This is a genomic window from Variovorax sp. KBS0712, assembly GCF_006323185.2.
In the GTDB taxonomy this organism is placed as follows: Bacteria; Pseudomonadota; Gammaproteobacteria; order Burkholderiales; family Burkholderiaceae_C; genus Variovorax; species Variovorax boronicumulans.
Map to the genome: position 1 here is coordinate 223,284 of NZ_VCCD02000005.1, position 56,328 is coordinate 279,611.

The window sequence follows — 56,328 nt, forward strand, 5'->3', positions numbered from 1 at the left end:
TGCCGCCGCGCCCGTCCAGCTTGTTCGGCACCTGGAAGGCGGCACGCGGGGCCACGCCCTTCATGACGTCGTCCATGTTGTCGCGGTCGATGTTGACGAACTTGCGGTCCTTGAGCTTGGGCTGCTCGACCTCGGACTGGCCCGCCAGGTCGGCGATCACGCCGACGACGAAAGGCAATTCCTTTTTCTCGATGGCGTCACCGAGTTCCACGTCGTACGTGAGTTGCACGCGCGGCGGGCGCACTTTTTGGAGACGCTTCTGCACGCTCTGTCTTTTGGTCGCCATAAGCTTCAATACCTTCGCAATAGGACTGAGAAACGAATTAAAAAGTTGTACGACCCATTTTCAGATCGCACGCTCATTCGTTAACACATTGGTTTAAAAACCAATTCAAAAACCGGACAATTACTTGAGCGCGTCAAATGGATTGCCGCCACCCGCGCGCGGGGCGGGCGCGGCAGGTGCCGGGCGCGGCGCGGCGACCGGGGCGGGCCGTGCGGCGGCGACCGGGGTCGGCGCGGCGGACGATGACGACGAGGGCGCGGGTGCCGGGCTGGGGCCGCGGCGCGGCGCGTGGGCGCCGGCTTGGCTTCGGGGCCGGCGGGCACCAGGACCGACAGGCCCAGGGTTTCGCGCAGCAGGGCGGCCAGGCGGTAGGCGTCGGCGTTGGCGTCGCCGCTCAGGCTGCTGTCCTTGCCCAGGTCCTCGATGGAGCGGGCCGCCAGGCGCAGGCCGCCCACGGCGGTGATGCTCTTGGCCTGCCGGCTGGAGGGGTCGCGGCGCAGCGACTCCTCGGCGGCCGAGATGGCCAGGCTGTAGCGGCCTTCGTTGAAGTAGATCTGCGCGATGCGCGACCACGGCTCACCGCGGGTCGGGTTGTCGGTGGCGAGTTGCTGGTACTGGCGGATGACGGGCGCCTTGTCGCCGGTGGCGGCTGCCGCGGCGGCATCGACCTCGGCCAGGCTCTTGTTGTAGGCCGCGGTGGCCTGCGCAACGGCCGCGTCCGGCGTGGTGGTACAGGCCGACAAAAAGACGGTGCTCGCAATGGCACCGGCAATCATCGTGCGCGACATGATTTTTCGAATCGACACATTCCCCCCTGATCTGACTTTTTAGCAGGCCGCAATCATTCATTAAATTGCGACCGTTGACAATAACAATACACGATACTACAGCCGCGTGGATGGCAAATGACGGGGGCGGATTAATGCTAATTTCCTAATCGAAAGTCATTTTCGAAATCGGTTAATCCTATTTGGTCCATCGAAATATTGTTACGGCTCGCTTTTAATGAAAATATTAATTACATCTGGCGCGCTGCTGGCCGCGTTGATGCTCGGCGGGTGCAGCTCGCCGGCGCTCACGATCGCCAACATCGCGCTCGAGGCGAGCGGACTGAAGAAGCCCGAGCTGCCCGAGTCGCAAAAGCCCCCGCGCAAGGTGACGATGTCGATCGCCGCGGGCAAGAACCTCAACGCCGACGGCCGCAACCGCCCGCTGTCCGTGGTGATGCGCATCTACAAGCTGAAGGAAACGACGGGCTTCTACCAGTCGTCCTTCGACGCCTTCGTCACGCCGGGGCGCGACAAGACGCAGCTGGGCGACGACCTCGTCGAGAGCCGCGAGATCACGCTCATTCCCGACCAGCAATACACCTGGACCGAGATGGTTCCGCGCAGCGCCAACGCGGTGGCCGTGGTGGTGCTGTTCCACTCGCCCGATGCACAGCGCTGGCGCTTCGCCTTCAACGCCGCGGACGCCGAGAAGACCGGCATCGTGATGGGCGCGCATGCCTGCGCGCTCACCGTCACGACAGGCGCGGTGGTGGGCCAGCAGAACGCACAAGGCGCCGCCCCCACGGGCGCGCTCAACCTGTTGGGGCCGGTAACTTGCCGGCCCTCGCCCGCCTGAACTGCACCGACGGCGGGCCTGTCCGAGTCGACACGACGATGCGATACATTCAAAAAAAATTGTGGGGAGTTGATCCGACGTGAGCTATGCAGCCAAGGTCCTCTGGGGAGAGGGCTTGTTTCTACGCCCCCAGCATTTCCAGCGCCAAGACGCGTACCACGAGGCGCGCCTGCGCGCCACGGCGCAGACGCTGCATCCGTACTTCTGGGGCGTGCGCTCCATCAGCTTCGACCTCGATGCGCTGGCCAGCGGCATGCTGCGCGCCTCGCAGCTGTCGCTGGTGTTCCCCGACGGCGAGCCCTACGCGGCACCGCAGGCCGACGCGCTGCCCCCGCCCATCTCGCTGGACACGCTGAGCCCGGGCCAGAACGAGATCACCTTCTACCTGGTGCTGCACCCGGTGAAGGAGCTCGGCAAGAACTACACCGACCCCAACGAAGAAGGCTTTGCCGCGCGCTACACCAGCGACGCGACGCAGTCGCTCGACCTGTACACCAACGCCGTGAGCGCCGAGGTGGTGTTCCTGCGCAAGAGCGTGAAGCTGCTGGCCGACACCGAGCCGCGCGAGCAGTTCGTGTCGATCCCGGTGATCCGCATCCGCCGCACCGCCGCGGGCGGCTTCGAGATCGACCGCAGCTTCGTGCCGCCGTGCACCAGCATCGACGCCTCGCCCACCGTGTTCCAGCAGCTGCGCCGCCTGCTCGACGTGCTGCAGGCCAAGGTCAATTCGCTGTACGGCATTCACCGCGAGCCGAGCAAGAACATCATCGAGTTCCGCTCGGGCGACATCGCCTCGTTCTGGCTGCTGCACACGGCCAACTCGGCGTTCGCCTCGCTCTCGCACCTGTTCCATCACCCGTCGCTGCACCCGGAGCGGCTGTTCCAGGAACTGCTGAGCCTGGCCGGCGCGCTGATGACGTTCGCCAAGACCTACTCGCTGAACGACCTGCCGGTGTACGACCACGAGAAGCCCGGCCCGGCCTTCGCCGAGCTCGACCGCATCGTGCGCGACCTGCTCGACACCGTCATCTCCACGCGCTACTTCGCCATTGCGCTCACCGAGACGCGCAATGCCTTCTACCTGGGGCGCCTGGACTCCGGCAAGATCGACGAGAAGACCGTGTTCTACATGTCGGTCACCGCCAGCATGCCGGCCGCCGAGCTGGCCGAGGTGGTGCCGCAGCGCTTCAAGATCGGCGCGCCCGAAGACGTCGACAAGCTGGTGCTCTCGGCCATGCCGGGCGTGCGCATCGTCTACGCGCCGCAGGTGCCGCCGGCCATTCCGATCCGCGCGGGCGCCTGCTACTTCTCCATCGACAGCAAGAGCCAGCTGTACGACCGCATGCTGCAGGCGCAGAGCGTCACCATCTACGCGCCGGCCGGCATCCCCGACATGCAACTCGAACTGATCGCCGTGACCGGCTGATCACCCGCCCGATCGTATGAACACCACCACCCTCAACAAGGCCCCTTCCCTGCTGGGTGCCGATGCGCCGCCCGCCTCGTTCACGCCGGCCGGCGTGGCGCCCGACGCCGACTCCAGCCTGCTCGACCTGCTGTACGACGGCTTCGTGATGCTGTTCCTGCTGAAGAAGAAGCAGCAGCCGGCCACCACCGAGCAGTTCCTCACGGGCATCCGCAACTACCTGGGCGAGTTCGAACGCAACGCGCGCAAGCTCGACGCCACGGCCGAGCAGATCCACGCGGCCAAGTACGCCTTCTGCGCCACCGTCGACGAGTTCGTGCTCTCGGCGCCCGAGTTCGCCATCCGCTCCGAATGGGAGCGCCGGCCGCTGCAGCTCACGCTGTTCGGCGACCAGCTGGCCGGCGAGAACTTCTTCAACATGCTCGAGGTCGAGCGGGCCCACGGCGCCGCGCGCATCCAGACGCTCGAGGTGTTCTACATGTGCCTGCTGCTGGGCTTCCAGGGCAAGTACGCCATCGACGGCACCGAGAAGCTGGCCTACCTCACGGCCCGCGTGGGCGACGAGATCGCCAACGCGCGCGGCAAGCGCACGCCCTTCGCGCCGCACTGGCCGCTGCCCGACCTCATCTCGCATTCGCTCAAGCGCGAGGCGCCGCAGTGGGTGGTGGCCGCGCTGTTCGCGCTCATCGGGCTGCTGGGCTTCATCGGCCTGTCGGCGCACCTGGGCAGCACCACGCAGGGTGCGCTCGCGAGCTACCAGGACATCGTGAAGCTCGGCCCGCGCCAGGCCAACCTGACGATCTCGCTGCCATGACCACGGCCGCGACGAACCGCCTCGACCTCGCGGCCCTGCTGGCCCCGATCTCGGAGGCCAAGCCCTGCGGCGAGGACATGCTGTTCTCGCGCGAGTTCGACGCCATCCAGGAAGCGCGCAAGCACGACGACCCTTCGCTCGAACAGGGCGAATGGGTCATCGAACTGAAGGAAGCCAACTGGCCCTTCGTGATTGCCGAGTGCGAGAAGCTGCTGCGCGCGTCCACCAAAGATTTGCGACTGGGCGTGTGGCTCACCGATGCGCTGGCCAGCCAGCGCGGCTTCGAGGGGCTGGCCGACGGCTACCGCCTGCTCAGCGGCCTGTGCCGCCAGTACTGGGACGAGCTGCATCCGCAGCCCGAGGGCGGCGATATCGAGATGCGCATCGGCACCGTCACCTGGCTGATCTCGCGCTCGGTCGAGCTGCTGCAGCGCGCGCCCATCGTGAGCGACGGCCACACCGGCCACAGCGCGCTGGTCTGGGAGACCGCGCTGGCGCTCGACCAGGCCATCCGCCGCACGCCGGCGCAGGCCGACGAGCTGCAGCGCAACAAGGTGACGCTCGAGCAGTTCGACCGCCTGCGCCGCGCCACGCCCGCGAAGTTCCTGCAGAAGGCGCACCGCGACGTGCAGGCCTGCGAGCAGGCGCTGGCCGAGTTCGAGGCCGTGTTCGACGAACGCACCGCCTCCAACGGCCCGAGCTTTCGCGCCGCGAAGGACGCGGCCGCGGCCATCCGCCAGGCCGTCGAGCGCTTCGCGCGCGAGGCCGGCGTGCCGATCGACAACGGCGCGGCGCCGCAAGCCACCGCCGCTGCACCGGCCGCCAGCGCACCGGCTGCCCCGACCCGCATCGAACCTGTCTTCGACGCCGCCATGCCCCATTCATCTCCCACCTACCACGCGGCGGTGCATGTGCCCGCCGCGCTGCCACCCGGCATCCACAGCCGCGCGCAGGCCATCGCGCAGCTCAAGGAAGTGGCGGCGTATTTCGAGCAGACCGAGCCCTCGAGCCCGGCCGCCTACATGGCGAACAAGGCCGCGCGCTGGGCCGACATGCCGCTGCATGCCTGGCTGCGCAACGTGATCAAGAACGAGCAAGAGCTGGCCCAGTTGGTGGACCTGCTCGACCTGCCCAAGGGCGACGACGAGTCGCGCTGACTTCGCGCCTTCGCGCTGAGTGAAAGAAGAAAGGCCCGCGTTGCGGGCCTTTCTTCTTTAGCGTCCGACCCGGAACTCGATGCGCCGGTTGCGCGAACGCCCCTCGTCGGTCGCGTTGCTCGCCACCGGCTGGTCCGGGCCCACGCCCGAGGTCGTGAGCGTCATCGGGTCGATGCCCTTGCCCACCAGGTAGCCCTTGACCGATTCGGCGCGCGACTGGCTCAGCGCCAGGTTCGACGCGCGGTTGCCGGCGTTGTCGGTGTGGCCCACCACCGCCACCGACTTGTTGGTGAGCTTCTGCAGGATCGGCGCCATCTCGTCGAGGATGGCGCGGCCCTTGCCCGTGAGCGTGGCGCTGCCCAGCTCGAACTCGATGGTGCGGTTGCCCAGCACCTGGTCGACCGCGATCTGCTCCGACGCGGGCACGCGCAGGCTGTTCTTGATGGTGTAGGTCGGGTTGAGCGAGTTCGCCATGTCGCTCACGATCTTCTGGCGCAGCGCCTCGTTGCCGACCTCGCCGCTGAGCGCCATCTGCGTGCCCTCGATCTGGAGCTGGCCGCGGTGGATGTCCTTGAGCGAGGGCGTGATCAGCCGCTGCACGTTGGCGCTCCAGTTGGCCGGCATGCTGACGGTGTTCACCACCTCGATCTTGTCGATCACGCCGCTGGGCCCGTAGACGCGGCGCAGCGCCTCGATGACGGCGATGCGCGTGGCTTCGTCGGGCACCTGCCCGCCGGCCACGACCGGCTCGCCCTTGCCGACGGCCGCGGGCGTGGTCTCGACGCGGGCGGCGGTGGCGCCCGCCGCGGGTGGTTGTTGAGGTTGCTGGGCCTGCACGGCCGGCACGAGCGCGAGCCCGCAGGCCATGGACAGCACGAGAACGCGCAAAGAACAATTCATGACCGTGTCATTCCCCGATGAAGACTTCGCGAAAGGCGGTGAGCACGATGTCCAGCGGCAGCTGCGGCTGGTCGAGGTAGCTCACCAGCTTGAACATCGCGTAGTTGCTGTGGATGGTGTCCTCGACCCACTCCGGGTTGTCGATGTCGATGTTGTGCTCGGTGTAGACCTGCGGATGCAGCACGCTTTGCAGACTGCGCGGCGACAGGCCGTTGAAGCCGATCACCAGCCGCGAGCGGCCGTCGATCTCGGTGACCAGCAGCACCAGCTCGAAGTCGGCCTTGGCCAGGAACTGCGACACCATCTCGAGCCAGAAGGTGGCGATCAGCGAGCGGTCGACCGGGTCGCGCGGCAGCGGCAACGTGAGCCCCTTTTCCAGGTGCGACACGGCGCTGGCCATCACCGGTTGCAGCAGCAAACCCAGTGCCAGGATGGCGCGGCGCAGCGACACCTTGTGGCCGTCGAAGTTGAGCATCTGCTCGATGCGCAGCAGGCTGGTGTCGCGCGTGAAGGCGGCATAGGTGGCGCGCGAGGCCGACTTCTTGAAGCCGGTCTCGATGGCCGGATCGATGGCCTCGAACTTCTTCAGCTCGTTGTCCAGGTCAGTGCCGGCCGCCAGCGACTGCACCTGCACCGCCATGCGGTCCCAGTAGGGGCCGATGAGCATCGGCGCGCCGCGCATGAAGTCGAGCGCCTCGTCCACGTCCACCGAGGTGGCCGCCAGGAACGGGTAGCGGCGCGACGACTCGTCGCGGCTGGGGCGCACGTGCCCCGCAATGGCCACGCGGCTGCGCGAGCCCAGGCACACGAAGTGCATCGGCGCCGCGTTGTCGTAGATCAGCTTCCAGCGCGGGTCTTCCGACAGCATCTCCATGGTCTGAGACAGCCAGTGGTCGAACACCTTGATGAGCTGCGGGTTGTACAGGCCCTTCACGAAGTCGCCGCGTCCGGGCAACTTGCCGAAGTAGCACAGCTGTTGTGGCGCGCTCATTTGCCTGCTCCCCCTGCCTGCACCGGCGCCTGGGCCGGTGCCTGAACCGCTGCGGGTGCTGCTGCGCGCGGCACGCCGATCTCCGCGACCGTCGACGGCAGCACCGTGCCGCGCAGGCCCTTGCCCTGCGGCGAATCGCCACCCGAACCGGCCGACTGCGTGTTCTGGATCACGCGCAGCTTGACGGTCACGCTCGCGTTGTCGCGCGCCCATGTGAGCTCGAAGCTGCCGTCGGGCAACTTGGTGCGCTGCGCCGTGCTCAGCAGGCGCTCCAGGCCGAAGTTGCCCGGCTCGTTGATCAGCTCGACCGTGCGCCCGTCGAAGGTGACGGCGGTGATCTTCGCGCCCGGCGTGCCCTGGGCGTTGGGCCAGACGAAGTTGGACCACTGCGGCGGCGTGTTGCGGTAGCGCAGCTGCTGGCCGTCGATTTCCACCATGTATTCCGTCAGGCCCGACACAGGCTGCGGCAGGATCTGGAACAGCGTCTGCGGCTGCGCGCTGCCGCCGGCCCCGGCCGCGGCACCGCCCGACAGCGGCGCCACCCACTGCGCGAAGCCGTTCACGAAGTCGGGGCTCAGCGTGAGGCCCTGGTCGCCCCAGGCGCGCGGCGACAAGAGGTCGCCGCGGCGGATCACCAGCGAGCCCAGCGTGGTCGTCACGAACTTGCCGATGGCGCCTTCAGGTCCGAAGAACTGCGCGATTTCCGCCGGCGAGGCCTCGATCTTCGCGCTCGCCGAGAACGGGTACTTGGTGGCCAGCGACTGCTGGAAGGGCTGGTGCACCTGCGCGCTCCAGATCTTGTTGACCTCCACCGCCGTCGGCTGCACCGTCACCGCGTAGGCCTGCAGCAGCGGGCGCACCAGCAGCGGGCGCAGTGCCTGGCGCTGCGCGGCGTCCATGCCGGTGAGCATCTGCTCGTCGACGTACTTGAGCGCATCGGCCAGCTCGGAGCCGTTGCCTTCCAGCGTCTGCTGCATGAGCTGGCGCGCGCCCGGACCGGGATCGCCCTGGTTCTTGATCTGGTTGAAGCGCCCGCGCAACTTCGACAGCGTGCCCAGGTAGCCGCGCAGCAGCGAGGTGTTGTCGCGCTCGACCACCAGGCGCGCCACGCCCGCGAACTCGCGCCCGATCGGGCCCATCGGGATTTCCGTGGCGCCGCCGTTGAGGTCGACGTTCACGTTCACCTGCGACGGCGTGGCGCGGCTGAAGAGGCGCTTGAACCAGTTGAAGGCCCCGGTGCGCGCCTGCTGCAGGCCGGCATTGACCAGCGAGGGGTTGTCCCACGAAGTCTGGTCGTACACCGTGTCGAAGACCTTGCGGATCGGCGAGTTCTGCGGATCGCCGAGCTGGTTCATCGCCACCACGGCCTGCTCGAAGCTGCCCATGTCCTTCACCGCGATGCCCTGCAGGAAGCGCTGCCACTCCTTGGCGTACTCCAGCTTGTACATGGTGGCCAGCGTCTTGCGGATCTGCTCCGGGCTGCCTTCGAGCGTCAGGTCGTCGTTGCCGGCGACGTTGAGCACCCAGTCCTTGCTCGAGGTTTCCTTGTTGGCGGCGTCGCGGATCGCGTCGTCCACGTACTGCTGCCAGGCCTCGCGCGTGAACGCGCCCGAGATGGCGACGCTGCCGGCAAGGGTGCCTTCGGCTTCGGCGCTGCTGGCCGTGGCCCCGAGGATGCGCGCCACGGTCATCGGCGCGAAGCGCGTGGAGGCGCGCGCCTTGATCTCGGCGTACACGCGTTCGCGCGCCGGCATGCCGCGCACCACGCGGCGCAGGTTGTCGCGCGTCTGTTCGACCAGCGCCAGGTTGGTGTCGGCCAGCGCGGGCCAGTTGTCGTCGCCCACGCGGCGCAGGTAGAAGGTGATCATGCGCTCGGCGTCACGGATGACCGCCGCGCGCGGCATGTCGCCGCGGTTGCTCTCGAGCCAGCCGCGCCAGAAGCGCGAGATCTGGTCGGTGAGGTGCGCCGTTTCCACCTGCCGCTTGTCGGACAGCATGAGGTAGGTCTTGAGCGCGTTGTAGGCGTCCTGCACATCGGCCGGCGAGGAGCCGGCATACAGGCCGCCGCCTTCCGGCACTGCGGCGGGTGCCGTGGTGGTCGTGGCACCGGCGACCGGCAGCGGCGCGGGCGATGCGCCGCCCGTCAGTGCGGCCACCGCGTCGGCGCGCTTCAGGCGGTCGGGGTGCGCATTGACCTCGCGCAGGAAGGCCTGCAGGTTGTCCGACACCGGCGCAAGCATGAGCTGCTTCACGCCACCGTAGTACTCGGCCACGAGCTTGTCTTCGAGCTGGTTGCCCTGGTACAGGCCCAGCGACAGCGACAGCGGCCGGTCGTTGCGGAATTTCTCGAGCTGCTCGATGCGGTCCTGCAGGATGCCCAGCGCCTCGAAGCGCGTGCGCAGGCCGTTGTCGCTGGCCTGCAGCTTGACCACCTTGTCCAGGTCGGCCTGCACGTTCTCCACCAGCTGCCGGTTGCCGAGGTACGACCAGGTCCAGCCGCCCAGCAACAGGCCCAGCACGGCGACGAAGGCGAAGAAGCTCACGTAGCGCACGCGCGCCTTCACGGGGCTGGAGAACTGCCGCACCGTCTTCTTGTCGGCAAAGATCACCTTGGAGAACAGGTCGCGCAGGAAGAACCCGTTCTGCGAATAGATTTCCTTCGACTTGGTGGCCGCATTGCTCAGCGTGAGCCCGAAGCGCTTGGCGATGCGCTCGGTCGACAGGCTGCGCATCGTGCCTTCCTGCAAGGCGCTGGTGAAGTAAAAGCCGCGGAACACCGGTTTGTGCTGGAAGGGGTTGCTCTCGAACAGCGTGGCCAGGAAGGCGCGCAGCGCGGGCTTGATGGCCGCGAACTCGAGCGGGAAGATCAACAGCTCGGGCGACGGGTCGCTGCTGCGGTGGTTCGCGAAGTGCGAAACGCTGATTTCCTTCAGGCCCATGTAGAGCTCGTCGAAGCGCTTGTCGAACAGCGCCACGGCGTCCTGCTTCTCGTCGCCGTCGTAGGGCAGCGAGGCGCCCCACACACGGTCGCGCTCCATCTTGTCGCTGTCGCCGAAGAATTCTGCAAAGCCGGTGATCAGGTCGGCCTTGGTGAACATCACGTACACCGGCGCGAACACCTCGAGCCGCTCGGTGAGTTCCTGCATGCGCTGGCGCAGGTTCTTCGCGAGCTGGATCGCGAAGTCGGGCCGGCTGCCGATCAGCTCGGGAATGCTGGCCGTGATGATGATCCCGTTGATGGGCGCCTTCGGCCGGTACTTCTTGAGCAGGTCCAGGAAGCCGAACCACTCCTTGCGGTCTTCCTGGTGAATCGAGTAACGCCCCGCCGTGTCGAGCACGATGCCTTCGGTGGTGAAGAACCAGTCGCAGTTGCGCGTGCCGCCGATGCCCTGAATCACCGCGTTGCCCTTGTCGGCGAACGGGAACTGCAGGCCCGAGTTCAGGATGGCGCTGCTCTTGCCCGCCGCCGGGTTGCCGATGACCATGTACCAGGGCAGCTCGTACAGCGCCTCGCTGCCCGACATCTGCCCGATCTTCGAGGTCTTGATGGTCTTGACGGCCTCGACCATGCGCCCGCGCAGCTCGTCGATCTCGGCCTTGCGCTCGGGGTCGCTGTCGCGCACAGCGGCGTCGGCCTGGTCCTCGAGCATGTCGCCGAGCTTGCGGTTGGCCGCGCGCGTGCGCATGCGCCGCACGAACCACACCAGCAGCCACAACAACAGCAGCACCACGAAGATGCCGACGGCCCAGATCGCGCCGACTTCGAGCGTCTGCGCCCCGAGCAGCAGGAACGCGCCGAGCGCGATGGCGCCGATCACCGACAAGGTGCGCGGATCGGCCAGGAAACTGAAGAATCGCCGCATAGAAGTTTCTGGAATCGGTCCTGTTTAAGTAGCGGGTGACGCGGGGCTCGCCGGGCCGGCCAGGAGGGCCGTCCGCGCGAGCGCGTCCTGCACGGAAATGGCGAGCACGTGCCGTGCATCGCGCGCGGCCAGATGGCACGCGAGCACGACGGCGCTCATGTCGGCCGCGGCCCCCAGGTGACCCAGGGTGGCGCAGACGGAGAGGTTGTTTTCGAAGGGCACGTGCGGCAGCCGCTCCTGCACGAGCTTGGCCACTTCGGTGACGCGGCTGGTGCGGTGGTCGGCGTCGCTCACGACCCAGTCGACCTGGGCGGTCTCGAGCGTCGAGGTGGCGAGCAGGTGCTGGGCGAAGCGATCGAGCAGGCTCGCATCGGGTGTGCGCGCGGTGTCGGCCGAGGCCTCGCGCTGGCCGCTGGCGCTGCGCGACAGGCGCACGGCCTCGGCCGGTGCCAGCAGTGCATCGCCGGCGCGCACGAGCAGCAGGCCCGCGGCGGCTTCACCGGGCACGCGGCCCTTGCGGCGCGTGGCGGTGTACAGCAGGCCGTCTGCCTCCCAGCGCGCGATGCTCGCGTCGGACACCGAGGAGTCGGCCGCCAGCGCGATCCACAGCGCGGGCCTTTGCTCGCGATGCAGCGACAGGCTGATGCGGTCGAGCAGCGCCATGCCGGACACGCCGTCTTCGCTCTTGAAGCAGTCGACGTGCCAGCGCTGCGACGCATCGCCCTCGCGCACGCGCTGCTGCACCCACTGCGTGGCGATCGCGCGTTCGCTCTCGCTCCATGCGCCCGGCAACAGCAGCGAAATGCTCAGCTGCGGCGCCGCCGCCGGCCCCGGGATGACGCCGCCGCTGGACACGAAGCGCCCGGGCGCGCGCACCGCGAGCGCATCGCCCGCGTTGGCGATGGCTTCGGCCGCGGACGCCAGCAGCTCCTGCAGCACGTCGGACATCAAGTGGATCGCGCGCAACCGGTCGTCGGGCAATGCATCGACATCGAAAGCTTCGCCAGCCGGTTGCAGGCTTTCGCGCAGGTGCTCGCGCAGTTCGTTCTCGTCGATGCCTTCGACGCGGCCCGCGATGACGGGGAAGCCTTCGCCGTCACGCAGTTCGGGAACGATCTCTGGCGTCTGCGCCTGGCCGATCGCCGTGGCCACCGTGTCGGCATCGCTGCCGCGCGGCGTGCGAAGGGCGAAGGCGAGCACGGCCATCTGCAGGCGCTCCTGCGACGCCTCGGTTGCTACGGCATTCGATGAGGCCGCGGCGCCTGCGGCCACTGTTGGCCCAGCTGCGGGCAATGCAGCAGCGGGTGCAGCCGTGAAGATGCGGCGCAGCACCACATGAAAGAGCATCAACGCCAGCGGCAGCACGACAAGGTAGAGCACGATGTCGCTCGTGCTCGGCATGCGCGCCGTGTACTGCCAGTAGACGATCACGAGCACCCACACCGTGATGAACACGGCGCAGGCCAAAAGAACGGGCTTGATCAGTCGCGACAGCATCCGGAGTTTTCGAACGCTTGCGTCACGCAATGGCGATGGCAGCGGCCCACGCGGTCGCGTGACCGCATGCCATGCCTGCAGCCGAAGAAGGAGACACCGCCGTCATTCGGACGCGGAAGCGATCTGACTGGACAACAGCCTGCAACCGCAGGCCGCCCGGTCGCCGTGGCGCGCCACGCGACGGCCATCGATCGACACGCAGTCGCTGCCCGTCACGATGGGGTTGATGCCATGGCCGGGCCGCGGGCACGACACCATGTCGCCGATGCGCGCCACGCGCCGTTCATCGATGTGCGTGTTTTCGGATGCGGTGATCACGAAGCCACCGTGGTCGGTCTTGTCATGCAGAACGATCCACGGGCGGTCGTTGTCCGCCTCGGGTTGATCCTCACCCATTTGAACTCTCCCCCTTGATTGCCTCGTGGTGTGCCGGTGCGACAGATGTCGTCTCGGCATTCAGTTGCGTGACAATTTAAATCCCGGCTTGCGGTACTCCACGTGACCGTAATCCCTGAAGGACCATCGACCACCCCACACCAAGCCCACGGACTCGGCCGCTTCGCCATAGAGGCGATAGCCTTCCATGGCCCATGGATCTTTTTCAGAGATCACCAGCTTGCCATTGCGATAGAACGCGTTGTCTGCCGCAAGTCCATACTGATGATAGCTTTGATTGGCCTTCGCCATGGTCACTGTATTGCCCAATGCAGCGAGTTTGGCTTGTCGTTCGGGGCTGCGATAACCCTCGAGCAATGCGAGGTCGTAGCCGTGCTTTTCTTTCATGATCTTGTAGACGAGCAGCAAACGATTACGAAAGTCCACATCGAGAACAGCCCAGTCCCGACTGCCTTCTTTCGTGAGCGGACGAATCTGCTCGACCTCTGCGGTGGCAAACACCTCGGGCGGCAACGGCTGTGGCGGCACCAGCTGCTCGCCCTTGAGCAAGGCCTCGATCTTCGGATCGCTTGTGGCGGCCCAGTCGTCGAAGAACAGAACCCGGCCACTTCCGAAAGTCACACTTAACAACACCGGCACGATAAGCAGACCCATGCCCGACAGCAACAAGTAGCGATGCCTTACGGCAAAAGTACGCACTCCCGAGCCGCTGTCGCGCATCAACTGAAAACTTGCTTCGGACACAAAACCAAGACGGCGTCCTATTCCAATAAAAAAGAATGCAATAGCAGTAGAAATGGAGACCGTCGCTCGCAACACACGGTCACGAAAAGAAGGGAACAAGAAGATGGCAAGTGCTGCCACCATCAAGGCAAAATAACAAAAGAGAGTGAAGAAGATCAACGGTGTTCAATGAGAGCCACTCAATTGTATGAGTCGCTTAAAAATTTGAACCCATCGCACGCAGCACCTTGTTGCATCCCAATTGCGATATCGCGTTGATCACGCCACATAAAGCCGAGGGGAGAAATCACATGCCCGCAGCCAGCCGGACCACCCATCCATGATGGGCGCGTCAGACGCCCACAAGGACCGCCCGAGCCTGCTCGGTTCGAGCGCCCCCACCGCGGCCACATCGACCGCCGCACCCGGCGGCGAATCCACGCGGGTGCTCGCACAGTTCGGTGGCCGCGAGAGCGGCGCGCGTTCCTTCTTCGCACGGCCCGGCGTGTGGGCTTCGCTCGCGGTGTTGATCGGTGTGGCGGGTGCCACGACCTACCACCTGCAATCGAAGCGCGCGGATGCAGCAGCCACGACCGTGGCGGCAGCAACGCCTGCGCCGGTTGCAGCGCCTGTCGCCAAGGAACCACCGAAGCCCGACGCGCCTGTTGCCGCCGCTGCACCGGAGCCCACGCCCGCACGCATCATCGAAGGCGACAGCACGCCGCCGCCGACACCACAACAGCAACAACAAGCCTCCACGCCGTTCGCAGCCATCGGTGCGCAGCCCATGGCTGTGCCGCCGGCCGCGAAGCCTGCGCGCGTTGCTGCGGCCTCCCCCTCGAAGAAGGCAGGCGCCGACAGCAAGGCCAGCGCCGCAGTCGCGAAGAAGCCGGAGCGCATCGCGTCGGGTTCGAAGAAGCCCGTGCGCACGGCCGCGAACGGCAAGCCCGTCAAGACCGCTGCCAACACCAGCAAGGCAACGAAGCCCGCCGCGCGCACCGACCTCGCGCAGACGGCGGCACGGCCGAAGGGGCCCGATCCCGACACCGACCTGCTGACCGCACTGCTCAAGCGCAGCAAGACCTCCGACCCCGCACCGTCGGCGCAGGCCACTGCCGCAACGGCGGACTGCAAGCCAGGCGCACCTTGCAAACCTTGAGCATCCGAACCTGAGCGAATTCCCGATGCCTTCCGCTGACCGCAGCGCCCTGTGGGCCGAGCTGAGCCAGACGGCGCGGCTGTATCGCCTCGAAGCGCCGAGTGCTTCGTCGTCCTCCAACAGTGTCGCGCGCGAGAGCATCGACGCCTTGCGCGTGGAAGGCTGGGTGCAGCGCGAAGCGGTGTCGCAGCTGTTCGAGTTGCGCATCGTGTGCCTGAGCCTGCGCGCGGACCTGGCGCTGTCTTCGCTGATCGACCAGCCGCTGACGCTGGTTACGGTGCTGGCCAATGGCGCGCTCGCAAAGCGCACTGGATTGATTCGCGCAGTCGAGTCGCTCGGCTCCGATGGCGGCCTGGCGCGCTACCGCCTCACGCTCGTGCCCTGGCTCTGGCTGGCCACCCAGCAAGGCCGAAGCCAGGTCTTCCAGCAGCGCAGCATCGCAGACATCATCGAACGCGTGCTCGCGCCGTATGCGGATGCGGGCAGCTGGGCCTTCTCCTCCGAAGTGAACGGCTTCCTCGCCGACGCCCCCGTTCGCACCTACTGCACCCAGTACAGAGAGAGCGACTACGACTTCTTCTCGCGCCTGCTGGTCGAAGAAGGCCTGGCCTGGCGCATCGAGGAAGACGCCCAGGCCCCGACGGGCCACAAGCTCATCATCTTCTCGTCGAACGACACCCAGCCCGCCGATGCAGGCTCGCCCGTTCGCTTTCACCGCAAGAGCTCCCAGGAGCGCAGCGACGCCGTGCAGGCGCTGGTGCGCCGCATGCGCCAGTCGGTGGCCCAGGTGCACCTGAGCGCCTGGAACGTCGACGGCAAGCGCCAGCTCACAGGCAGCGCACCCGCGCGCTTTCCCGTGGGCGGCAAGAACGCCCCGCGGCTGGAATACGACGACGTGCTCGGCCTGAACGACCGCAGCCGCGGCTGGGACACCAACCGCACCGTCGAGCGCTACGCGGCCCTGATGATGGAAGCGGCCGAATGCCGCGCCGACCTGATGCTGGGCCACAGCACCGTGCGCACCTTGCGCGCGGGCACGCGCCTCGAGATCGACGACGCGCCCGCACTCGGGCTGCAGGCCAAGCCGGCACTGCTGCTGGACACCATCGAGCATGTGGGCATCAACAATCTGCCCAAGGACACGGCGGCGTCGATTGCGGCGCAGCTGGGTGCGCTGACGGAGCACCTCGTGTTCGACCAGCCGTGCGCCCCTGTGACGGCCGAGGCCGATGTGTTCGGGCTGGTGTCTGCAGCCACCAGCGCAGGCAACAACGACAACACCATCTATCCGCAGCCCCAGAGCCTCGCCACAGCCCAGGCCCAGGGCTACGCCAACAGCTTCTCGGGTGTGCACGCCCCACGCCCCTGGCGCCCCGCCTTGGCCGCGGCCGACGGTGCCCGCCTGCACGCCAGGCCCACGGCCAGCGGCGTGCACAGCGCCATCGTGGTCGGACCTTCGGGCGAGACCTCGCCCAATGGCGCCGACGAGCTGTACTGCAACGACCGCGGCGACGTGCGCGTGCGCTTCCACTGGCAGAACGGATCGAACGACAACGGCAACAGCAGCAACGGCGACAACGCCCAGGACAACCGCAGCACCCGCTGGATCCGCGTGGCCCAACGCCAGGCGGGCCCCGGCATGGGCTGGCAGTGGCTGCCGCGCATCGGGCAGGAAGTGCTGGTCAAGTTCGTCGACCTCGATGTGGACCAGCCCGTCATCGTCGGCGCGCTGTACAACGGCCGCGGCGACGGTGGCCTCGCCCCCACGCCCGGTGGCGCATCGCGCACCGATGAGAACAGCGAACAGGGCAACGACAGCAACGACGTCTTCGCCCAAGCCGGCAACGCCTCGCCCAGCGCCCAGGCCAACCTGGCAGCGGGCCACGCCCCGCCCTGGCACGGCGCCAGCGCCGACGACAAGGGCCACCGCAATGCAGCGGCCCTGAGCGGCTTCAAGACCAAGGAGTTCGGTGGCGAGGGCTTCAGCCAATTGGTGTTCGACGATTCGAACCAGCAGCTGCGCGTGCAGCTGCACGCCAGCACCGCCCACAGCCAGCTCAACCTGGGCCACCTGATCCACCAGGCCGACAACTTCCGCGGCAGCTTCCGAGGCCAGGGCCTGGAGCTGCGCACCGACGGCTATGCCGCCCTGCGCGGCGGCAAGGGCGTCTTGCTGAGCACCTACCACGGCGCAGGCGGCCAGAAGCTCGAACCTGTGGGCGACTTCGCCGCCGGCATGGCGCTGCTCAAGCAGGTGCAGCAGTTGGGCCAGACGCTGAGCGATGCCGCCAGGACCCACGAGACCGTGCAACTGGCCGGGCACATCGGCGCGAACAAGGCCAACGAATCCCAGCTCGACAAGGAACGCGCCCCCTACGCCGCGATGGAGCGCACCGCCAGCGGCATGGCGACGGCCGATGCGCTCGACACCGCCTACGCAGATGCGGCAGACAAGGCCATCGCCACCGGCGAAGGCAAGGTGCCCCACACCAGCGACGCCGTGATCGCACTGGCCGCGCGCGGCGGCCTGGCGATGGTGGCGGGCCAGCAGCTGCAGGTCGTCAGCGGCGAGACCGCCACGCTGGCCAGCGGCGGCGACATCAACCTGGCACTGGCCGACGTGTTGCGCGTGCACAGCGGCCAGGCCATCGGGGTGCTGGCCGGGGCGCAGAAGGCCGATGCAGAAACAGGCCTGTCGGTCATCGCAGGCAACGACGACCTGGACTTCCAGGCGCAGCACGACGAGCTGCGCGTGCAGGCCAAGGAGGCCCTGAAGATCGCGAGCACCGACCAGACGGTGGAGTTCGCGGCCAAGAAGAAGATCCGCATCGCGACGGCGCAGGGCGCGTCGATCACGCTGCAGGATGGGGACATCACGTTCGAGTGTCCGGGGAAGATCACTTATCACTCGGTGCAGCGGAAGTTGGCCGGGCCGACGAGGATGAGCTATCCGCTGCCGGTCGCCCCTGCTTCTGCATTGGAGCCCATCAAGTTTGCACTTTCCCTGCAGGACATTCCGGGGGAGTCAGGTGCAGTCCCGGTGGGCCAGCCATGGCATATCGTGGTCACGGACACCCAAACGGAAGATGGCAGCGTTCCCCCACAAGTGTTCAGCGACGAACACTGGAGTTCCACCCTGGCAACAGGCACCGTCGGTTCGGACGGCCTGATCAAACTCAGTGACGACGAACAACGTTCCGTTCATCAAGAAATCGGCACGGGAAAAGTCTGGCTGGTGAGTGGACTGACAGCCATGGTGCTGAAGCCTGCCCGCTGGACCGGCGACGAAAAGGGCGTCATGCCGGAGAAGATTCTGGATGCCCTGAATTTCGCAGCGGATGGTCGAGACCTGGATGACATCAAGCGCGATTGGCTCGAAGAACATGCGAAGAGTGACGCTGATGTCCCAGGGCTCAATCCAATCAAGCCAAAAATCGACGCCTGATCTCCATCTGGCGACGAGCAATCAAGAGGTTATCTCTGAATGACCGATTCAATCGATCAGTACACCGCACAGATCGTTCCCAATACGAAAGCGACTGTCAGCAATCAGTACTTTGATTTGAACCAGCCCTTCGCCTTCCCCCGCTATGGCAACAAGTGCGCGGGGTATATCAACGGCAAGAGCTACATGAAGGCTGTCGCAGATGCGATCCGCAGTGCAAAGAGCTTCATCATGATCACGGGCTGGCAGCTCGACTATGACGTCGAGTTGGACAATCGAGGCGACCCGAAGCATCCGGGGCGGCTGTCGGAGTTGCTGGCAGATGCCTTGCAACGCGGCGTTCACGTGAGAGTGATCCTGTATGACTCTGTCGTGTACGCCTTGGACACCCATGACGATACGTCGCAGCCCAAGCTGAACAGACTGCCTCCGGGTAAGGGGTCGATTCAAGTGATGCTTCAGAACCCCAACACCGGTCGAAATTCTGTGACGTGGGAGTACTCGACCAAGCGCTCAGTTGGAAAGGCGGCCGACGCCAATATCTTCTTCTCCCACCATCAAAAATCGGTGATCGTCGATGGTCAGATTGCCTTTGTCGGCGGGATCGATCTCGCCTACGGGCGCTGGGACACGGATGCATGCGACGTCGTGATGAATCGCTCCCTGCACGTCATCAACGATGGGTACAACGGACAACTAGACCCCTATCGGGCACCGACCAGCGCAGAGCTTGGATTGACAAAAGAGTCCAATGGACGGCCCGGCTTTGCCCCGCCCTACTCGAGCAACAACAACAGCAAAGAGCGCATGTTCAATGAGGCTACCCAGCCTCGCCAGCCTTGGCAGGACATCGCCATGCGCATCGAAGGCCCGGCGGCTTTCGACGTGTTCGTCAATTTTGTGCTGCGCTGGAACAGCTTCGCGGGAACAGGGACAAACCGCTTCGATTCGGGAATGGACGCAGGATGGTTCGACAGGGCCAAGGGCCCCAGTTACCTGATCGACCCGCTGAAACGAGGCGGCGGCAGCTGCGACGTTCAGATTTGCCGATCGGCCTCCTCCGCCCAACTCAACGACGAAGTCAAACTATGGGGAGATCACTACAAGTACATCAATGACGATTGGAAATCGCCGAATGACAAGCGTCGCAAGGTGGTCCAGGCGGCACGCACTTCGTGGAAAGGAACGCATCAAACGAGTATCCGGGATGCAATGGTCAATTGCATTCGGGCAGCGCAGGCGTTCGTCTACATCGAGAACCAGTTTTTCATGTCAGATTGCGGCACCGATCAGCGAGGGACGGCGTGTCCTTCCAAGAACCCGATCATCAAGGAACTGGCGAATGCCGTGGGGCGAGCCATCTATGCCGGCCGGGCGTTCCACGTGTACCTCGTGTTGCCCGAACACCCTGAGGGTCAGCTTGAGATTGAAGGAACCAAGTCCCAAACCTGGTGGGCCCTGCAGGGCGTGAGCCGCGCCAACAATAGCTTGATCAATCGGATCAACGCGACGATCGTCGCAAAGCACATGAAGGCATGGGGGCTGCGGGAAGCGCCAAAGACCAATCCCGCCGTGCGTGACGTCCTGCAAAAGCATGGGATGCAGGACCAATGGCGCGACTACCTGACCGTACTCAATGTCCGTAACTACGGGCAGAGCGGCAGCAATGTCATCACTGAAATGATCTATGTGCACAGCAAGCTGACCATCGTCGACGATGCTGTGGCCATCATCGGAAGCGCCAACATCAACGACCGAAGCCTGAACGGCAACGGCGACACCGAGCTAGCGGCCGTGGTGGTGGACACGAGCAATGCAGCGATGACCGATGTCGGCGCAGGGGTGCAGTGCATCACGCGAGGCTTCGCACGTGAACTTCGCCTGCAGGCGTGGAAAAAGCACCTGGGAATGTTGGTCGATCGCAAGACCACAGGGGTGAAGAAGCAAGAGGCGCCCGCTGGGGTTGACCTCGAGAAGCCATTGCAAGCCTCGACCATCAAGGGCATTCGTCAACTGGCCGCGAGCAATCGCTCCGTCTACAACGAAGTTTTTCTCCACACGCCACGCGATGCCCACGGCACGCTGACTGAAGGGCGCGTGAAGGGTTTCACGAAGAAATTCAAGGACAAGAATGGGGTGAACAAGGAGTCTTTGACGTTCTCGATGACACCGCCGCTGCAGCCCGCCTTCATGGACCCTCAGGGAAGGCACAAAGCCGGCGAAGCCATGGCCAAGCTCAACGCGGGCATCAAGGGGTTCTGGGTTGAAATGCCATTGGCATGGGGCTCGAAAGAAGGAGCGACACCGAAACCGCCTCAGAACTCGCCTCAGCTTATTGCGGATCACGAGCGTCCGCGCGTCAAGGACACGGAGATGATGCGTGCCTGAAAGCGTGACTGCGACCGATCGTCCCTTGGTGTGTACTGTCGATATCGAAAGTAACTCGAGACATCGAATGGAAGACTTGATTTTTTCTCAGAGGGAGCCGGCGCATGGATAGCCCACCCAACGTCTTGGGTCTGCTGGTTGGAGGCGCTCTACTTTCCGCGAGCGCGCTGTCGGTGTTCTGCACCATCGCTCTGGTCATTCATCGCTTCAGTCCGCATCCTTCGTGGATGCCCTATTTGTCGAAGGCATGGCTGTTCGTGGTTCTTTTGGCCAGTGCCGCCTTGATCTATCTTGTTGCGCGCCACCTGCTCGTCGATGCACGCGATACAGGCGCGCGTCTCGAGACCTACATGGCCGCCGTGACCTTCGCACCCTGCATCGTTTCAGGGCTCGTCGCCCTGTTCCTCAAGCCTTGACGGCCGCCCTCATTCACCCAATGCGCGCAATCGCCGTCCCAGCCGCCACATAGCCCCCCGCCGCCGCCGCCGCCGCGAACACGATGCGCCCAGCGCGGTGCGCAACCACCTGCATCTCCATCTTCATCGCCTCCATCACCGCGATCACCGCGCCTTCGGCGACCTCATCGCCGTCCGCGACTTTCCAGCCTTGCAGCGTGCCCGACACCGGCGCAGCCACAGCAGCGGCATCGGCCGCCGGTGCGTTCGCTACAACGCCAGGCGCAGCAGCACCACCACCACCCTCCGACGCCAACCCACGCAGCAACTCCGCCGGCAGCCCCAGCGACATGCGTCGCCCGTCGATCTCGATGGCCGTGCGGTGCAGCGAGGCATCCGGCAGCGGATCGGGCCGCATGCCTGCCGCCTCGTCGTTCGCGAAGTCCGTCTCGATCCAGCGCGTGTGGACCTTGAAGGCGTCTTCCGACACGAAGTCGGGGTGCGCCATCACCGCGCGGTGAAACGGAAGCACCGTGGCCAAGCCTTCGATGCGGAATTCCTTGAGGGCGCGGCGTGCGCGTGCAATCGCCTGGGCGCGCGTGGCGCCGGTGACGATGAGCTTGGCCATCAGCGAGTCGAAGGTGCCGGGCACCTGCGAGCCGGCGTCGACGCCGGTGTCCACGCGCACGCCGGGCCCCGAGGGAGCGTCGAACACATGGACGGGGCCGGGCGTCGGCAGGAAGCCGCGGCCCACGTCTTCGGCGTTGATGCGGAATTCGAAGGAATGGCCGCGCGGTGCGGGCGTTTCCTTGACGGACAGCGGCAGGCCTTCGGCGATGCGCAGCTGCTCGATGACGAGGTCGATGCCGGTGGTCTCCTCGGTCACGGGGTGCTCGACCTGCAGGCGCGTGTTGACCTCGAGGAAGGAGATGGCGCCGCTCGCGCTCAGCATGAACTCGACGGTGCCGGCGCCGGTGTAGCCCGCGGCCGCGCAGATGTCGCGCGCCGACTGGTGGATGCGCTCGCGCTGCGCGTCGCTCAGGAAGGGCGCGGGCGCTTCTTCGACCAGCTTCTGGTTGCGCCGCTGCAGCGAGCAGTCGCGCGTGCCGAGCACGACGACGTTGCCGTGCGTGTCGGCGACGACCTGCGCTTCGACGTGCCGCGGGCGGTCGAGGAACTGCTCAACGTAGCACTCGCCGCGGCCGAAGGCGGTGATGGCTTCGCGCACGGCCGATTCGTAGAGGCCTTCGACCTCGTCGAGCCGCCATGCGACCTTGATGCCGCGCCCGCCGCCGCCGAAGGCCGCCTTGATGGCGATCGGCAGGCCGTGCTGTTCGGCAAAGGCGAGCACCTCGCCCGCGTTGCTGACCGGGTCGGCCGTGCCCGCGACGAGCGGTGCGCCGACCTTCAGGGCGAGCTTGCGGGCCTGCACCTTGTCGCCCAACGTGGCGATGGCCGAGGGCGAAGGGCCGATCCACGTGAGGCCGGCGTCAATCACCGCCTGCGCGAAGGCTGCGCTTTCCGAGAGGAAACCGTAGCCAGGGTGCACGGCGTCGGCGCCGCTGCGCTTGGCGATGGCCAGCAGCTTGGGAATGTTGAGGTAGGTGTCGGCCGGGCGGTGGCCGTCCAGGCCGTAGGCCTCGTCGGCGCGGCGCACGTGCAGCGCATTCAGGTCGGGATCGGCGTAGACGGCGACCGACTGCACGCCGTGGTCGGCGCAGGCGCGTGCGATGCGCACGGCGATTTCGCCGCGGTTGGCGATCAGGACTTTTTTCATCGCGGGACTCTCGATCTCAAAGTTCGATGGCGCCGTGGGGGCCGGCCATCGGTTGGAAGCGGACGCGGGCGTTCACGGGGATCTGCCCCGCACGGTCCAGGTGGTGGGTGGCAACCGACGCGATCACGGGGTAGCCGCCGGTGAGCGGATGGTCGGCCAGGAACAGCACGGGCTGGCCGCTGGGCGGCACCTGGATCGAGCCGCGCGCCGTGCCCTCGCTGGGCAGCTCGGCGGCGTTGGCACGCACCAGCGGCGCTTCGCCGTTCAGGCGGATGCCGACGCGGTTCGACTGCGGCGTCACCACCCACGGCTGGCTACACAGGCGCTCGACGGCGTCGGCGGTGAACCAGTCGGTGCGCGGGCCGAGCACGATGTCGAGCACGACCTCTTCCTGCACGGTGGGCAGGTCGGTCGGTGGCACTTCGTTGGCGCCGACGACGGCGCCGGTGGCGACGCTACGCACAGGCAACACGTCGCCCGCCACCACGGCCGGCGGGCCGATGCGGGCGAGCGTGTCGGTCGCGCAGCTGCCGAGCACGGGCGCCACGGCAAAGCCGCCGCGCACAGACAGGTAGCTGCGGATGCCGGCGACGGGCTCGCCGACAGTGACGGTGTCGCCATCGGCCAGCGCGACGGGCTGGTAGCGCGGCAACGGCCATTGCGCGCCGTCGGCACGGGTCAGCGCGAGCGGGCCGTCGGCGCCAGTGACAGCGATCACTGCGTTGCCGCGGCAGACGAACTGGAAGCCGCCGTAGGCGAGTTCGAGGCAGGCCGCATCCGACGCATTGCCGACCAGTCGATTGGCCGCCTGCAGCGAGCGCTGGTCCATCGCGCCGGAGGCGGACACGCCCTGCCGCGCCTGGCCATGGCGGCCGCCGTCCTGCCACAGCGCTTGCAAGCCAGCAGCGCGAACCTCGAAGGCGCTGCCGCCTTCGACGGCCGCAGGCGCGGGAGCCGCAACCACGGGCTCGGCCACCGGCAACGCCACCTTCAACGACGAGGCATCGACAAAGCGCACCGCATCGCCGGGCTGCAACAGCGCCGGCGTTTCGCGCGACAGGTCCCACATGGGTGTGTCGGTCACGCCGATGATCTGCCAGCCGCCGGGGCTGGCCTGCGGGTACACGCCGCTGAAGCTGCCCGCGAGGCCGACCGCGCCGGCCGGGATGCGCGTGCGCGGCACCGCGCGACGCGGCACGTTCAGGCTCGGGTGGCCGCCGCTCAGGTAGGCGAAGCCGGGCGCGAAGCCGGTGAAGGCGACGGTGTAGTCGCTGCCGGTGTGGCGGCGCACCAGCTCGTCGGGCGTGATGCCGAGCAGCCCGGCCACTTCGGCGATGTCTTCGCCGTCGTAGCGCACGGGGATCTCGATGCGCTTGTCGATGCGCGTCTCGCGGGCGTCGAGCTTTCGTTGGCGCACGGCGTGCGTCAATGCAGCCGCCGACAGCACGGCGGGGCGGAAGGTGATGAGGATGGTGCGCGCGGCGGGCACCAGCTCGTCGATGCCGGCGAGAGGCTCTGCGCGCAGCGAGGCCAGCAGCGCGAGCGTCTGCGCCAGGTCGTCGAGCTCGACCAGCACGGCATTGAGGTTGACGCGAAGAAAGCGCATCGAGGTCGTCATGCGATGCGGGCCTCGGCGAAGGGGCGGATCGTCACGCCGGCCTGCACGAGCCGCTCGCGCATGCGGCGCGCCATCTCGACCGCGCCGGGGCTGTCGCCGTGCACGCAGATCGAATCGGCGCGGATGCGCACCACGCTGCCGTCGATGGCGGTGACGGTGCCTTCGTTGGCCAGCCGCAGCATGCGCTCGGCCACGTCGGTCGCGTCGTGCAGCACGGCGCCGGGTTCGCGGCGCGACACCAGCGTGCCCTGCGGCGTGTAGGCGCGGTCGGCAAAGGCCTCGGCCACCACGCGCAGGCCCTGGGCCTCGGCCCAGCCCACGAGCGGCGAGCCCGCGAGCGCGACGAGCACGAGGCTGGCGTCGATCTCGCGCAGGGCGGCGATCACGTCGCGCGCCTGGCGCTCGTCGTGCGCGATGGTGTTGTACAGCGCGCCGTGCGGCTTCACGTAGCGCACCTCGGTGCCGGCCGCGGCGGCCAGGCCCTTCAGGGCGCCGATCTGGTAGATCACGTCGGCGCGCAGGTCGGCGCTGTCGACGTCCATGCTGCGGCGGCCGAAGCCGACGAGGTCGCGGTAGGCCACGTGGGCGCCCACGGCCACGCCGCGTTCCTTCGCCTGGCGCAGCGTGCGCAGGATGCCCGCCGGGTCGCCGGCGTGGAAGCCGCAGGCCACGTTGGCGCTGCTGACGATGTCGAGCATGGCGGCGTCGTCGCCCATGCGCCAGACGCCGAGGCTTTCGCCGAGGTCACTGTTCAAGTCGATGTTCATCGGGGGTCTCCGGCGTGCACGCACGCCTCAGGAATCAATGCAGCCGGCCGGCGGTTTCGCGCACGTCGTTGCGCACGGTGAGCGCGGTGCGGATCGCCACGCGGAAGGCCTCGACCTGCGCGGCCAGCGCCATGCTCGCCACGCCGGGTTTCGAGGCAGCCTGCTCGGGCAGGTAGGGCACGTGGACGAAACCGCCGCGCGTGTGCGCCAGCGCCGGGCGCGTCGCGAGCCTGTGCATGAGCGCGTAGAAGATGTGGTTGCACACGAAGGTGCCGGCGCTGTTCGACACGGCCGCGGGCAGGCCCGCCGCGCGCATGTCGCGCACCATGGCCTTGATCGGCAGCGTCGAGAAATAGGCCGCCGGGCCGTCCCTGACCACGGGCAGGTCGATGGGCTGCTGGCCGGCGTTGTCGGGAATGCGCGCGTCGTCGATGTTCAGCGCGGCGCGCTCCATCGAGATCTCGGTGCGCCCGCCCGCCGCGCCGATGCACAGCACCAGCTGCAGCGGCGGGCCGATCAATGCAGCGTCGAGCGTGTCGATGGCGCGGCCGAACACGCAGGGCAGCTGCACCGCCTGCACCACGGCGCCTTCGCAGCTCCAGCCGTCGAGCGCGCGGGCGATCTCCCACGCGGGGTTGACCGGGTCGTTCTCGAAGGGCTCGAAGCCCGCGAGCAGCACGCGGCGTGCCTTGGCATCGGTGGCGGTGGTCATGCGCGGTGCCTCAGCGGAACATCAGGAAGTACAGCAGGAAGATGTTGACCACCAGCAGTGCGGCCGCGGTGGGTATCTGCACCTTGATCACCGCGTTCTTGTCGGGCAGCTCCAGCAGCGCTGCGGGCACGATGTTGAAGTTGGCCGCCATCGGCGTCATGAGCGTGCCGCAGTAGCCCGAGAACATGCCGATGGCCGCCATCACGGCCGGGTCGCCGTGGTACACGCCCACCAGCACCGGCACGCCGACGCCGCCCGTCATCACCGGGAAGGCCGCGAAGCCGTTGCCCATGATGATGGTGAACAGCGCCATGCCCAGCACGTACACGGCCACGGCGACGAAGCGGATGTCCATGTTGATGTAGCTGGTGGTGATGTGCGCCACCGCCTTGCCCACGCCGGCGTCGGAGAACACCAGGCCCAGCATGCCGAGCATCTGCGGCAGCACCACGGCCCAGCCGAGCGCGTCGGTCAGGCGGCGCGACTCGCGCATGCCCTGCACGGGCGTCTCGCGCGTCAGCCAGCAGGCCAGCGCCAGCGCCACCACGCAGCCGATGCCCAGGCTCACCAGCGTGGTGTTCTTGGGGTCGAGCAGCAGCGTGCCGCCGAGCTTGATGTGGCTCATGCCCACGGTGCCGATCACGGTGACCAGCGGGATCGCCAGCGCCGGAATGAACAGCTTGTTGCCCAGGCGCGTGGCGCTGGCCTGGTACTGCTCGGGCGTGGGTTCGCGGTGCTTGCCCGCACCGACGCCGCGCAGGCCGGCAATGACGGCCATGCCGATCGCGCCGACGCCCACGAGCGCGGGCGGCAGCTTGTCGCCGACCAGGAAGACCAGCGCATAGATGCCCCAGAAGAGCGCGCTGGTGTAGCGCTTGGGATGCTGGCGGTCGGCCAGCGTCATCACGGCCGTGACGGCGAGGATGAAGCCGACCAGGAGGTACAGGTGCTGGATCGAGAGAATCATGATGCTCAGCGTCCTTCCTTGGCGGGCACGGCGGTGGCGGGCACGTCGGCTTGCGCAGCGCCGCCCAGTTCACGGGCTAGCGCCTGGTCGAGCCGGCGCAGGCGCCAGGCGTGGATGATGAAAGCGGCAATGGCCGTCGGAATGCCCCACATCGCAATGTGCAGCGGCTCCACGTCGATGCCCGCTTCGTGCAGGAAGGTGGTCATGAGCACGATGGCGCCGAAGGCCACGAAGATGTCTTCGCCGAAGAACAGGCCCACGTTGTCGGTGGCCGCGGCGTAGGCGCGCAGCTTGTGGCGGATGCGGTCGGGCAGCTTGCCGTAGCGCGTTTCGGTGGCGCCTTCGGCCATCGGCGCGAGCAGCGGACGCACCATCTGCGGATGGCCGCCCAGGCTGGTCAGGCCCATGGCCGCCGTGAGTTCACGCGCCGCGAGGTAGACGATCAGCAGGCGGCCGGCGGTGGCCGACTTGATGCGGCTGATCCAATTCTGCGCGTGCTGGCGCAAGCCGTGGCGCTCCAGCAGGCCGATCACCGCCAGCGGCAGAAGAATGATCAGCGGCAGGTTGCGCGTCTTGATGAAGCCGGTGCCGATGGCCGTGAGGATCGCCATCGGGCCGAAGCCGGCGGCGAACGCCGTGACGATGGCCGTGACGATCACCACCAGCATCGGATTGAAGCGCAGGATGAACCCCGCAATGATCACGGCCACGCCGATCAGCGGCCACAGGGGGACTTCAGGTGTCATGGTTGGTCTTTCGTTGCAATGCAAAACACCGGCGCAGGGGCACCGGTGCGGTCGATTGATGCAAACCTCATGCCAATGAATGAGCAATTCATTTCTTATGAATCACTCATTTCAAACAAGTTGTTGAACAATTTCATGTAGTGTGCCCAACAACAGTGCCTGAATACCCCCATGAAAACCCTGAAACGGGCGCGTTTCGGTGCACGGGCACGGCGTGGTGCGGGAGCCGTCTGTTACAACGCAGGCTCGCTGCGCCCCTCCCTTTTCCCCTCCGACCGACCGGCATGACCCGACTGGATTCCCCCGCCTCCCCCACCTCGCCGGCCGCCGGCGCGCTCACGCTCAACGACCGCGTGGCCGAGCTGATCCGCCAGAAGATCGTGAAGGGCGAGTTCTCGCCGGGGCAGCGGCTGTCGGAGGCCGCGCTGGCCGACAGCCTGGAGATTTCGCGCAACACCCTGCGCGAGGTGTTCCGCACGCTGACCAAGGAAGGCCTGCTCAAGCACGCGCCGAACCGCGGCGTGTTCGTGGCGGTGCCGAGCATCGCGTCGATCATCGACATCTACCGCGTGCGCCGGCTCATCGAGTGCCAGGCGCTGGCGCAGGCCTACCCGCGCCACCCCGCCAAGAAGCACATGCGCGAGGCGGTCGAGATGGCGCTGAAATGCCGAGACGCCGGCGACTGGCTGGGCGTGGGCACGGCCAACATGGAGTTCCACAAGGGCATCGTCGAGCTGGCCGACAGCGAGCGGCTGAACGTGCTGTTCGCCCACATCCTGGTCGAGCTGCGGCTGGCCTTCGGGCTGCTGAAAGACCCGGAGTTCCTGCACGCGCCCTACGTGGACATGAACACGAAGCTGCTCGAGCTCATCGAGGCCGGCAAGTTCGCCGAGGGCTCGGCGGCGCTGAACGACTACCTCATCCACTCCGAGCGCATCGTGCTCGCCGTCTACGCGCGGCAGATGACGGACGTGGAATAGGCCGCCCCGGCTTCGCATCGGTGCACCTGCGCGCGGGGCGAGGTGCTGAAATAATGACCACCCCGCCACCCCCACCGCCGGATGCGCCATGACCCTGTCCGCCTACCTGCTGTTCCTGCCCGCCTGCTTCGCCATCAACATGGCGTTCGGCCCCAACAACCTGCTGTCGGTCACCAACGGCGCGATGCACGGCGTGTCGCCGGCCGTGATCGCGGCGAGCGGCCGGCTCGTGGCCTTCGCGGTCATGATCGCCATCGCGGGCCTGGGCATGGGCGCGGTGCTGGTGGCCTCGGAGCTGGCCTTCGATGTCATCAAGTACATCGGTGCCGCGTACCTCGTGTGGATCGGCGTCCGGCTGCTGCGCGCGCCGGCACCGACCGCGCAAGTGCAGGCGCACGAGGCCGCGCCGCCGTCGATGCGCGCGCTGGTGCGCCAGGAGTTCACGGTGGCGGCCGGCAACCCGAAGGCGATCCTGGTGTTCACCGCCTTCTTCCCGCAGTTCGTGGTGCCCGGCGCGTACGCGTCGAGCTACGTGCTGCTGGGCGTGACCTTCCTGGTGTTCGAGCTGGTCGCGATCGCGCTGTATGCGCTGCTCGGCGCGCGCATGCGCCGGCTGGCCAACGGCAGCCGCGCGATGCGCTGGTTCAACCGCGTGAGCGGCAGCATGATGGTCGGCTTCGGGCTGATCCTCGCGTTCACGCGCCGGCCTGCAGGCTGAGCCGCGACCGCGCGGCGGTCAGCACTCGACGATGTTCACGGCGAGGCCGCCGCGCGAGGTTTCCTTGTACTTGGTCTTCATGTCCGCGCCGGTCTGCATCATGGTCTGGATGACCTTGTCCAGCGACACGAAGTGCGAGCCGTCGCCGCGCAGGGCCATGCGCGCCGCGTTGATGGCCTTCACCGCGCCCATCGCGTTGCGCTCGATGCACGGGATCTGAACCAGCCCGCTGACCGGGTCGCAGGTCATGCCCAGGTTGTGCGCCATGCCGATCTCGGCCGCGTTCTCGACCTGCCCCGGCGTGCCGCCCATCACCGCGGCGAGCGCGCCCGCCGCCATCGAGCAGGCCACGCCGACCTCGCCCTGGCAACCGACCTCGGCGCCCGAGAGCGAGCCGTTCTTCTTGTAGAGGATGCCGATGGCCGCGGCGGTGAGCAGGAACTCGATCACCGCCTCGTCGCCCGCGCCGGGAAAGAAGCGCTGGTGGTAATGCAGCACCGCCGGGATCACGCCCGCCGCGCCGTTGGTGGGCGCGGTGACCACGCGTCCGCCGGCCGCGTTCTCCTCGTTGACGGCCATGGCGTACAGGTTGACCCAGTCCATCGCCACGAGCGGGTCGGGCGCGGCCTGCGCCGTGCCGCTGCCCTGCAGCTGAGCGAACAGGTCGGCCGCGCGCCGCCGCACCTGCATGCGCCCGGGCAGGGTGCCGGTGCTCGCGCAGCCGCGGCGCACGGCGCCGGCCATCGCGTCCCACACCTGCAGCAGCTCCGACCGCACCTCGACCTGCGGCCGCCACTGCGTTTCGTTGGCCATCATCAGCGCGGCGATCGACAGGCCCTGCGCGCGGCATTGCGCCAGCAGTTCCGCGCCGCTGTCGAAGGCGAAGGGCAAGGCGGCCGGCGCCGGGCGCTGCACGCCGGCTTCGTTGCGCACGCTCTCGCCCTGCGCATCGACGACGAAGCCGCCACCGACCGAAAAGTAGTCCGCCTCAGCCAAGGTCTGGCCCTGCGCATCCAGCGCGATGAAGCGCAGGCCGTTCGGGTGCCGGGGCAGGCTCTTGCGCAGGAAGAGCAGGTGCTCTTTCTCGTCGAACGCCACGGCGTGCGTGCCGAGCAGATGCAGCCGCCGCTCGCGCCGGATGGCCGCGATGGCGGGCTCGATGGTGTCGGGATCGATCCGGTCCGGCCGGTGGCCTGCGAGCCCGAGCAGCACGGCGCGGTCGGTGCCGTGGCCGCGGCCGGTGGCGCTCAGCGAGCCGTACAGCTGCGTCACCAGCGCGGCCACCTGCGGCAGCAGGCCTTGCGATTGCAGCAGGCAAGCGAACTGCCGCGCCGCGATCATCGGCCCGACCGTGTGCGAGCTCGAGGGGCCGATGCCGATCTTGAACAGATCGAAGGCGCTGACCGGCGTCGAAGGCGCCTTCGCCGTACTTGTCACCGCGCCTTCACCGCCAGGTTCCACAGCGCCACGAGCTGCTCGTACTCCGCCGAGGCCGCTTCCTGGTCGAGCGGGAAGACCTTGATGGCGCTCAGGTCGGGCAGCGAGGTGAGCTTGGACACCGCGATGTCGCTGCGCACCGGACGGCGGAAGTTCTTCACCAGCAGCTCCTGCTGCGTTTCCTTGCTCAGCAGGCCGTTGTAGAGCGCGACGGCGGCGTCCATGTTCTTCGCGCCCTTCACGATGAACATGCCTTCGGGCGCCAGGTAGCTGCCCTCGGTGGGGTAGACCAGCTTGATCTCCTTCTGGCCGCCCGCCACGTACTCCTGCGCCGCGTACTCGATGGTCAGGCCCACCGGGTACTCGCCGGCGGCCACGCCCTTGTAGGTGCTGCCCGACGAGGCGGTGACGACCGCGTTGGCCGCCAGCTTGCCCAGGCCGTCGCGGCCGAACTGCTTGAGCAGGCCATACACCAGCATGTAGGCCGTGGCGCTCTTGCTCGGGTCGGTGATGGCGAACTTGCCCTTCCATTCGGGGCGCATCAGGTCCGACCAGGTCTTGGGCGCGGGCATGCCCTTGAGCTGGCGCTCGTTGACCATCATCACCATGACATGCACGTTGGTGCCGACCCACAGGTCGTTCGGGCCGCGGAAGGCCGCGGGCACGGCCGCGAGATCGGGCGACTTGTAGGGCGCCATCTGGTCCTTGTAGGCGCCCAGTGTGCCGAAGCCGCCGCTCCACAGCACGTCGCCGCGCGGGTTCTTGGCCTCGGCCTGGATGCGCTTCATCAACGTGCCGGTGCCGCCCGTGACCTGCTGCACGGTGAGCCCGGGCGCCTTCTTCTTGACCACGGCCAGCGCGGTCTCGACGGTCTCGGTGTTGTTGGACGAATAGAGCACCACCGTCTGCGCACCCGCGACGCCCGCCGTGAAGGCCAGGGTCGCGAACGCGCATTTCGCCAGGGACTTGAAGGACATGAAAACCTCGCAGGTTGAAGTGAATGGGTGGGTCATTTGCTGGAGAAGAGGTTGATGCGGAACACCTTGATCGCCACCACGATGGGCAGCAGGATCACGCTGACCAGCGCCGCGCCGTAGGCCGAGGCCAGGCCCAGGCGCCCGCCGTCGACCTGGCGGAAGATGGCGATGGGCATGGTCTCCAGGCCGCCCGTGTAGACCACGATGGAGGCCGACAGCTCCGAGATCGTGGTCACCCACATCAGGATGGCGGCCGAGATGATCGAGGCCTTCATGGCCGGCAGCAGCACCTTGAAGAAGGTCTTCAGCGGCGACACGCCCAGGCTGATCGAGGCCTCCTCGATGGAGTCCGAGATGTTGAACAGCGTCGACGACGCATTGCGCACCGCAAAGGGCAGGCGGCGCACCGTGTAGCACAGCACCATGATCCCCGAGGTGCCCGCCAGCACCAGCCAGCCGGTGTTGAAGGTCTGCACCAGCGCAATGCCCAGCACCGTGCCCGAGATGGTCAGCGGCAGCACCACGATGTAGTCCAGCAGCTGGGTGAAGGGGTTGCGCTTCTTGATCGTCAGGTAGCTCACGAGCACCGCGAAGGCCACGCCCACCACGGTGGCCATCGAGGCGAACTTCAGCGAGTTGATGATCGGCTCGGGCGCACCGCGCAGCGCGCGTTCCAGGCTCGACAGCGACCACTGGCCCCAGCGCATCACGGGCCCGCTGGTCTCGGTGAAGGCGCCCACGAAGACGATGAGCAGCGGCAGCATCGACAGCACGATGATCACGCCCACGCTGAGCGTGTAGAACACCGCCGCGCCCGAGCGCACGCGCACCACGGCGGGCGCGCGGCCCTGCGTCATCGTGTAGATCTTGCGTTCGACCACGCGCTTCTGGAAGAACAGCACGATGGCCACGATGCCGATGGACACCACCGACATCGCGCTTTGCAGCGTGGGGCTGCCGCCCATCTCGCCGACGAAGGCGTTGTACGTCATGACCGACAGCAGCGGCACGCTGCTGCCCAGCACCACCGACAGCGCGAAGTTGCCCACCACCAGCGTGAACACCACCAGCGCGTTGACCAGCACCGCCGGCAGGATCACCGGCACCAGCACGCGCAGCTTGGTCACCAGCGGCGAGGTGCCCAGGCTCAGGCCGGCCTCTTCGAGCTGGCCGTCGAAGCCGCGCAGCGCGGCCAGCACGCCCAGGTAGATGTAGGTGTAGTAGACCAAGGTCATGGAGAACACCATGCCGGTCCAGCCGTAGAAGGTCGGCAGCGTGATGCCCGCGCCGGCGAGCAGGTTGGTCACCAGCCCGTTGTTTCCCAGCAGCAGCAGCCACGACTGGCCGACGATGATCTCGGGGATCACGATGGTCATGATCGGCAGCACCGCCACCAGGTTCTTCAGCGGGAAGTCGTAGCGCGCCACCATGTAGGCAAAGGGCACGCCCACGGCCACGGTGCAGGCCGTGACCGACACGCCGAGCACCAGCGTGTTGCGGAACGCGAGCAGGTATTCGCTGTCCTGCAGCAAGGTGATGAAGCCGGACAGCGAGAACGCGCCCGACTCGTCGCGTACGCTGTTCACGAACAGCGTGCCCAGCGGGTAGAACACGAAGAACAGCAGCAGCACGAGGCTGAGCAGGGTCAGGAAACCCCAAGGCCACCAGTTGATTTTCATGGCGTGCGTGTCCGTTCAGGCGGCGACGACGCGGCTGTCGGCCGGCACCAGCACCTGCACCGCATCGCCGGCCTGGAAGTCGGCCACCATGTTGCCGGCGTGCAGCTCGACGCGGATCTCCGACTGGTCGTGCAGCCGGATGCGGTAGGCAGTCTTGAAGCCCAGGTACTGGCGGCGCAGCACCTCGCCCGCGATGGCGTTGGGCACGTGGGGCGCGGGCGCCATGAGCGACAGCGCCTCGGGGCGCGCGATGAGGATGCCCTGCGCGCCCAGCGCGGCGCCGCCCTGCTTGCCGTCGAGCTGCTGGCCGCACAGCTGGTAGCGCACGTGCGACGCAGCCCCGCCGGCGGACTCGGCCGGCACCGGGATCACGTTGGCCGAGCCGATGAAGTCCGCCACGTAGGCGTTCACCGGCGTGCCGTACAGCTCTTCGGGCGTGCCCAGCTGCGCGATGCTGCCGCGGTCCATGATGGCGATGCGATCCGACATGGCCAGCGCCTCTTCCTGGTCGTGCGTGACGAACACGGTGGTGATGCCGGCCTCGCGCACCAGGTCCAGGATCACGTCGCGCATCTGCAGGCGCATCTTGGCGTCGAGGTTGGACAGCGGCTCGTCCATCAGCAGCACGCGCGGGCGGATCACCAGCGCGCGCGCCAGCGCCACGCGCTGGCGCTGGCCACCGCTCATCTGCGCGGGGTAGCGGTCGGCCAGTGCGAGCAGGCTCACCTTGTCCAGCGCCTCGTTGACGCGCCGGGCGATCTCGGCCTTGGGCACCTTGCGCGCGCGCAGGCCGTAGGCCACGTTGTCGAAGGCCGTCTTGTCGGGAAACAGCGCGTAGTCCTGGAACACCATGCCGATGTCGCGGTGGTGGGTGGACACGCGCGTCACGTCGTCCTTGTCGAAAAGAATGCGGCCGCCGTCGGGCTCGTTGAAGCCCGCGATGCAGCGCAGCAGGGTCGTCTTGCCGCAGCCGCTGGGGCCCAGCAGGGTGTAGAAGGCGCCATCGGGCACATGCAGCGACAGGTTCTGCAGCACCGTCTGGTTGGCGAACTGCTTCACGACGTTGTCGATGGTGATGGAAGCCATGTCTCTTGTTCAGGGTGGAAGGAAGCGCGATGCTAGGTGCGCCCCCTGCACGCCACCAGCCGTATTTTTTAAGGCGGCCGGTTAGTTTTTCTGCAGGCTTCCCGGTCTACGATGCGCGCCGGCCTCCAACCCCGGGCGGCACGCAACCGAACACGAAAAGAACATGAGGAAGACAAGCCCGCTCGCCAAGGTACGCATGTGGTGACCCGACGCCTCCCCCCTTTGAAGGCACTGCGCGCCTTCGAAGCGGCGGCGCGCCATGCCAACTTCACCGCGGCCGCCGACGAACTCAGCATCACGCACAGCGCCGTCAGCCAGCAGATCCGCCTGCTGGAGGACTACCTGGGCCAGCCGCTGTTCGCGCGCGAGGCCCGCGGCGCGACGCTGCTGCCCCATGCGCGCGACTACTTCGCCGAGGTGCAGGCCAGCCTGGACCGCATCGCCAGCGCCACGGCCGCGCTGAAGTCGCCGCACCAGCGCGCCAGCCTGCGCGTGTGCACCACACCTTCGTTGGCGATGAAGTGGCTCATTCCGCGGCTGGCCGGCTTCCAGGCCCTGGCGCCGCAGACCGACGTGCAGCTGTCGACCCTCGGCCGCCAATTCTTCGACCAGGCCGAGGCCGGCAGTGACGTGCTGATCCGCCGCATTCCCATGCAGCGCCCCGACCACACCTGCGTGCGCTGCCTGGACGACCACCTCGTGGCCGTGGCGTCGCCGCGCTTCATCGAGCGCCACCGCATCGCCAGCATGGCCGACTGCCTGGGCCATCCGCTGCTGCAGGCCGCCGGCGAAGTGGAGAACTGGCCGCGCTGGTTCGAGCTGGCCGGCGTGCGCGTGCCGCCCCAGCTGCCGGGCCCCGTGTTCGACCACCAGTTCCTGTGCATGCAGGCCGCCATGAACGACCTGGGGCTCGCGCTGGCGCCCTGGTGCCTGCTCGAGGAAGACATCCGCGCCGACCGGCTGCGCCTGGTGTTTCCCGAGCCGCGCCTGCCGGCCTCGGGCGTCTACGCGCTGTACCGCACCGAAGGGCCGGTGGCCGCGCTGGCACGGCAGTTCGTCGACTGGCTCGGCACGCAGCACTGGAGCGCCGCACACCCCACGCCATGAACACCATGCCCTCTCTTCCTCCCCTGCGGCTGTCGGACTTCAAGCTGATCGCCTTCGACATGGACTCGACGCTGATCGACATCGAGACGGTCGACGAGATCGCCGACATCGCGGGCTGCGGCCCCGAGGTCGCGGCCATCACCGAGGCCACGATGCGCGGCGAGATCACCGACTACAAGGACAGCCTGCGCCGGCGCGTGGCCCTGCTGCGCGGCGTGCCGCTGTCGGCGCTGCAGGCCGTGTACGACCAGCGCCTGCACCTGAACCCCGGCGCCGAGACGCTGATCGCCGCGTGCAAGCAAGCCGGCCTGCGCGTCGTGCTGCTGAGCGGCGGCTTCACCTTCTTCACCGACCGCCTGCGCGACCGGCTGCAGCTGGACGACACGCGCTCCAACGTGCTGGAGATCGAAGACGGCCGGCTCACCGGGCGCATGCTGCCCCAGCCCTGGGGCGACATCTGCGACGGCGAAGCCAAGAAGGACAAGCTGCTCGAATGCTGCCGCGCGATGGGCATCCCGCCGGCCCGGGCCATCGCCGTGGGCGACGGCGCGAACGACCTGCCGATGATGCGTGTGGCCGGGCTGTCGGTGGCCTACCACGCCAAGCCCCTGGTGCGCGAAGCGGCGACGCTGGCGATCGACAACGGCGGACTCGACCGGCTGCTCGACCTGCTCAGGCCTTGAGGTATTCGGCCTTGGTGCCGAGCCAGCGGTCGATGTGGCGTTGCGCCAGCTCGGGGTGCTTCTGCAGCATCACCGGCGCAAGCTCGCGCGCCCAGTCGAGCAGCAGCGTGTCGGTCGCGAGGTCGGCGAAGCGCAGCAGCGGCGCGCCCGACTGGCGCGCGCCGAGGAACTCGCCGGGGCCACGGATCTCGAGATCGCGCCGCGCGATCTCGAAACCGTCGCCGGTTTCCGCCATGGCCTTGAGCCGCGCGCGCGCCGCCTCGCCGACGCGCCCGCTGTCGCCCGGCGCATAGAGCAGCACGCAGGCCGAGGCCGCCGCGCCGCGCCCCACGCGCCCGCGCAGCTGGTGCAGCTGCGAGAGGCCGAAGCGCTCGGCGTGCTCGATCACCATCAGCGAGGCGTTGGGCACGTCCACGCCCACTTCGATCACCGTGGTGCTCACCAGCACCTGGATTTCGTTCGCGGTGAAGGCCGCCATCACCGCCTGCTTCTCGGCCGTGGGCATGCGCGAATGCAGCAGGCCGACCTGGATGTGGTCGCCCAGCGTGCCCGCGAGTTCGTCGCGCGTCTCGGTGGCGTTGCGCAGGTCGACCGCCTCGCTCTCCTCGATCAGCGGGCAGACCCAGTAGACCTGTCGGCCCTGCGAAATCTGCGCCTGGATGCGGTCGATGACCTCGTCGCGCCGGTGGTCGGCCACCAGCTTGGTGACGATGGGCGTGCGGCCCGGCGGCAGTTCGTCGAGCGTGGAGACATCGAGGTCGGCGTAGTAGCTCATCGCGAGCGTGCGGGGAATCGGCGTGGCGCTCATCATCAGCAGATGCGGTTCAAGGTCGCCGCCGGCCTTGCCGCGCAATGCAAGACGCTGCGCGACGCCGAAGCGGTGCTGCTCGTCGATGATGGCCAGCGCCAGGTTCTTGAAGCGCACCTTCTCCGAGATGACCGCGTGCGTGCCGATGACCAGCGCGGCCTCGCCGCTCTCGACGGCGGCCGACATCTCGTCGCGTTCCTTCTTCTTCTGGCTGCCCGTGAGCCAGGCCACGCGCAGGCCGCGCTCGGCCAGCAGCGGATCGAGCCAGCCGACCAGCTTGCCGAAGTGCTGGGCCGCGAGGATTTCGGTGGGCGCCATCAGCGCGCACTGGAAGCCCGCGTCGATGCAGCGCGCCGCGGCCAGCGCCGCGACCACGGTCTTGCCCGAGCCCACGTCGCCTTGCAGCAGGCGGTGCATCGGGATCTGGCGGTGCAGGTCGGCCGTGATCTCCTCGCCCACGCGTTGCTGTGCGCCGGTGAGGCCGAAGGGCAGCACGGCGAGCAACTGCGCATGCAGCGAACTCGCCGCCGCGTCGGTGGACGCAGGCAGCACCGGCGCACGCTGCGCCGCGCGTTCCAGCCGCGCCTGCAGCTGCGAGAGCTGCTGCGCCAGCAGCTCCTCGGCCTTGATGCGCTGCCACGCCGGGTGGCTGTGGTCTTCGAGCGCGGCGATCGACACGTCGGGCGTCGGGTAGTGCAGGAAGCTCAGCGCGCTGCGCAGGTCCCACGCGCCGCGCAGGCCGATCTGCACCGGAATCGTCTCGTCGAGCAGCGCGCGCGCCAGGCCCGAGCGCACCTCGCGCCGCAGCACCGGCTGTGCGAGCCCGGCCACGGTCGAGTACACCGGCGTGAGCGCGTTGGGCAGCGCCGTGCCGGCCGCCTTGACGGTCGGGTGCATGATCTGCCGCCCTACGAAACCGCCGCGCATCTCGCCGCGCACGCGCACCTGGGCGCCCACCGCGAGCTGTTTTTGCTGCGACGGATAGAAGTTGAAGAAGCGCAGCTGGCAGGTGTCGCTGCCATCGTCGATGGTGGCGATGAGCTGGCGGCGCGGGCGGTACACCACCTCGCACTCGGTGACCACGCCCTCGACCTGCGCCATGTCGCCGTCGCGCGTGTCGGCCAGCCGCACGATGCGCGTCTCGTCCTCGTAGCGCATCGGCAGGTAGAGCGCGAAGTCGATGTCGCGCACGAGGCCGAGCTTGCGCAGCGCGCGCTGCACGAGGCTCAGGCCGGTGCCGGGCGGCGACGCCGGCGCGGCGGGGGGAGTCGGTTCTTTCTTGGCGGGCACGGACAAGGCTTCTAGCGTGGACGGCAAAGGTCCGTCAAGGCGCTGCGGGCATCGGGGAACATGAACTGGAAGCCGGTGCGCAGCAGCTGCGCCGGCACCACGCGCTGGCCTTCGAGCAACAGGTCGGCCTGCTCGCCGAGCAGCAGCTTCACGGGCGCGGCGGGCGTGGGCATCCAGCAGGGGCGGTGCAGCACGCCGGCGGCGACGCGGGTGAAGGCCTCCTGGCTCACTGCACCCGGCGCGGTGACGTTGAAGGCCTGCGCGGCGACAGGGTCGGTGGCGGACTCCGCCACTGTCCACACATGCGCGATGGCGCGGATCAGGTCATGCACATGCACCCACGACAGCCACTGCCGCCCGCTGCCCAGGCGCCCGCCCATGCCCAGCTGCACCGGCATCAGCAGCTGTGGCAGCGAGCCCTGGTGGCCCAGCACGAAGCCGAAGCGCAGGCAGGCCACGCGAACGCCGTGCGCCACGGCCGCGTGCGCGGCCTGCTCCCAGCGCTGGCACAGCGTCGACATGAAGATGTCCTGCGGCGGCGCGTCTTCGGCGAGTTCGGTGGCGTCGCCCTGCGGCTGCACGCCGTAGTAGCCGATGGCCGAGCCCGAGAGCAGCAGCCACGGCTTGCGCGGGCGCGTGGCGATCCACGCGACGAGCTGCTGCGTCAGGCCTTCGCGGCTTTGCAGCAGCTGCCGCTGGCGCCGCGCGCTCCAGCGCTGGCCGAGGATGCGTGCGCCCGCGAGGTTGACGACCACGTCGATGGCGTCCGCGGCGGGAATCTGGTCGAGCGACTGCACGCAGCGCACCGCGCCACCGAAGCCCCAGGCGGCGGCGCGCGCATCGCGCGTCCACACCGTCACCGCATGGCCGTCGGCCAGCAGGTGGCGCACGAGGATCTGGCCGATGAAGCCGGTGCCGCCCGTCACCAGCACTTGCTGCGGTGTCGTGCCGAAGCGCACCGGGGCCTCGACGGCGCGTACCTGCGCCTGCTTCTGCTGCTTGAACAGCGCGCGCGCCGCGAAACCGTCGCGCAGGCCCGAGATACCGACGCCCACGCCGCACAACGCCAGGAAGGCGCTGAGCCAGCCGTGCGGCTGCCACACCATCGCCGTCGGTTGCGCTGCCCAGCCGACCGCGCTCATCGCCAGCAGCGCGATGAACGCGCCGGCGTTGATGGCCAGCACCGTGTGCGTCACGCGCTCGGTGGGCGGCAGCAGGCGGCTGCCGTCTTCGACCACGAAGTCCCACAGCGTGAGCACGATCTCGACGCCGAACACCACGAGCAGCACCCACGCCCACGCGCCGTGCCAGGCCCACGCCGACAGGCCGAGGAACAGCGCGCAATAGATCGACGAGCGCGTGGCATGGATCGCCAGCTCGCGCCCCGCCGTGCCGCGGCGCGGCAGCGCCTCGGTGCCTTCGTGGTGGTAGAGCGTGTCGAAGGCGCCCAGCGCGCCTTGCGCCGCCATGAGCTGCAGGGCCAGCAGGTGCGTGTCGATCATGCGGACACCGCCTGCGGCCCCGGCTCCGGCACTTCCTCGAACACGCCGACCTGCGTGAAGGTGGTGCCCATGAGGCAGTGGCGAATCTCGATGCGGATGTTGAAGCGCTCGGGCGTCTCGTTGTGGTGCCAGAGAAAGGTCTTGCCCGGCGTGAACAGGCCCGGCAGCGGAATGCGCCAGCCGAACACCTCCCAGAAATAGCCGTCGCTCTGGAAATGCAGGCTGCCGCTGGGCTCCACGCTCAGCACCAGCTTCATGCCCAGCCCCATGCCCACGTACTCCAGCACCTCGCCGCGCTCGCTCTCGCGCATGAAGCTGGTGAACTGGATCGGTTGGCGGCCGTGCAGGCGGTAGATGCGCTGCTTGTAGATGGCCGGGTCGTCGGGCCGGGCGTAGACCTGGATCTCGACCGGGAAGTGGCTGTCGCTGTAGGGGATCAGCGCGCCCTGGATCATCGGCTGCGTGAGATGCCCCAGCAGCTTGCCGAAGCGCGAGCAGCGCAGCTCGCTGAGCGCGCCCAGGTAGTGCAGCGCCTTGCCCGGCAGGGGGTTCTTGTCGAAGCGCCGGCGGATGTCGGGGTGCAGGCCCATCCAGGCACCACCCAGGATCTTCTTGAAGAGCTCGCCTTCGGAAGGTGGGGCGGGGGCTGGCGTGACACGCGCGACGGAAGAATCGACCATGCGCCGATTCTGCCTCGGCAACCCCGAGCGGCGCCCGTGATTCCGGGCCATGGGACAATCGCCGCTCTCCGCCTTTTTCTCTTCCCATGCCTCCTTGGCACGGGCCCGTCCGGCCCTCAAGCACCATGCGCGCCTTCACGCTTTCCGATTTCGATTTCCATCTGCCGCCCGAGCTGGTGGCACAACACCCGGCCACCGAACGCACCGCCTCCCGTCTGCTCGACGGCACAGGCCCCGCCCCGGCCGACCGCATCTTCAAGGAACTGCCCTCGCTGCTGCGCGCGGGCGACCTGCTGGTCTTCAACGACACGCGCGTGGTCAAGGCGCGCCTGTTCGGCGAGAAGCCGACCGGCGGCAAGCTCGAGCTGCTGGTCGAGCGCGTGCTGCAGGGCCACGAGGTGGTCGCGCACATGAAGGTCAGCAAGAAGCCGCCCGTGGGCACCACGCTGGAGATGGTGGGCGGCTTTCGCGCCACGCTGCTGGGCCGCTGGCCCGAGGAAGACGGCGCGCTGTTCCGCTTCGGCTTCGAGAGCGACGCCGGCGAAGACCCGTATGCGCTGATGCAGCGCTGCGGCCACGTGCCGCTGCCGCCCTACATCACGCACACCGACTCGGCCGACGACGAGAGCCGCTACCAGACCGTGTTCGCGCGCGTGCCCGGCGCCGTGGCCGCGCCCACGGCCGCACTGCATTTCGACGAAGGCCTGCTGGCCGAACTCGAAGCGCGCGGCGTGCAGCGCGCCAACGTCACGCTGCACGTGGGCGCCGGCACCTTCCAGCCGGTGAAGACCGAGAACATCGCCGAACACACGATGCACGCCGAGCGCTACGAAGTGCCCGAGGCCACGCAGCGCGCCATTGCCGAATGCAAGGCACGCGGCGGGCGCGTGGTCGCCGTGGGCACGACCACCGTGCGCACGCTCGAGTCGTGGGCCAAGAGCGGCGAGGCCACGGGCGACACGCGCATCTTCATCACGCCGGGCTTCGCCTTCGAACACGTCGACGTGCTGGTGACCAACTTCCATTTGCCCAAGAGCACGCTGATGATGCTGGTCTCGGCCTTCGCGGGTTATGAGCGCGTGATGGCGCTGTATGCCCACGCCATTGCCAGTGGCTACCGCTTCTTCAGCTACGGCGATGCCATGCTGCTGCAGCGGTCAAACACCCCGAATTGACGATCGATATAATTTCACTTACCAAGTGGAGATCGATATGACAACCGTCACTGTTTCATCCAAATTCCAGGTGGTCATTCCGCAAGCCATTCGCGAGCAGATGGCCATTGAACCCGGGGCACGGTTCAGTGTCGTGCGGCATGGGAAGGCGATCGAGCTGATCCCGGTCCCGACGCTGGAAGAGCTGCAAGCCGAATTGCGCGGTATTCCGACGGACATCGTCGACGATCCCGAGCGCTTCTGATGGCACGCACTTCCGTCAAGGCGCCCGTCGGGCCCCTGATTCTTGATTCGTCCTGCTGGCTCGAGGTCTTCGGCGCCACGGACCGCGCAAAGCTCTATCAGGCGGCCGCGGCCGACCCCAGCCTGCTGGTCGTTCCCGTCGTGACCTTGTACGAGGTCTACAAGACCCTGCGCCGCATCCGCGATGCCTCCATCGCCTCCCGCGCAGCGGCCTACATGCAACAGGGCGATGTGGTGGATCTCGACGCTGCCTTGTGCCTGGGCGCGGCCGACAACGGCCTGCCTTTTGCCGACAGCCTGATCTACGCCACGGCGCTGTCGCGCAGCGCCACGCTCTGGACCCAGGACGCGCATTTCGACGGACTGCCCGGCGTCAAATATTTCTCCAAACCGTGATGCTGAACTTCGAACTCCTCAAGACCGACCCCGACAGCCACGCGCGCCGCGCGACGCTCACGCTCAACCACGGCAAGGTCCAGACGCCGATCTTCATGCCGGTGGGCACGTATGGCACCGTCAAGGGCGTGATGCCGCGCAGCCTCGAAGAGATGGGCGCGCAGATCATCCTGGGCAACACCTTCCACCTGTGGATGCGCCCGGGGCTGGACGTGATGGCGAGCTTCGGCGGGCTGCACCAGTTCGAGAAGTGGGACAAGCCCATCCTCACCGACTCGGGCGGCTTCCAGGTGTGGTCGCTGGGCGCGATGCGCAAGATCAGCGAAGAGGGCGTGAAGTTCGCTTCGCCCGTCAACGGCGACAAGCTCTTCCTCACGCCCGAGGTCTCGATGCAGATCCAGACCATCTTGAACAGCGACATCGTGATGCAGTTCGACGAGTGCACGCCCTACGACACCAAGGGCCACATCACGACCGAGGCCGAGGCGCGCGTCTCGATGGAACTGAGCCTGCGCTGGGCCAAGCGCTGCCAGGCTGAATTCACGCGCCTGCAGAACCCCAACGCGCTGTTCGGCATCGTGCAGGGCGGCATGTTCGAGAACCTGCGCGAGGAGTCGCTGGCGGCGCTGGTCGACATGGACTTCCCCGGCTACGCCATCGGCGGCGTGAGCGTGGGCGAGCCCAAGGAAGAGATGCTGCACATCATGGGCCACACGCCGCACCGGCTGCCCGCGAACAAGCCGCGCTACCTGATGGGCGTGGGCACGCCCGAAGACCTGGTGCAGGGCGTGGCCGACGGCGTCGACATGTTCGACTGCGTGATGCCCACGCGCAATGCGCGCAACGGCACGATGTTCACGCGCTTCGGCGACCTGAAGATGCGCAACGCGCGCCACAAGAGCGACCCGCAGCCGGTCGACCCGAGCTGCACCTGCCACGCCTGCGCGGGCACCTCGGGCGTGAGCTGGAACGACGGCGGGCGCGAAGGCTTCAGCCGCGCCTACCTGCACCACCTGGACCGCTGCGGCGAAATGCTCGGACCGATGCTGTGCACCATCCACAACCTGCACTACTACCTGAACCTGATGACGGAGATCCGCGCGGCGCTCGACGCGGGCACGTTCACCCAGTTCCGCGCACAGTTCAAGTCGGACCGCGCACGCGGCGTCTAGGGCTTCGCGGCGCCCGGGGGCTGGATGGCCAGGGGCGTCGCGTAGGGTTCGATGCGCAGCAGCTCGTTCCTGAAGACCACGACCTGCCTGAGCGGCGCCTGCACCAGCGCCCCGCTCGCGTCCTTGTGCGAGGCGTACTGCCAGAGCGTGAGCTGACCCTTCTCGGCCAGCATGGCGGCCAGCCGCTGCACGGGCGGCGCCGCGCTGGCGCCCAATTGGGCCGCCTCGATGCCCACCACGATGTCGTCGCGCGGCGAGACCACCTTGAAGAGCAGCACGGGCGCCGGTGCCTGCGCCTGCGCGCGGACGTGCCGCGCCGCGAAGGCGGCCGGAAGCAGCGCGAGGCAGAAGACGAAGCGGCGGTTGAAGGAGCTCATGGGCCGAAGCGTATGCCTGCCACGGCGCCCTGCCCACAGGCCGGAAGCCATACGCCGGGTGGAGGCCCGGCCGGCACCAGGGACGCCGTCATCCGGTACGCTTGCCCTGTCTTCACTGCGGTTGTCCTCACCCTCATGACCAACGCCTCCCCACCCACGGCCTATACCGCCCGCTACCCCTCGCTGGCCGGCCGCACCGTGTTCATCTCGGGCGGCGCCAGCGGCATCGGCGAATCGCTGGTGCGGGCTTTTCATGCCCAAGGCGCGAAGGTCGGCTTCTGCGACCTCGACACGGCCGCCGGCAGCGCGCTCGCCGCGCAGCTGCAAGGCGCGCACCCCGCGCTGTTCGTGCCCTGCGACGTGACCGACACCGCCGCGCTCGCCGCCGCCATCGACACAGTGCGCCAGCGCTTCGGGCCGGTGTCGGTGCTGCTGAACAACGCGGCCAACGACCGGCGCCACGAGATGGCCGACGTGACCAGCGACGACTTCGACCGCCTCGTGGCCGTGAACATCAAGCACCAGTTCTTTGCCGCGCAGGCCGTGGCCGACGACATGCGCGCGCTGGGCGGCGGCTCGATCGTCAACTTCGGATCGATCAGCTGGCTCATGAAGGGCCGCGGCTACCCGGTCTACCAGGCCTGCAAGGCAGGCGTGATCGGCCTCACGCGCTCGCTGGCGCGCGACCTGGGCAAGCAGAACATCCGGGTCAACACGATCATGCCGGGCTGGGTGATGACCGAGCGGCAGATCAAGCTGTGGGTGAAGCCCGAATCGGGCGCGGAGATCGATGCGGCGCAATGCCTGCCGGGGCGTGTGATGGCGGAAGACATTGCCGCGATGGCGCTGTTCCTCGCGGCCGATGATTCACGCATGTGCACCGCGCAGGACTACGTGGTGGACGCAGGCTGGACCTGAAGCGCGTCAACGGTCGCCCCAAAGAAAAAGCCCGGCATGCCGGGCTTTTTGCTGCGTGGGTGGCGGGACGGTCAGTCGCGCAGTTCGGCCGGCAGCGTGCCGCCATTGGCGGCGATGCGGCTCATCACCTGCTTGTGCAGGCCGATGTTCCATTCGGCCGAACCCGGTTCGCCGTTGCTGTAGAGGATTTCGCTGGCCAGTTCCTTGCGCGCGGCGAGGCTGCTGTCCAGGCCCAGCAACTTGAGCAGGTCGACGATCGAGGTGCGCCAGTTCAGGCCGGCGGCACCGGGCATCGCGTCCAGGACGGCGGGAACGTCGCCCAGCGGGATCGCGGGCGGCGGTGCGGCAACGGCCGGTGCGCCGGGTGCAGCCGCCGGCGGTGCGGCGACGACTTCAGCGGCGTTGGCCGACGGAAAAATCTTGGAAAAAATCTTGCCGAAAATGCTCATGGGTGTGCTCCGTCAATGTGAATGGGAAAACCCGCGGCACGGCGTTGCGTGACGCAGCCCGGGGTTGTAGCACGACCGTGCGGCGCTTTCGCTACGTGGCCGGCTGAACCGGCGCGTCCGGCGTGACCGATTGCGCAGTGCCGGTCACAGGTGTATGCGGCGCCTGCGCAGCGGCCGAGGTACCGCAGGCATGGCAGAACTTGGAGAACGCGCTCTTGCGCGTGCTGCAGTGGCCGCAGTGGTCGAACAGGCCGATGCCGCAGTGCGGGCAGAAGTCGATCTCGTTGTTCTTCAGGTCGACCGGCCGCTCGCAGCCGGGGCACACGCTCTTGGCCAGCCGAGCCAGCGCGGTGTCGTAGCTCAGCTCTTCGCGGCGCACCTGGTCGGGCTGCTGCTCGGCGAGCTTCTGGCGCGCCAGGTAGCGGTTGAGCGCCACGATGGCGTAGCGCCCCACCAGCACCGTGAGCACGATGCCCACCACGTAGCGCACGTAGCCGCCGTAGCTCGGCAGGTAGGGCACCAGCTCGACGAAGAAGGCAAACAGCGCAAAGAAGATGAAGCCCCACACGAAGGGCCAGTAGGTGCTCTTGCGCTTCTTCACGAACAGCCAGCCGGCCACCAGCAGCAGCGGCAGGGTCAGCGCGAGCCGGTAGCCGAACACGCGCAGTTCGATGCGGCGGTACTCGGCGTCCAGGCGCTGCTGCGCGTCGTGCTCCAGCACGCCCAATGCCGCGCGCGCACGCTGCTCGGCCTGGCGCGCGTCGAGCGCGATCTGGCGCTGCGCGTCGGCCTTGCGCTGCGCCGCGTCTTCCTTCTGCTTGAAGGCGTCGAGCGCCTTGGTGCGCGCGATGAGCTCGGTGTCCTGGTCGGGCTGCGCGGTGGCGCGGCGCGTGGCGATCCAGTTGCCGAAGGTCTCGCGCGCGTTGGCGCTGGCCTGCTGCGCGGTGTTGAGCTGCAGCTGCGCCTGATCGAGGTCGCGCGCGGCCTGCAGCTCGGCGGCCTCCGAGGCCTTGATGGTGGCGCGCAGCGGCTCGGCGGCGGGCTTGTCGATGAAGTCGTCGAGCACGCGCACGCGCTCGACCTGCGGCAGGTCGCCCACGATCGTGCTGCCCAGCCCGATCAGGAAGCTCGCGAACACGAACGCCACCAGCCAGAGGCCGCGGCGGAACCACTTCTCGGACAGGCGCAGGGATTTGCTCATGGTCTTTCCTTCTTTCTTTTCTTCGTTGCGTCGCTTCGCTCAGAAGGTGTGAATGAATCCGGCGTGGCCGAGCAGCCCGCCCAGGCGCAGCCCCTCAAGGCGCAAAGCGCAGCCATAGCTCGGGCTATGGCGAGCATTTGCAACGCCGAGGGGGCGTGTCTGGGCGGGATGAGCGGACATGGCGGGTTCGTTCACACCTTCTCAGAGCTTGAGTGTGACCGGCGCCGCGCCTAAGCCCGCACGCGGCAGCCAGGCGAACACCGAGTCGACGGTCACGGTCTCGATGCGGTCCGAGAACCGCTTCTCGTTCGGATGGTCGTCGAAAGCGATGTTGGCCGAGCCCACGCGCCCGCCCAGGCGGGTCAGCGGGCCGAGGTTCAGCGTGGTGGGCTCGTAGCCCTTGAACTGCAGCCAGGCCTGCGCCTGCGCGCGGGTGCCGATGGTGGCGGGCTCCATCGCGGCGGCCAGGGTCTCGATGGCCCACTGGTTCGACTGCTGGTACTTCTGGCCCCAGGCGTAACTCACGATGCTGTAGGGCGCCACGTTCAGGCGCACGAGGCGCGCATCGGGCTCGCGCAGCGCGGCCATCAGCTGCGCCTGCACCGCGGGCGTCGGCACGGACCAGGCGGCCTCGTAGCGCCACAGGTCGTCGAGGAAGAACTCGCCCAGCCCCTGCCGGTAGACCGCGGCCACCGCCGTGCCGCAGTGGTTGAGCTTGTGCACCACGCGCCACGGGCCTTCGTCGGTCTTGTAGGCGATGCCCAGGTGCGAATAGCGCAGGCCGTACTTGCTCAGGTCCTGCCCGGCACGCGCCAGGATGACCACGCGCGCGCCGCTCGCATCGAGCTGCTGCGAGGTGCGCTCGGCCAGCTGCATGCCCTTGACGATCAACGCCGGCGTCGGCCTGACCTGTTCGCACGAGCGGCCGGCGTTCGCCTGCAGCGGCAGCACCGCCGCGACGGCGAACGCCAGCAGCAGCGCGGGGCGCACGGCGGATTTCACGACAGTCTTTCGTTGTGGAGCAGTGCGCGGCCGACCGCGTTGGGCACGAAGGCCAGCACCTCGCCGGCAGCCGAGAGCACAACGCCCGTGCCGATCACGCTCACGACCACGGCCGTGCCGGCGGCCACCGACACGCCGCGGGTGGCGCGCCCCATCACCTTGACGCTGGCGCGGGCGCCGTCCGAGGCGCGTTCGAGCAGGTAGACGGTGCCGTCGACCGAGGCCTCGACCGCGATCACGGTGAGCACCGAGCCGCCCACCGACAGCGCCGCGGGCACGGCGACCACCGCAGTGGCCGATGCACCGACGACCGAAGCAGCACCGACCACCGAGGCCACGGGCAGCAGCGACAGCGCGGCCGAGGCCTCGCTCTGTGCCCGTGCGGGCAGCGGCGTCGCGACACCCGCGAACGCGGCGCAGACGGCGAGGGCCAGGGCGGCCATCGACCGCGCCAGGGCGGTCCTGCGCGAAGCCGGCAGGCCGCGCTGAGTGATCGAAACGGTGGGGGATGAGAGGGGTTGCATGAAGGCCTCGCGGCGCAGTGAAGGTGAGCGAATGATGGTTCGCCTTCACGCCGCGGGGCTCGAATACTTCAACCAGTTGCGATCCTGGCTTCCCGTAGTATCCCGAAGAGATACTTTGGGGCGCACGCTTCAGGAGGCCAGCAGGCCGGCCACGCGCTGGCGCAGCGTCTCGGGCTGCACCTCCTGCGGCGCCACGGGGTGCCCCACGCGCAGGCCCACGCGGCTGAAGAAGCCACGCCGGAAGGGCTTGGCCATGGCCACGCGCTCACCACCGCGCAGCTCGATGCGGCTGAAGTACGAGCCCCAGAGGTTGGTCAGCGCCATCGGGACCACGGGCGGTTCGATGCCTTCGGCGCGCGCGCCCTCAAGGATCTTCATCACGCCGCCCTTGAAGGGCTGCAGCTCGCCGTCGCGCGTGATCGCGCCTTCGGGAAAGATGCCCAGCAGGTCGCCTTCGCGCAGCACGCCGATGGCCTTGGCAAAGGCCGCCTCGTACGCGGCCGGGTCTTCCTTCTGCGGTGCGATCGGAATGGCCTTGGCCAGCTTGAACAGCCAGCCGAGCACCGGCACCTTGAAGATGCGGTGGTCCATGATGAAGCGGATCGGGCGCGGGCTCGCGGCCATCAGCAGCACCGCGTCGATGAAGCTCACGTGGTTGCACACCAGCACGGCGGCGCCCTCGGTGGGAATGTGCTGGTCGTCCTTGATGTCGAAGCGGTAGACGAAGCGCGACAGCACCCAGGCCACGAAGCGCAGCAGGTACTCGGGCACCAGCATGAAGATGTAGAACGCCACCACCGCATTGGCGATGCCGGTGAACAGGAATATCTGCGGAATGGTGAAGCCCGCGCCCAGCAGCGCGCCCGCCAGCACCGAGCTGCCGATCATGAAGAGCGCGTTAAGGATGTTGTTCGCCGCGATGATCCGCGCGCGGTGCGTGGGCTGGCTGCGCAGCTGGATCAAGGCGTACATCGGCACGCTGTACAGGCCCGCGAAGAGCGACAGCAGCGCGAGGTCGGCCATCACGCGCCAGTGCGCGGCCTGGTGGACGAAAGCGCCCAGGCCCATGCCGGCCGAAGGCGGCAAGGCGCGCGAGGCAAAGTACAGGTCGATGGCGAACACGCTCATGCCGATGGCGCCCAGCGGCACGAGCCCGATTTCCACCTGCCGGCGGCTCAGCGTCTCGCACAGCAGCGAGCCCACGCCGATGCCCACCGAGAACACCACCAGCAGCAGCGACGCCACCTGCTCGTCGCCGTGCAGCACCTCTTTCGCGAAGCTGGGGAACTGGCTCAGGAACACCGCGCCGAAGAACCACATCCACGAGATGCCGAGCAGCGAGCGGAACACCACGATGTTCTCGCGCGCCAGCATCAGGTTGCGCCAGGTTTCGCTGAAGGGGTTCCAGTTGATCGACAGGCCCGGGTCGGTGGCCGGCGCGGGCGGAATGGCCTGCGCCACGCCGCGCCCCACCAGCGCCAGCAGCAAGCAGGCCACGGCCACCGTGGTGTGGCCGATCTGCGGCATCGCCACCAGCAGCCCGCCCGCCACCTGGCCCAGCAGGATGGCGACGAAAGTGCCCATCTCGACCATGCCGTTGCCGCCCGTGAGCTCGCGCGAATCGAGCACCTGCGGCAGGTAGGCGAACTTGACCGGCCCGAACAGCGTGGAGTGCAGCCCCATGAGGAACACGCAGCCCAGCAGCACCACCGCGTCGGCGCGCACGAAACCCCAGGCGGCGATCACCATGATCGCGATCTCGAGGTTCTTGACGAAGCGGATCATCTTCGTCTTGTCGAACTTGTCGGTCAGCTGCCCGGCCGTGGCCGAGAACAGCAGGAAGGGCAGGATGAACAGCGCACCGATCACCAGCCCCGCCATCGCCGGCGGCATCCAGCTCAGTTGCAGCTGGTAGGTCACCATGACGGTGAAGGCGAACTTGAAGAGGTTGTCGTTCGCGGCCCCCGCGAACTGGGTCCAGAAGAAGGGCGCGAAGCGCCGCTGGCCGAGCAGGGCGAACTGGTTCGCGTGGGCGTTGGGCTCATGCACCACGGGCGCAGTCGCGGCGGCGGCGGGGGTTGTCATGCGATGCAATCTCCTCTTTGTCTTCTACCGCTGCGCCACCGGCGTTCCGGTGGTCAGGCCGCGTCACACCGCAATCGCGGCAGGGTCGGGATTGTGCCGCAGCAAGGTGGCGCGCCAGCCCTTTTCGAGGCGGTACAGCGCCATCAGCACGGGCAGGCCGGCCAGCGACGCCACCAGGTGCTTGAGGGTGTGACCCGACACGAGGTGGCCGGTGGCTTCGTAGATGGCGTGGTCGCCCAGTTCGAAGGCCTTGGCCACCACATAGAACGCGATCACCCAGCCCAGCTTGAGCCCGACGGCGCCGCGCATCGGCGTGGCCAGCGCCAGCGTGAGCACCACCGCCATGCCGCCGAACTGCACCAGCGCCCAGGGCAGCACGTTGCCGGTTTCCTGGCAGACCTCGGCGGCCAGCAGGCCGGCCGTGAGCACGAACCAGGCGGCCGGCCAGCCGGCGCGCTGGCTGACGCGTTCGCAGACGGCGATGCCGATCAGGCCCGCGAAGGCCACGGCCATGCCGGCGCGGTCGGCGGCGAGGCGGGGCGCGTCGGGCATCAGGTGATAGAAGGCCGAGCCGGCGGCGGTGGCAATCAGGCCGGCGAAGAACAGCCAGGCGCAGTCCAGCGTGTTGTCCGGCGGGTCGTTGGCGGGCGGCGCCAGCGGGAACCCGGCCAGCGCCTCCTGGTGCGAGCGGTCGATGCGGTTGAGCCGGTACAGCCCCAGGCAGCCGATCGCCAGGAACGGCAGGTTGCTCAGCACGTCCATCGCGTTGGGCAGGTGGAACAGCGGCCGGTTGTCGGCGAACACGGAGGCGATCGCCACGTCGGCGGCCGGCAGCGCCGGGCCGAAGAAGGCGATCAGCAAGAGCAGCGCGAAGGTGAACAACAGTCCGCGTTCGCGGCGTGTCAGGGTGGGCAGAAGCATGGCGTTCCTCGGTGGGGTGGTGGCTGGCGGGTGGAATCTAGTTGCCAGCCCTCCCCCAGGCATCGAGAATCGATACGAGGCACTATTTCACTCCCTTCGGTATCCTTTTTCTATACCTTCAACCCGTACCCTCCCTTCATGAGCACCACCGTCGACCTGGTCCAGGCCCTCAAGAACGAACTCAAAAGCGCCCGCATGACGTATGCCGACCTGGCCCGGTCGCTGGACATGGCGGAGTCCAGCGTCAAGCGCATGCTGGCCAAGAGCGACATGCCGCTGTCGCGCGTCGATGCGATCTGCCGCGCCCTGAAGATCGATTTCGCCGAGCTGGCACGGCGCGTGGCCGACGCCCAGCCGCTGCTGAAGGAGCTGACGCACGAGCAGGAAAAGGCCGTGGTCAAGGACAAGAAGCTGCTGCTGGTGGCGATCAGCGTGCTGAGCCAGTGGACACTGGAGCAGATCGTGGCGTCGTACCGGATCACCGAGGCCGAGTGCATCGGCTGCCTGGCGCAGCTGGACCGCATCGGCATCATCGAGTTGCGTCCGCTCAACCGGTACCGCCTGAAGCTCGCCAAGACCTTCCGCTGGCGGCCGCACGGCCCGGTGATGGAGTTCTTCCGAGAGAACGTGGTGCTCGACTACTACAAGGGCGGTTTCGACGGCCCGGCCGAGGGCCTGCTGCTGGTGCACGGCTCGATCAGCCGGTCGCTGGCGCCCGCCTTCATGGAGCGGCTGCAGCGCGTGGCGCAAGACTTTGCGCAGCAGCACCAGACCGACCAGAAGCTGTCGGCCAAGGACCGCGAGGGCTACACCCTGCTCCTTGGCATGCGCAACTGGGAATTCGAGCTCTTCACCCGCCTGCGACGGAACTGAAGGCCCGTCAGGGCTTCGCTGCTTCGAGCGCGTCGCGCGTGGTGCGCGCGGCGTTCTTCGCCGCATCGGCGAAGTCTTCGCCAGACGAGGCGTAGATGATCGCCCGCGACGAGTTCACGATGATCGGTGCGTCGGCGCGCCAGCCGGCGCGCACGGTGGCGACCGCGTCGCCGCCCTGGGCACCGACGCCCGGGATCAAGAGCGGCACCGTCGGCGCGAGTTCGCGCACGCGCTCGATCTCGGCCGGGTAGGTCGCACCCACCACGAGGCCGAGCTGGCCGTTGAGGTTCCACGGGCCCTGCGCCAGGCGGGCGACGTGCTCGTACAGGAAGGGCTGGCCCTCGACGCTGGCCAGGCGCTGGCCCTGCAGGTCGGAACCGCCGGGGTTGCTGGTGCGGCACAGCAGGAAGGCACCCTTGCCTTCGTACTGGAGATACGGCGCGACCGAGTCGAAGCCCATGAAGGGCGACAGAGTCACGGCGTCGGCGCCGTAGCGCTCGAAGGCTTCGAGCGCGTACTGCTCGGCGGTGGAGCCGATGTCGCCGCGCTTGGCGTCCAGGATGGTGGGCACGTGAGGCGCGTTGCGGCGCATGTGCTCCATCAGGCGTTCGAGCTGGTCTTCGGCGCGGTGGGCCGCGAAGTAGGCGATCTGGGGCTTGAAGGCGATGACCAGGTCGGCCGTCGCGTCGACGATGCGCGCGCAGAAGTCATAGATGCGGCTGGCGTCGCCCTTGTACGCCCCCGGGAATTTGGCTGGCTCCGGGTCGAGGCCCACGCAGAGCAACGAACCGTTGGTTTGCTGTGCAGCGGCCAGCTTGTCGAGGAAAGTCATGGGGCCCGATTTTACGGACCCCGCCCGCCACTCTCAGTCCGTGGGGGTGGCCTGCTCTGCGGCCAGGCACAGGTCGGCCCAGGCGCGGGCCTTGTCGGCCGGGTTGCGCAGCAGGTAGGCGGGGTGGTAGGTGGCGACCACCGGCACGCCGTTCGCCGACGCCAGCGGCACGGCGCGACCGCGCAGCTTGCCCAGCGGATCGCGGCTTTGCATCAGGCTCTGCGCGGCCAGCGGACCCATCGCCAGCACGATGCTGGGCGCCAGCGCCGCCGCGTGGGCGTCGAAGGCGGCATCGATCGGCTGCGGGCTGCCGGGCTGGCCGGCGGCCACGCCGCGGTGCGTGCGCATCAGGTGCACGGGCGTGCGGCCGTCGTGCAGCTTCAGCGCGCGCAGCATGTTGTCGAGCAGGCGGCCGGCATCGCCCGCGAAGGGCTCGCCGTGGCGACCGTCGGCCTCGGGCGGCATGTCGGCCACGACCAGCCAGCCGCCCTGCACCGGCGCTGCGGCATCGGCCTTGTCGGCGTACAGGCGGCAGGGCGCTTCGACCAGCACGGCGGCGCCTTGCGCGACGGGCGCCGGCGCGACAGGACGCGGCGCCGGGGCGGCCACAGGACGGGCGACGGGCGCGGGTGCCGGGCGCGGCGGAGGCGGCGCGTCGTACGACTGGTCGCGATCGTCGAGTTCCAGCGGCGGGCCTTCGGGCATGTCGGGCATGCCGGAATCAGCGGCCACGGGAGCTTCTGGCTCGGCTTCGACTTCGATCTCCGGTTCCGGCGGCACGGGCCACCAGACCTTCACGCCCATCTCGTCGAGCATGGCGCGCTGGCGCGCGTCCAAGCGCAGGGTGTGGACTGCGGTGTCCGTCATCGCAAAGCTCCCCAGGCGGAGCCTGTTTCGTTGAGGCGCATGCTCATGACGACCGCGTCTTCGCGCTTGCCGTCGAACGCCGGGTAGTAGCCCTTGCGCACGCCGACGCTGCGAAAGCCTTGCCGCAGGTAGATGTCGAGCGCGCGCCGGTTGCTTTCGCGCACCTCGAGCCAGAGCCACAGCGCGCCCTCGCCGCGCGACCAGCCGGCCAGCGCCTCGAGCATGAGCGGCGCCCAGCCCTGGCGCTGGAAGGCCGGCGCCACGGTGATGTTAAGCAGGTGCACCTCGTCCACGCCCTTCATGGCGACGAAATAGCCGATCAGCGTTTCGCCCAGGCTTGTGCAGGGCGACTCGACACCCCGCGCCACGCCGGGCGCCAGCAGGCACTGGCAGTGGTAGCCCACGGCCATCGAATCGGTGAAGTTGGCGCGCGTCCAGGGGTGCGTGTAGGCCGTCTGCTCGACCGCGCACACGGCATCGATCCGCTCGACGGTGAGCGGTTCAAGACGGGCTTCGACGGACTGGAGGACGGCGCTCATGCAGGGTTCGGCGGAACGGCAGCGGCAGCAGCCTTGATGGCGGCGCGTTCCTCGGTGGTTTGCGCCACTTTATCGCGAACATAGAGCGGCCAGGCCTGCGCGGCGGGCACGGTGCGGCCGGCCGCGAGCAGCGCGGGCGCCAGCCGCAGCATGGCGGCGGCCGTGGGCAGCACTTCGTGGCGGGCCGTGGCGGCCGCCAGGCGCGGGCCGTAGGCGGTGAAGGCATTGCCGGCGAGCGCCCAGCCGGCCGGCACCTCGAGCGCCTCGGGGGCGAGCAGCAGCGGCTCGGGGTCGCCGCCGAACGGGCCGGCGGCGGCGAAGTCGTAGTGCGCGGCGTAGAGCTGGTCCATGCGCGCGTCGAGCACGGCCACCACGCGCTGTGCGCCGAAGGCATGGCGCGCCTCGTCGGCCACGGCCAGCAGGGTGTCGACCGGCAGCAGCGGCACCTTGGCGCCGAAGGCCAGGCCCTGCGCCACCGAGCAGGCGGTGCGCAGGCCGGTGAAGGAGCCCGGGCCGCGCCCGAAGACGATGGCGTCGAGCTCGACCAGCGCGAGCCCCGCGTCGGCGAGCAGCTCGCGGATCAGCGGCAGCAGCGTGCTCGACGCCTGCGCGCCGCCCACGCCGCTGTGCGCCAGCACGCGGTCGCCGTGGCGCACCGCGACCGACAGGTGCTCGGTGCTCGTGTCGAAGGCCAGCAGCTTGTCAGACATTCGGACGCCCCATTCCCGCCGGGCACGGCGTCGGGCAGACCGGTGCCGGCGCCACGCGCACGGCCGCTGCCTTGCGCACGCCGAACAGGATGCCGGCCGTCACCAGCGCAAGACCGGCAACCAGGCTCCAGTGCATCGGTTCGTCCAGCCACAGCACCGCACCGAAGGCCGACAGGCCCGGCACCAGCGCCGTGATCATGGTGGTGCGCACCGGGCCGAAGTGCTGGATCATCTTCGTGAAGGTGATGCCCGAGATCACCACCGAGCCGACGCCCTGGAAGGCCATCTGGAACGCGACCTCGCCCCACGGCGCGCTGCCGATGTGGCTCACGACCGCGCCCGAGGCCACCAGCAAGGTGTAGACCGGCACATAGGTCATGAGCGCAAACACGGTGATGGCGATGGTCGCGCGCACGGCGTCCAGGCCGTGGCGGCGTGCCACCACGCTGTAGCAGGCCCAGCAGAAGGCGGCGCCCATGAACATCAGGTCGCCCTTCCAGACCTCGCCGCCCTCGAAGGCGTGCAGCAGGCTGCGCCCGCCGACCACGAGGTCGCCCGCGACGATCATCGCCAGGCCGATGGCGCGCGTGGGCGTGATGCGGTCGCGCAGCACCAGCGCGGCCAGCAGCGTGGTCCACAGCGGCAGGCTGCCGGGCATCAGCACGGCCGCATGGCCGGCCGGTGCGAAGAAGAAGCCGCTGTAGGCGATGAGCGCGTAGGCCACGCCGCCGAAGATGCCGGCGGTGGCGGTCACGCGCAGCGACAGCGGCGACAGGCCGAAGAACGAGGACACCGCGCCGCGGTGCTTCGTCGCCAGCCACGCGCCCCAGGGCACCAGCACCAGGCTGGCGCCGCAGACGCGCGCAAAGGCCAGGTCGAAGGGCGTGAGCGAGCGCGCGGCCGAGGCGCGCGCGATGAGGATGAAGGCGGTCCAGACCACGACGGTGACCACGGCCGCGCCGATGCCGAGCATGCGGGGAGACAGGAGGGGCGGGGAGGTCTGCGGGGGGCGCGGCGGGCATCCCGCCATTATCGAGGGCAGGCCCCGGCCGCGCAGGGGCGGGGCGAATCAGCCGGCCTCGTCGGCGCGCAGGATCACCAGCCCGGCCGCGCGCAGCGGCGCCAGCGCCTGCTCGGGGGCCTGCGGCGCCACCAGCAGCTGCGTCGCGTCCGCCAGCGGACTGACCACCCAGGCCGACGCGGCCCCGAGCTTTTCGGACGAGGCCAGCACGACGGTCTCGGCCGCGGCGGCCATCAGGGCGCGCTTGATCTCGGCCTCTTCCGCGTCGCCCGTGGTCAGGCCCGCCTCGGCGTGCACGCCGGTGGCGCCCATGAAATACGTGTCGGCATGGATGCGCGAAATGGCCGCCATGGCCGCCGCGCCGACCGCCACCATCGAATGCCGGAAGAGCCGCCCGCCGATCAGCACCACCTCGATGCCGGC

The 56,328-nt window shown here is 68.2% G+C and carries 52 protein-coding genes (2 of these 52 running past the window's edge); 18 read left to right on the forward strand and 34 right to left on the reverse strand.

Annotated elements, in window-relative coordinates:
* On the reverse strand, positions 1–286 hold the 5' portion of the coding sequence (tssB, locus tag FFI97_RS31735) for a type VI secretion system contractile sheath small subunit (protein ID WP_070062960.1). 230 nt of this gene lie to the left of the window's left edge; the window shows 286 of its 516 coding nt (coding positions 1–286); its start codon is at positions 284–286; its stop codon lies off the left edge, out of view.
* 80 nt (positions 287–366) lie between these two features.
* On the reverse strand, positions 367–1,074 hold the full coding sequence (locus FFI97_RS33735) for a lipopolysaccharide assembly protein LapB (RefSeq protein WP_260685243.1): 708 nt from the start codon (positions 1,072–1,074) through the stop codon (positions 367–369).
* 217 nt (positions 1,075–1,291) lie between these two features.
* On the opposite strand from FFI97_RS33735, the gene tssJ reads away from it, so the two are divergent.
* The 4 genes from tssJ (at position 1,292) to tssA (ending at position 5,309) form a co-directional block, all read left to right on the forward strand.
* Positions 1,292–1,912 (forward strand): type VI secretion system lipoprotein TssJ, encoded by a 621-nt coding sequence (gene tssJ, locus FFI97_RS31745; protein ID WP_062481131.1) that lies wholly within the window; start codon positions 1,292–1,294, stop codon positions 1,910–1,912.
* Between the two features lie 79 nt (positions 1,913–1,991).
* The gene (gene tssK, locus FFI97_RS31750; RefSeq protein ID WP_062481129.1) at positions 1,992–3,338 is read left to right on the forward strand and encodes a type VI secretion system baseplate subunit TssK; all 1,347 of its coding nucleotides are present in this window, start codon (positions 1,992–1,994) and stop codon (positions 3,336–3,338) included.
* 16 nt (positions 3,339–3,354) lie between these two features.
* Complete coding sequence (gene icmH / locus FFI97_RS31755) at positions 3,355–4,152, forward strand: type IVB secretion system protein IcmH/DotU (RefSeq protein ID WP_062481127.1); 798 nt, start codon at positions 3,355–3,357, stop codon at positions 4,150–4,152.
* Positions 4,149–5,309, forward strand: a complete 1,161-nt coding sequence (gene tssA, locus FFI97_RS31760) for a type VI secretion system protein TssA (protein ID WP_139700652.1) — start codon at positions 4,149–4,151, stop codon at positions 5,307–5,309. Before icmH ends, tssA begins: the two co-directional genes overlap by 4 nt.
* Positions 5,310–5,366: 57 nt before the next feature.
* On the opposite strand, the gene FFI97_RS31765 is transcribed toward tssA, so the two are convergent.
* The 6 genes from FFI97_RS31765 to FFI97_RS31790 all read right to left on the reverse strand — a co-directional run bounded on the left by FFI97_RS31765 (position 5,367) and on the right by FFI97_RS31790 (position 13,859).
* Positions 5,367–6,209, reverse strand: a complete 843-nt coding sequence (locus FFI97_RS31765) for an OmpA family protein (protein WP_139700654.1) — start codon at positions 6,207–6,209, stop codon at positions 5,367–5,369.
* Between the two features lie 7 nt (positions 6,210–6,216).
* Positions 6,217–7,200 (reverse strand): type VI secretion system-associated protein TagF, encoded by a 984-nt coding sequence (tagF, locus tag FFI97_RS31770; RefSeq protein WP_095950376.1) that lies wholly within the window; start codon positions 7,198–7,200, stop codon positions 6,217–6,219.
* Positions 7,197–11,063, reverse strand: coding sequence for a type VI secretion system membrane subunit TssM (gene tssM / locus FFI97_RS31775; protein WP_095950375.1), 3,867 nt, complete (start codon positions 11,061–11,063; stop codon positions 7,197–7,199). The genes tagF and tssM overlap by 4 nt, the downstream gene beginning before the upstream one ends.
* A 24-nt stretch (positions 11,064–11,087) precedes the next feature.
* Positions 11,088–12,560, reverse strand: a complete 1,473-nt coding sequence (locus FFI97_RS31780) for a hypothetical protein (RefSeq protein WP_139700656.1) — start codon at positions 12,558–12,560, stop codon at positions 11,088–11,090.
* 102 nt (positions 12,561–12,662) lie between these two features.
* Positions 12,663–12,956 carry a PAAR domain-containing protein gene (locus tag FFI97_RS31785; RefSeq protein ID WP_062481115.1) on the reverse strand — a complete coding sequence of 98 codons (294 nt, stop codon included), beginning with the start codon at positions 12,954–12,956 and terminating at the stop codon, positions 12,663–12,665.
* 60 nt (positions 12,957–13,016) lie between these two features.
* Positions 13,017–13,859, reverse strand: coding sequence for a M15 family metallopeptidase (locus tag FFI97_RS31790; RefSeq protein ID WP_370681903.1), 843 nt, complete (start codon positions 13,857–13,859; stop codon positions 13,017–13,019).
* 160 nt (positions 13,860–14,019) lie between these two features.
* On the opposite strand from FFI97_RS31790, the gene FFI97_RS31795 reads away from it, so the two are divergent.
* The 4 genes from FFI97_RS31795 to FFI97_RS31810 all read left to right on the forward strand — a co-directional run bounded on the left by FFI97_RS31795 (position 14,020) and on the right by FFI97_RS31810 (position 21,087).
* Positions 14,020–14,838 (forward strand): hypothetical protein, encoded by an 819-nt coding sequence (locus tag FFI97_RS31795; protein ID WP_139700658.1) that lies wholly within the window; start codon positions 14,020–14,022, stop codon positions 14,836–14,838.
* 25 nt (positions 14,839–14,863) lie between these two features.
* A complete protein-coding gene (locus FFI97_RS31800; RefSeq protein WP_139700660.1) occupies positions 14,864–18,283 on the forward strand; it encodes a type VI secretion system Vgr family protein in 3,420 nt (1,139 codons plus the stop codon).
* Positions 18,284–18,322: 39 nt separating this feature from the next.
* Positions 18,323–20,671, forward strand: coding sequence for a phospholipase D-like domain-containing protein (locus FFI97_RS31805; protein ID WP_139700661.1), 2,349 nt, complete (start codon positions 18,323–18,325; stop codon positions 20,669–20,671).
* A 104-nt stretch (positions 20,672–20,775) separates the two neighbouring features.
* Positions 20,776–21,087 (forward strand): hypothetical protein, encoded by a 312-nt coding sequence (locus FFI97_RS31810; RefSeq protein WP_139700663.1) that lies wholly within the window; start codon positions 20,776–20,778, stop codon positions 21,085–21,087.
* Positions 21,088–21,100: 13 nt separating this feature from the next.
* Here FFI97_RS31810 and FFI97_RS31815 read toward each other — a convergent pair whose 3' ends face one another.
* From FFI97_RS31815 to FFI97_RS31840, 6 genes are read right to left on the reverse strand one after another with little or no spacing between them, the layout of a single operon-like run.
* Positions 21,101–22,843, reverse strand: coding sequence for an acetyl/propionyl/methylcrotonyl-CoA carboxylase subunit alpha (locus FFI97_RS31815; RefSeq protein WP_139700665.1), 1,743 nt, complete (start codon positions 22,841–22,843; stop codon positions 21,101–21,103).
* 16 nt (positions 22,844–22,859) lie between these two features.
* Entirely contained in the window at positions 22,860–24,449 is a 1,590-nt protein-coding gene (locus tag FFI97_RS31820) for a 5-oxoprolinase/urea amidolyase family protein (RefSeq protein ID WP_139700829.1), read from the reverse strand.
* An 8-nt stretch (positions 24,450–24,457) separates the two neighbouring features.
* On the reverse strand, positions 24,458–25,228 hold the full coding sequence (locus FFI97_RS31825) for a LamB/YcsF family protein (RefSeq protein WP_139700667.1): 771 nt from the start codon (positions 25,226–25,228) through the stop codon (positions 24,458–24,460).
* A gap of 34 nt (positions 25,229–25,262) precedes the next feature.
* On the reverse strand, positions 25,263–25,940 hold the full coding sequence (pcp, locus tag FFI97_RS31830; protein WP_139700669.1) for a pyroglutamyl-peptidase I: 678 nt from the start codon (positions 25,938–25,940) through the stop codon (positions 25,263–25,265).
* Positions 25,941–25,950: 10 nt separating this feature from the next.
* Complete coding sequence (locus FFI97_RS31835; protein ID WP_095747223.1) at positions 25,951–26,907, reverse strand: DUF979 domain-containing protein; 957 nt, start codon at positions 26,905–26,907, stop codon at positions 25,951–25,953.
* Between the two features lie 5 nt (positions 26,908–26,912).
* A complete protein-coding gene (locus FFI97_RS31840) occupies positions 26,913–27,653 on the reverse strand; it encodes a DUF969 domain-containing protein (protein WP_139700670.1) in 741 nt (246 codons plus the stop codon).
* A gap of 284 nt (positions 27,654–27,937) precedes the next feature.
* On the opposite strand from FFI97_RS31840, the gene FFI97_RS31845 reads away from it, so the two are divergent.
* Complete coding sequence (locus tag FFI97_RS31845; protein WP_260685246.1) at positions 27,938–28,633, forward strand: GntR family transcriptional regulator; 696 nt, start codon at positions 27,938–27,940, stop codon at positions 28,631–28,633.
* 88 nt (positions 28,634–28,721) lie between these two features.
* Entirely contained in the window at positions 28,722–29,351 is a 630-nt protein-coding gene (locus tag FFI97_RS31850; protein ID WP_139700672.1) for a LysE family translocator, read from the forward strand.
* A gap of 18 nt (positions 29,352–29,369) precedes the next feature.
* Here FFI97_RS31850 and FFI97_RS31855 read toward each other — a convergent pair whose 3' ends face one another.
* Genes FFI97_RS31855 through FFI97_RS31870 form a run of 4 tightly spaced genes read right to left on the reverse strand, consistent with a single transcriptional unit; the run spans position 29,370 to position 34,530 of the window.
* Positions 29,370–30,788 (reverse strand): L-serine ammonia-lyase, encoded by a 1,419-nt coding sequence (locus FFI97_RS31855; RefSeq protein WP_139700674.1) that lies wholly within the window; start codon positions 30,786–30,788, stop codon positions 29,370–29,372.
* Positions 30,785–31,765, reverse strand: a complete 981-nt coding sequence (locus tag FFI97_RS31860; protein WP_139700676.1) for an ABC transporter substrate-binding protein — start codon at positions 31,763–31,765, stop codon at positions 30,785–30,787. Before FFI97_RS31860 ends, FFI97_RS31855 begins: the two co-directional genes overlap by 4 nt.
* A gap of 32 nt (positions 31,766–31,797) precedes the next feature.
* The gene (locus tag FFI97_RS31865) at positions 31,798–33,444 is read right to left on the reverse strand and encodes an ABC transporter permease (RefSeq protein ID WP_062477436.1); all 1,647 of its coding nucleotides are present in this window, start codon (positions 33,442–33,444) and stop codon (positions 31,798–31,800) included.
* Positions 33,445–33,459: 15 nt separating this feature from the next.
* Positions 33,460–34,530 (reverse strand): ABC transporter ATP-binding protein, encoded by a 1,071-nt coding sequence (locus FFI97_RS31870; RefSeq protein WP_062477439.1) that lies wholly within the window; start codon positions 34,528–34,530, stop codon positions 33,460–33,462.
* A gap of 198 nt (positions 34,531–34,728) precedes the next feature.
* On the opposite strand from FFI97_RS31870, the gene FFI97_RS31875 reads away from it, so the two are divergent.
* Together FFI97_RS31875 and serB are read left to right on the forward strand one after the other, a co-directional pair.
* A complete protein-coding gene (locus FFI97_RS31875; RefSeq protein ID WP_260685247.1) occupies positions 34,729–35,637 on the forward strand; it encodes a LysR substrate-binding domain-containing protein in 909 nt (302 codons plus the stop codon).
* On the forward strand, positions 35,634–36,320 hold the full coding sequence (gene serB / locus FFI97_RS31880) for a phosphoserine phosphatase SerB (protein ID WP_139700680.1): 687 nt from the start codon (positions 35,634–35,636) through the stop codon (positions 36,318–36,320). Before FFI97_RS31875 ends, serB begins: the two co-directional genes overlap by 4 nt.
* On the opposite strand, the gene recG is transcribed toward serB, so the two are convergent.
* The 3 genes from recG to FFI97_RS31895 are packed head-to-tail and all read right to left on the reverse strand — an operon-like array spanning position 36,310 to position 40,600.
* A complete protein-coding gene (recG, locus tag FFI97_RS31885; protein ID WP_253252562.1) occupies positions 36,310–38,418 on the reverse strand; it encodes an ATP-dependent DNA helicase RecG in 2,109 nt (702 codons plus the stop codon). The two genes, serB and recG, sit on opposite strands and share 11 nt — an antisense overlap.
* 11 nt (positions 38,419–38,429) lie before the next feature.
* Positions 38,430–39,920 (reverse strand): TIGR01777 family oxidoreductase, encoded by a 1,491-nt coding sequence (locus tag FFI97_RS31890; protein ID WP_139700685.1) that lies wholly within the window; start codon positions 39,918–39,920, stop codon positions 38,430–38,432.
* Positions 39,917–40,600, reverse strand: a complete 684-nt coding sequence (locus tag FFI97_RS31895; protein ID WP_139700686.1) for a DUF4166 domain-containing protein — start codon at positions 40,598–40,600, stop codon at positions 39,917–39,919. Before FFI97_RS31895 ends, FFI97_RS31890 begins: the two co-directional genes overlap by 4 nt.
* Positions 40,601–40,725: 125 nt before the next feature.
* Between FFI97_RS31895 and queA the strand changes: the two genes are divergently transcribed.
* From queA to tgt, 4 genes are read left to right on the forward strand one after another with little or no spacing between them, the layout of a single operon-like run.
* Positions 40,726–41,775, forward strand: coding sequence for a tRNA preQ1(34) S-adenosylmethionine ribosyltransferase-isomerase QueA (queA, locus tag FFI97_RS31900; RefSeq protein ID WP_139700688.1), 1,050 nt, complete (start codon positions 40,726–40,728; stop codon positions 41,773–41,775).
* Between the two features lie 37 nt (positions 41,776–41,812).
* The gene (locus FFI97_RS31905; protein WP_139700689.1) at positions 41,813–42,019 is read left to right on the forward strand and encodes an AbrB/MazE/SpoVT family DNA-binding domain-containing protein; all 207 of its coding nucleotides are present in this window, start codon (positions 41,813–41,815) and stop codon (positions 42,017–42,019) included.
* Entirely contained in the window at positions 42,019–42,414 is a 396-nt protein-coding gene (locus FFI97_RS31910) for a type II toxin-antitoxin system VapC family toxin (RefSeq protein ID WP_139700691.1), read from the forward strand. Before FFI97_RS31905 ends, FFI97_RS31910 begins: the two co-directional genes overlap by 1 nt.
* On the forward strand, positions 42,414–43,586 hold the full coding sequence (gene tgt, locus FFI97_RS31915) for a tRNA guanosine(34) transglycosylase Tgt (RefSeq protein ID WP_139700692.1): 1,173 nt from the start codon (positions 42,414–42,416) through the stop codon (positions 43,584–43,586). The genes FFI97_RS31910 and tgt overlap by 1 nt, the downstream gene beginning before the upstream one ends.
* On the opposite strand, the gene FFI97_RS31920 is transcribed toward tgt, so the two are convergent.
* Positions 43,583–43,963 carry a hypothetical protein gene (locus FFI97_RS31920; RefSeq protein ID WP_139700694.1) on the reverse strand — a complete coding sequence of 127 codons (381 nt, stop codon included), beginning with the start codon at positions 43,961–43,963 and terminating at the stop codon, positions 43,583–43,585. The genes tgt and FFI97_RS31920 overlap by 4 nt on opposite strands.
* Before the next feature lie 135 nt (positions 43,964–44,098).
* Between FFI97_RS31920 and FFI97_RS31925 the strand changes: the two genes are divergently transcribed.
* Positions 44,099–44,881 (forward strand): SDR family NAD(P)-dependent oxidoreductase, encoded by a 783-nt coding sequence (locus FFI97_RS31925; RefSeq protein ID WP_139700696.1) that lies wholly within the window; start codon positions 44,099–44,101, stop codon positions 44,879–44,881.
* Positions 44,882–44,952: 71 nt separating this feature from the next.
* On the opposite strand, the gene FFI97_RS31930 is transcribed toward FFI97_RS31925, so the two are convergent.
* From FFI97_RS31930 to FFI97_RS31955, 6 genes are all read right to left on the reverse strand, one after another.
* Positions 44,953–45,330 (reverse strand): DUF3597 domain-containing protein, encoded by a 378-nt coding sequence (locus FFI97_RS31930; protein WP_070063202.1) that lies wholly within the window; start codon positions 45,328–45,330, stop codon positions 44,953–44,955.
* A gap of 91 nt (positions 45,331–45,421) precedes the next feature.
* Complete coding sequence (locus FFI97_RS31935; protein ID WP_139700698.1) at positions 45,422–46,531, reverse strand: serine endopeptidase; 1,110 nt, start codon at positions 46,529–46,531, stop codon at positions 45,422–45,424.
* A 201-nt stretch (positions 46,532–46,732) separates the two neighbouring features.
* Positions 46,733–47,533: a DUF2145 domain-containing protein gene (locus FFI97_RS31940; protein ID WP_139700699.1), complete on the reverse strand. Its 801-nt coding sequence runs from the start codon at positions 47,531–47,533 to the stop codon at positions 46,733–46,735.
* Positions 47,530–47,976: a hypothetical protein gene (locus FFI97_RS31945; protein ID WP_185993766.1), complete on the reverse strand. Its 447-nt coding sequence runs from the start codon at positions 47,974–47,976 to the stop codon at positions 47,530–47,532. The genes FFI97_RS31940 and FFI97_RS31945 overlap by 4 nt, the downstream gene beginning before the upstream one ends.
* Positions 47,977–48,186: 210 nt before the next feature.
* Positions 48,187–50,142 carry an MFS transporter gene (locus FFI97_RS31950; protein ID WP_139700701.1) on the reverse strand — a complete coding sequence of 652 codons (1,956 nt, stop codon included), beginning with the start codon at positions 50,140–50,142 and terminating at the stop codon, positions 48,187–48,189.
* Between the two features lie 63 nt (positions 50,143–50,205).
* Complete coding sequence (locus FFI97_RS31955; protein WP_139700703.1) at positions 50,206–51,063, reverse strand: hypothetical protein; 858 nt, start codon at positions 51,061–51,063, stop codon at positions 50,206–50,208.
* Positions 51,064–51,201: 138 nt separating this feature from the next.
* Between FFI97_RS31955 and FFI97_RS31960 the strand changes: the two genes are divergently transcribed.
* A complete protein-coding gene (locus FFI97_RS31960; protein ID WP_070063207.1) occupies positions 51,202–51,936 on the forward strand; it encodes a helix-turn-helix domain-containing protein in 735 nt (244 codons plus the stop codon).
* 7 nt (positions 51,937–51,943) lie between these two features.
* On the opposite strand, the gene pyrF is transcribed toward FFI97_RS31960, so the two are convergent.
* The 6 genes from pyrF to FFI97_RS31990 form a co-directional block, all read right to left on the reverse strand.
* Positions 51,944–52,768, reverse strand: a complete 825-nt coding sequence (gene pyrF / locus FFI97_RS31965) for an orotidine-5'-phosphate decarboxylase (RefSeq protein WP_062477481.1) — start codon at positions 52,766–52,768, stop codon at positions 51,944–51,946.
* A 33-nt stretch (positions 52,769–52,801) separates the two neighbouring features.
* On the reverse strand, positions 52,802–53,635 hold the full coding sequence (locus FFI97_RS31970; RefSeq protein WP_139700705.1) for a uracil-DNA glycosylase family protein: 834 nt from the start codon (positions 53,633–53,635) through the stop codon (positions 52,802–52,804).
* On the reverse strand, positions 53,632–54,174 hold the full coding sequence (gene rimI / locus FFI97_RS31975) for a ribosomal protein S18-alanine N-acetyltransferase (RefSeq protein ID WP_139700707.1): 543 nt from the start codon (positions 54,172–54,174) through the stop codon (positions 53,632–53,634). The genes FFI97_RS31970 and rimI overlap by 4 nt, the downstream gene beginning before the upstream one ends.
* Positions 54,171–54,884, reverse strand: coding sequence for a tRNA (adenosine(37)-N6)-threonylcarbamoyltransferase complex dimerization subunit type 1 TsaB (tsaB, locus tag FFI97_RS31980; protein WP_139700709.1), 714 nt, complete (start codon positions 54,882–54,884; stop codon positions 54,171–54,173). The genes rimI and tsaB overlap by 4 nt, the downstream gene beginning before the upstream one ends.
* The gene (locus tag FFI97_RS31985; protein ID WP_260685249.1) at positions 54,877–55,857 is read right to left on the reverse strand and encodes a DMT family transporter; all 981 of its coding nucleotides are present in this window, start codon (positions 55,855–55,857) and stop codon (positions 54,877–54,879) included. Before FFI97_RS31985 ends, tsaB begins: the two co-directional genes overlap by 8 nt.
* 96 nt (positions 55,858–55,953) lie before the next feature.
* On the reverse strand, positions 55,954–56,328 hold the 3' end of the coding sequence (locus FFI97_RS31990; protein WP_139700714.1) for a DeoR/GlpR family DNA-binding transcription regulator. The gene runs 393 nt beyond the window's last position; the window shows 375 of its 768 coding nt (coding positions 394–768); its start codon lies off the right edge, out of view; it ends in the stop codon at positions 55,954–55,956.

Coding starts and splice junctions, on each gene's coding strand:
- FFI97_RS33735 (WP_260685243.1), bottom strand. CDS start 1,074: ATGTCGCGCACGATGATTGCCGGTGCCATTGCGAGCACCGTCTTTTTG.
- tssJ (WP_062481131.1), top strand. CDS start 1,292: ATGAAAATATTAATTACATCTGGCGCGCTGCTGGCCGCGTTGATGCTC.
- icmH (WP_062481127.1), top strand. CDS start 3,355: ATGAACACCACCACCCTCAACAAGGCCCCTTCCCTGCTGGGTGCCGAT.
- tssA (WP_139700652.1), top strand. CDS start 4,149: ATGACCACGGCCGCGACGAACCGCCTCGACCTCGCGGCCCTGCTGGCC.
- FFI97_RS31765 (WP_139700654.1), bottom strand. CDS start 6,209: ATGAATTGTTCTTTGCGCGTTCTCGTGCTGTCCATGGCCTGCGGGCTC.
- tagF (WP_095950376.1), bottom strand. CDS start 7,200: ATGAGCGCGCCACAACAGCTGTGCTACTTCGGCAAGTTGCCCGGACGC.
- tssM (WP_095950375.1), bottom strand. CDS start 11,063: ATGCGGCGATTCTTCAGTTTCCTGGCCGATCCGCGCACCTTGTCGGTG.
- FFI97_RS31780 (WP_139700656.1), bottom strand. CDS start 12,560: ATGCTGTCGCGACTGATCAAGCCCGTTCTTTTGGCCTGCGCCGTGTTC.
- FFI97_RS31785 (WP_062481115.1), bottom strand. CDS start 12,956: ATGGGTGAGGATCAACCCGAGGCGGACAACGACCGCCCGTGGATCGTT.
- FFI97_RS31795 (WP_139700658.1), top strand. CDS start 14,020: ATGATGGGCGCGTCAGACGCCCACAAGGACCGCCCGAGCCTGCTCGGT.
- FFI97_RS31800 (WP_139700660.1), top strand. CDS start 14,864: ATGCCTTCCGCTGACCGCAGCGCCCTGTGGGCCGAGCTGAGCCAGACG.
- FFI97_RS31805 (WP_139700661.1), top strand. CDS start 18,323: ATGACCGATTCAATCGATCAGTACACCGCACAGATCGTTCCCAATACG.
- FFI97_RS31810 (WP_139700663.1), top strand. CDS start 20,776: ATGGATAGCCCACCCAACGTCTTGGGTCTGCTGGTTGGAGGCGCTCTA.
- FFI97_RS31815 (WP_139700665.1), bottom strand. CDS start 22,843: ATGAAAAAAGTCCTGATCGCCAACCGCGGCGAAATCGCCGTGCGCATC.
- FFI97_RS31820 (WP_139700829.1), bottom strand. CDS start 24,449: ATGCGCTTTCTTCGCGTCAACCTCAATGCCGTGCTGGTCGAGCTCGAC.
- FFI97_RS31825 (WP_139700667.1), bottom strand. CDS start 25,228: ATGAACATCGACTTGAACAGTGACCTCGGCGAAAGCCTCGGCGTCTGG.
- pcp (WP_139700669.1), bottom strand. CDS start 25,940: ATGACCACCGCCACCGATGCCAAGGCACGCCGCGTGCTGCTCGCGGGC.
- FFI97_RS31835 (WP_095747223.1), bottom strand. CDS start 26,907: ATGATTCTCTCGATCCAGCACCTGTACCTCCTGGTCGGCTTCATCCTC.
- FFI97_RS31840 (WP_139700670.1), bottom strand. CDS start 27,653: ATGACACCTGAAGTCCCCCTGTGGCCGCTGATCGGCGTGGCCGTGATC.
- FFI97_RS31845 (WP_260685246.1), top strand. CDS start 27,938: ATGACCCGACTGGATTCCCCCGCCTCCCCCACCTCGCCGGCCGCCGGC.
- FFI97_RS31850 (WP_139700672.1), top strand. CDS start 28,722: ATGACCCTGTCCGCCTACCTGCTGTTCCTGCCCGCCTGCTTCGCCATC.
- FFI97_RS31860 (WP_139700676.1), bottom strand. CDS start 31,765: ATGTCCTTCAAGTCCCTGGCGAAATGCGCGTTCGCGACCCTGGCCTTC.
- FFI97_RS31865 (WP_062477436.1), bottom strand. CDS start 33,444: ATGAAAATCAACTGGTGGCCTTGGGGTTTCCTGACCCTGCTCAGCCTC.
- FFI97_RS31870 (WP_062477439.1), bottom strand. CDS start 34,530: ATGGCTTCCATCACCATCGACAACGTCGTGAAGCAGTTCGCCAACCAG.
- serB (WP_139700680.1), top strand. CDS start 35,634: ATGAACACCATGCCCTCTCTTCCTCCCCTGCGGCTGTCGGACTTCAAG.
- FFI97_RS31890 (WP_139700685.1), bottom strand. CDS start 39,920: ATGATCGACACGCACCTGCTGGCCCTGCAGCTCATGGCGGCGCAAGGC.
- FFI97_RS31895 (WP_139700686.1), bottom strand. CDS start 40,600: ATGGTCGATTCTTCCGTCGCGCGTGTCACGCCAGCCCCCGCCCCACCT.
- queA (WP_139700688.1), top strand. CDS start 40,726: ATGCGCGCCTTCACGCTTTCCGATTTCGATTTCCATCTGCCGCCCGAG.
- FFI97_RS31905 (WP_139700689.1), top strand. CDS start 41,813: ATGACAACCGTCACTGTTTCATCCAAATTCCAGGTGGTCATTCCGCAA.
- FFI97_RS31910 (WP_139700691.1), top strand. CDS start 42,019: ATGGCACGCACTTCCGTCAAGGCGCCCGTCGGGCCCCTGATTCTTGAT.
- tgt (WP_139700692.1), top strand. CDS start 42,414: ATGCTGAACTTCGAACTCCTCAAGACCGACCCCGACAGCCACGCGCGC.
- FFI97_RS31920 (WP_139700694.1), bottom strand. CDS start 43,963: ATGAGCTCCTTCAACCGCCGCTTCGTCTTCTGCCTCGCGCTGCTTCCG.
- FFI97_RS31925 (WP_139700696.1), top strand. CDS start 44,099: ATGACCAACGCCTCCCCACCCACGGCCTATACCGCCCGCTACCCCTCG.
- FFI97_RS31930 (WP_070063202.1), bottom strand. CDS start 45,330: ATGAGCATTTTCGGCAAGATTTTTTCCAAGATTTTTCCGTCGGCCAAC.
- FFI97_RS31935 (WP_139700698.1), bottom strand. CDS start 46,531: ATGAGCAAATCCCTGCGCCTGTCCGAGAAGTGGTTCCGCCGCGGCCTC.
- FFI97_RS31945 (WP_185993766.1), bottom strand. CDS start 47,976: ATGGCCGCCCTGGCCCTCGCCGTCTGCGCCGCGTTCGCGGGTGTCGCG.
- FFI97_RS31950 (WP_139700701.1), bottom strand. CDS start 50,142: ATGACAACCCCCGCCGCCGCCGCGACTGCGCCCGTGGTGCATGAGCCC.
- FFI97_RS31955 (WP_139700703.1), bottom strand. CDS start 51,063: ATGCTTCTGCCCACCCTGACACGCCGCGAACGCGGACTGTTGTTCACC.
- FFI97_RS31960 (WP_070063207.1), top strand. CDS start 51,202: ATGAGCACCACCGTCGACCTGGTCCAGGCCCTCAAGAACGAACTCAAA.
- pyrF (WP_062477481.1), bottom strand. CDS start 52,768: ATGACTTTCCTCGACAAGCTGGCCGCTGCACAGCAAACCAACGGTTCG.
- FFI97_RS31970 (WP_139700705.1), bottom strand. CDS start 53,635: ATGACGGACACCGCAGTCCACACCCTGCGCTTGGACGCGCGCCAGCGC.
- rimI (WP_139700707.1), bottom strand. CDS start 54,174: ATGAGCGCCGTCCTCCAGTCCGTCGAAGCCCGTCTTGAACCGCTCACC.
- tsaB (WP_139700709.1), bottom strand. CDS start 54,884: ATGTCTGACAAGCTGCTGGCCTTCGACACGAGCACCGAGCACCTGTCG.
- FFI97_RS31985 (WP_260685249.1), bottom strand. CDS start 55,857: ATGCTCGGCATCGGCGCGGCCGTGGTCACCGTCGTGGTCTGGACCGCC.